Source organism: Rhizobium indigoferae (assembly GCF_034554815.1).
Classification (GTDB): Bacteria; Pseudomonadota; Alphaproteobacteria; order Rhizobiales; family Rhizobiaceae; genus Rhizobium; species Rhizobium leguminosarum.
This window is the reverse complement of sequence record NZ_CP140637.1, coordinates 1,022,560-1,077,295: the sequence shown is the minus strand read 5'-3', so window position 1 is coordinate 1,077,295 and position 54,736 is coordinate 1,022,560. Positions and strand designations below refer to the sequence as shown.

The 54,736-nt window shown below is 58.8% G+C and carries 53 protein-coding genes and 10 pseudogenes (2 of these 63 running past the window's edge); 22 read left to right on the top strand and 41 right to left on the bottom strand.

What is annotated here, in order from left to right:
- On the bottom strand, nt 1-501 hold the 5' portion of the coding sequence (locus tag U5G49_RS31750; RefSeq protein WP_193443079.1) for an MFS transporter. It extends 813 nt beyond the left edge of the window; 501 of the gene's 1,314 nt are visible here — the first part of the coding sequence; the start codon lies at nt 499-501; the stop codon falls past the left edge of the window.
- A gap of 108 nt (nt 502-609) precedes the next feature.
- Here U5G49_RS31750 and U5G49_RS31745 point away from each other — a divergent pair, with 108 nt between their 5' ends.
- The gene (locus tag U5G49_RS31745) at nt 610-1,587 is read left to right on the top strand and encodes an AraC family transcriptional regulator (protein WP_210262115.1); all 978 of its coding nucleotides are present in this window, start codon (nt 610-612) and stop codon (nt 1,585-1,587) included.
- A 279-nt stretch (nt 1,588-1,866) separates the two neighbouring features.
- On the opposite strand, the gene U5G49_RS31740 is transcribed toward U5G49_RS31745, so the two are convergent.
- From U5G49_RS31740 to U5G49_RS31715, 6 genes are all read right to left on the bottom strand, one after another.
- A complete protein-coding gene (locus tag U5G49_RS31740) occupies nt 1,867-2,328 on the bottom strand; it encodes a MarR family winged helix-turn-helix transcriptional regulator (protein ID WP_193443199.1) in 462 nt (153 codons plus the stop codon).
- 74 nt (nt 2,329-2,402) lie between these two features.
- Nucleotides 2,403-3,119, bottom strand: a complete 717-nt coding sequence (locus tag U5G49_RS31735; protein ID WP_193443077.1) for an SDR family oxidoreductase — start codon at nt 3,117-3,119, stop codon at nt 2,403-2,405.
- Between the two features lie 66 nt (nt 3,120-3,185).
- On the bottom strand, nt 3,186-3,560 hold the full coding sequence (locus U5G49_RS31730; RefSeq protein ID WP_193443075.1) for a hypothetical protein: 375 nt from the start codon (nt 3,558-3,560) through the stop codon (nt 3,186-3,188).
- A 23-nt stretch (nt 3,561-3,583) separates the two neighbouring features.
- Entirely contained in the window at nt 3,584-4,465 is an 882-nt protein-coding gene (locus U5G49_RS31725; RefSeq protein ID WP_193443072.1) for an NmrA family NAD(P)-binding protein, read from the bottom strand.
- A gap of 693 nt (nt 4,466-5,158) precedes the next feature.
- Entirely contained in the window at nt 5,159-6,331 is a 1,173-nt protein-coding gene (locus U5G49_RS31720; protein WP_193443070.1) for an MFS transporter, read from the bottom strand.
- A gap of 81 nt (nt 6,332-6,412) precedes the next feature.
- On the bottom strand, nt 6,413-7,438 hold the full coding sequence (locus tag U5G49_RS31715; RefSeq protein WP_193443068.1) for a sensor histidine kinase: 1,026 nt from the start codon (nt 7,436-7,438) through the stop codon (nt 6,413-6,415).
- 191 nt (nt 7,439-7,629) lie between these two features.
- Here U5G49_RS31715 and U5G49_RS31710 point away from each other — a divergent pair.
- A pseudogene (locus U5G49_RS31710) lies at nt 7,630-7,940 on the top strand (DUF982 domain-containing protein).
- Between the two features lie 151 nt (nt 7,941-8,091).
- Here the strand turns inward: U5G49_RS31710 and U5G49_RS31705 are convergent.
- The 3 genes from U5G49_RS31705 to U5G49_RS31695 form a co-directional block, all read right to left on the bottom strand.
- Nucleotides 8,092-8,295: a cold-shock protein gene (locus tag U5G49_RS31705; protein ID WP_193443066.1), complete on the bottom strand. Its 204-nt coding sequence runs from the start codon at nt 8,293-8,295 to the stop codon at nt 8,092-8,094.
- Nucleotides 8,296-8,485: 190 nt separating this feature from the next.
- A complete protein-coding gene (locus U5G49_RS31700; RefSeq protein ID WP_193443064.1) occupies nt 8,486-8,797 on the bottom strand; it encodes a hypothetical protein in 312 nt (103 codons plus the stop codon).
- Between the two features lie 50 nt (nt 8,798-8,847).
- Entirely contained in the window at nt 8,848-9,792 is a 945-nt protein-coding gene (locus U5G49_RS31695; RefSeq protein WP_193443062.1) for a DMT family transporter, read from the bottom strand.
- Between the two features lie 90 nt (nt 9,793-9,882).
- Between U5G49_RS31695 and U5G49_RS31690 the strand changes: the two genes are divergently transcribed.
- Entirely contained in the window at nt 9,883-10,500 is a 618-nt protein-coding gene (locus tag U5G49_RS31690) for a CGNR zinc finger domain-containing protein (protein ID WP_322790948.1), read from the top strand.
- A 107-nt stretch (nt 10,501-10,607) separates the two neighbouring features.
- On the opposite strand, the gene U5G49_RS31685 is transcribed toward U5G49_RS31690, so the two are convergent.
- Nucleotides 10,608-10,919 carry a hypothetical protein gene (locus U5G49_RS31685; RefSeq protein WP_284199527.1) on the bottom strand — a complete coding sequence of 104 codons (312 nt, stop codon included), beginning with the start codon at nt 10,917-10,919 and terminating at the stop codon, nt 10,608-10,610.
- A gap of 273 nt (nt 10,920-11,192) precedes the next feature.
- On the opposite strand from U5G49_RS31685, the pseudogene U5G49_RS31680 reads away from it, so the two are divergent.
- Nucleotides 11,193-12,020, top strand: a pseudogene (locus U5G49_RS31680) (sensor histidine kinase); the annotation flags it as partial.
- Nucleotides 12,021-12,074: 54 nt separating this feature from the next.
- Here the strand turns inward: U5G49_RS31680 and U5G49_RS31675 are convergent.
- From U5G49_RS31675 to U5G49_RS31665, 3 genes and pseudogenes are all read right to left on the bottom strand, one after another.
- On the bottom strand, nt 12,075-12,302 hold the full coding sequence (locus U5G49_RS31675; protein ID WP_193444892.1) for a hypothetical protein: 228 nt from the start codon (nt 12,300-12,302) through the stop codon (nt 12,075-12,077).
- Nucleotides 12,303-12,468: 166 nt separating this feature from the next.
- Nucleotides 12,469-12,625 (bottom strand): annotated as a pseudogene (locus tag U5G49_RS31670) (BA14K family protein); the annotation flags it as partial.
- 5 nt (nt 12,626-12,630) lie between these two features.
- Nucleotides 12,631-12,951 carry a plasmid stabilization protein gene (locus tag U5G49_RS31665; protein WP_284199526.1) on the bottom strand — a complete coding sequence of 107 codons (321 nt, stop codon included), beginning with the start codon at nt 12,949-12,951 and terminating at the stop codon, nt 12,631-12,633.
- 146 nt (nt 12,952-13,097) lie between these two features.
- Here U5G49_RS31665 and U5G49_RS31660 point away from each other — a divergent pair, with 146 nt between their 5' ends.
- From U5G49_RS31660 to U5G49_RS31650, 3 genes and pseudogenes are all read left to right on the top strand, one after another.
- Entirely contained in the window at nt 13,098-13,991 is an 894-nt protein-coding gene (locus tag U5G49_RS31660; protein ID WP_193444241.1) for an SDR family oxidoreductase, read from the top strand.
- Nucleotides 13,992-14,216: 225 nt separating this feature from the next.
- Nucleotides 14,217-14,689 (top strand): annotated as a pseudogene (locus tag U5G49_RS31655) (Hsp20 family protein).
- Nucleotides 14,690-14,762: 73 nt separating this feature from the next.
- Entirely contained in the window at nt 14,763-15,062 is a 300-nt protein-coding gene (locus tag U5G49_RS31650; protein WP_193444240.1) for a DUF982 domain-containing protein, read from the top strand.
- Nucleotides 15,063-15,294: 232 nt separating this feature from the next.
- Here the strand turns inward: U5G49_RS31650 and U5G49_RS31645 are convergent, their stop codons facing one another.
- Complete coding sequence (locus U5G49_RS31645; RefSeq protein ID WP_322790947.1) at nt 15,295-15,933, bottom strand: glutathione S-transferase family protein; 639 nt, start codon at nt 15,931-15,933, stop codon at nt 15,295-15,297.
- A gap of 132 nt (nt 15,934-16,065) precedes the next feature.
- On the opposite strand from U5G49_RS31645, the gene U5G49_RS31640 reads away from it, so the two are divergent.
- Complete coding sequence (locus U5G49_RS31640; RefSeq protein ID WP_193445444.1) at nt 16,066-16,983, top strand: LysR family transcriptional regulator; 918 nt, start codon at nt 16,066-16,068, stop codon at nt 16,981-16,983.
- Nucleotides 16,984-17,013: 30 nt separating this feature from the next.
- On the opposite strand, the gene U5G49_RS31635 is transcribed toward U5G49_RS31640, so the two are convergent.
- From U5G49_RS31635 to U5G49_RS31610, 6 genes are all read right to left on the bottom strand, one after another.
- Nucleotides 17,014-17,751, bottom strand: coding sequence for an SDR family NAD(P)-dependent oxidoreductase (locus U5G49_RS31635; RefSeq protein ID WP_193445443.1), 738 nt, complete (start codon nt 17,749-17,751; stop codon nt 17,014-17,016).
- A 521-nt stretch (nt 17,752-18,272) separates the two neighbouring features.
- Nucleotides 18,273-18,905, bottom strand: coding sequence for a class I SAM-dependent methyltransferase (locus tag U5G49_RS31630; RefSeq protein ID WP_193445448.1), 633 nt, complete (start codon nt 18,903-18,905; stop codon nt 18,273-18,275).
- A gap of 107 nt (nt 18,906-19,012) precedes the next feature.
- Nucleotides 19,013-19,426, bottom strand: coding sequence for a nuclear transport factor 2 family protein (locus tag U5G49_RS31625; protein WP_193445442.1), 414 nt, complete (start codon nt 19,424-19,426; stop codon nt 19,013-19,015).
- Between the two features lie 85 nt (nt 19,427-19,511).
- On the bottom strand, nt 19,512-20,111 hold the full coding sequence (locus U5G49_RS31620) for an NADPH-dependent F420 reductase (RefSeq protein WP_193445447.1): 600 nt from the start codon (nt 20,109-20,111) through the stop codon (nt 19,512-19,514).
- Nucleotides 20,112-20,142: 31 nt separating this feature from the next.
- Nucleotides 20,143-20,895, bottom strand: a complete 753-nt coding sequence (locus U5G49_RS31615) for an SDR family NAD(P)-dependent oxidoreductase (RefSeq protein ID WP_193445441.1) — start codon at nt 20,893-20,895, stop codon at nt 20,143-20,145.
- A gap of 50 nt (nt 20,896-20,945) precedes the next feature.
- Complete coding sequence (locus U5G49_RS31610) at nt 20,946-21,680, bottom strand: SDR family NAD(P)-dependent oxidoreductase (RefSeq protein WP_193445440.1); 735 nt, start codon at nt 21,678-21,680, stop codon at nt 20,946-20,948.
- Between the two features lie 228 nt (nt 21,681-21,908).
- On the opposite strand from U5G49_RS31610, the gene U5G49_RS31605 reads away from it, so the two are divergent.
- A complete protein-coding gene (locus U5G49_RS31605; protein WP_193445439.1) occupies nt 21,909-22,805 on the top strand; it encodes a LysR family transcriptional regulator in 897 nt (298 codons plus the stop codon).
- Between the two features lie 495 nt (nt 22,806-23,300).
- Here U5G49_RS31605 and U5G49_RS31600 read toward each other — a convergent pair.
- From U5G49_RS31600 to U5G49_RS31585, 4 genes and pseudogenes are all read right to left on the bottom strand, one after another.
- Nucleotides 23,301-23,937 (bottom strand): annotated as a pseudogene (locus U5G49_RS31600) (tyrosine-type recombinase/integrase); the annotation flags it as partial.
- Between the two features lie 1,027 nt (nt 23,938-24,964).
- Nucleotides 24,965-25,345 carry a response regulator gene (locus tag U5G49_RS31595; RefSeq protein WP_193445438.1) on the bottom strand — a complete coding sequence of 127 codons (381 nt, stop codon included), beginning with the start codon at nt 25,343-25,345 and terminating at the stop codon, nt 24,965-24,967.
- A 514-nt stretch (nt 25,346-25,859) separates the two neighbouring features.
- Nucleotides 25,860-26,132 (bottom strand): BON domain-containing protein, encoded by a 273-nt coding sequence (locus tag U5G49_RS31590; RefSeq protein WP_193445437.1) that lies wholly within the window; start codon nt 26,130-26,132, stop codon nt 25,860-25,862.
- Between the two features lie 562 nt (nt 26,133-26,694).
- On the bottom strand, nt 26,695-28,869 hold the full coding sequence (locus U5G49_RS31585) for a putative bifunctional diguanylate cyclase/phosphodiesterase (RefSeq protein WP_193445446.1): 2,175 nt from the start codon (nt 28,867-28,869) through the stop codon (nt 26,695-26,697).
- A 336-nt stretch (nt 28,870-29,205) separates the two neighbouring features.
- Here U5G49_RS31585 and U5G49_RS31580 point away from each other — a divergent pair.
- Nucleotides 29,206-30,339 (top strand): annotated as a pseudogene (locus tag U5G49_RS31580) (glycosyltransferase family 2 protein).
- A 64-nt stretch (nt 30,340-30,403) separates the two neighbouring features.
- Here the strand turns inward: U5G49_RS31580 and U5G49_RS31575 are convergent.
- The 3 genes from U5G49_RS31575 to U5G49_RS31565 all read right to left on the bottom strand — a co-directional run bounded on the left by U5G49_RS31575 (nt 30,404) and on the right by U5G49_RS31565 (nt 32,209).
- Nucleotides 30,404-30,691 carry a DUF1236 domain-containing protein gene (locus U5G49_RS31575; protein ID WP_193445436.1) on the bottom strand — a complete coding sequence of 96 codons (288 nt, stop codon included), beginning with the start codon at nt 30,689-30,691 and terminating at the stop codon, nt 30,404-30,406.
- 529 nt (nt 30,692-31,220) lie between these two features.
- Entirely contained in the window at nt 31,221-31,664 is a 444-nt protein-coding gene (locus U5G49_RS31570) for a hypothetical protein (RefSeq protein ID WP_193445435.1), read from the bottom strand.
- Entirely contained in the window at nt 31,661-32,209 is a 549-nt protein-coding gene (locus U5G49_RS31565) for a YybH family protein (RefSeq protein WP_193445434.1), read from the bottom strand. The genes U5G49_RS31570 and U5G49_RS31565 overlap by 4 nt, the downstream gene beginning before the upstream one ends.
- A gap of 96 nt (nt 32,210-32,305) precedes the next feature.
- Between U5G49_RS31565 and U5G49_RS31560 the strand changes: the two genes are divergently transcribed.
- Nucleotides 32,306-33,280 carry a LysR family transcriptional regulator gene (locus U5G49_RS31560; RefSeq protein WP_193445433.1) on the top strand — a complete coding sequence of 325 codons (975 nt, stop codon included), beginning with the start codon at nt 32,306-32,308 and terminating at the stop codon, nt 33,278-33,280.
- A gap of 46 nt (nt 33,281-33,326) precedes the next feature.
- Here U5G49_RS31560 and U5G49_RS31555 read toward each other — a convergent pair whose 3' ends face one another.
- A complete protein-coding gene (locus U5G49_RS31555) occupies nt 33,327-33,599 on the bottom strand; it encodes a hypothetical protein (protein ID WP_193445432.1) in 273 nt (90 codons plus the stop codon).
- A gap of 439 nt (nt 33,600-34,038) precedes the next feature.
- The gene (locus U5G49_RS31550) at nt 34,039-35,583 is read right to left on the bottom strand and encodes a Fic family protein (RefSeq protein WP_193445431.1); all 1,545 of its coding nucleotides are present in this window, start codon (nt 35,581-35,583) and stop codon (nt 34,039-34,041) included.
- 356 nt (nt 35,584-35,939) lie between these two features.
- On the opposite strand from U5G49_RS31550, the pseudogene U5G49_RS31545 reads away from it, so the two are divergent.
- Nucleotides 35,940-36,020: pseudogene (locus U5G49_RS31545) on the top strand (LysR substrate-binding domain-containing protein); the annotation flags it as partial.
- 1,091 nt (nt 36,021-37,111) lie between these two features.
- On the top strand, nt 37,112-37,306 hold the full coding sequence (locus tag U5G49_RS31540; protein ID WP_003577126.1) for a hypothetical protein: 195 nt from the start codon (nt 37,112-37,114) through the stop codon (nt 37,304-37,306).
- A gap of 295 nt (nt 37,307-37,601) precedes the next feature.
- On the opposite strand, the gene U5G49_RS31535 is transcribed toward U5G49_RS31540, so the two are convergent.
- A complete protein-coding gene (locus tag U5G49_RS31535; protein WP_193445427.1) occupies nt 37,602-37,874 on the bottom strand; it encodes a hypothetical protein in 273 nt (90 codons plus the stop codon).
- A 614-nt stretch (nt 37,875-38,488) separates the two neighbouring features.
- Between U5G49_RS31535 and U5G49_RS31530 the strand changes: the two are divergent.
- Nucleotides 38,489-38,744: pseudogene (locus U5G49_RS31530) on the top strand (LysR substrate-binding domain-containing protein); the annotation flags it as partial.
- Between the two features lie 197 nt (nt 38,745-38,941).
- Entirely contained in the window at nt 38,942-39,826 is an 885-nt protein-coding gene (locus U5G49_RS31525) for a DUF72 domain-containing protein (protein ID WP_193445415.1), read from the top strand.
- A gap of 342 nt (nt 39,827-40,168) precedes the next feature.
- On the opposite strand, the gene U5G49_RS31520 is transcribed toward U5G49_RS31525, so the two are convergent.
- Nucleotides 40,169-40,417 (bottom strand): hypothetical protein, encoded by a 249-nt coding sequence (locus U5G49_RS31520; protein WP_312861319.1) that lies wholly within the window; start codon nt 40,415-40,417, stop codon nt 40,169-40,171.
- A 342-nt stretch (nt 40,418-40,759) separates the two neighbouring features.
- Between U5G49_RS31520 and U5G49_RS31515 the strand changes: the two genes are divergently transcribed.
- Both U5G49_RS31515 and U5G49_RS31510 read left to right on the top strand, forming a co-directional pair.
- Nucleotides 40,760-41,344, top strand: a complete 585-nt coding sequence (locus tag U5G49_RS31515; RefSeq protein WP_193445414.1) for an alpha-ketoglutarate-dependent dioxygenase AlkB — start codon at nt 40,760-40,762, stop codon at nt 41,342-41,344.
- A gap of 275 nt (nt 41,345-41,619) precedes the next feature.
- A complete protein-coding gene (locus U5G49_RS31510; protein WP_193445426.1) occupies nt 41,620-42,552 on the top strand; it encodes an NAD(P)/FAD-dependent oxidoreductase in 933 nt (310 codons plus the stop codon).
- Here U5G49_RS31510 and U5G49_RS31505 read toward each other — a convergent pair.
- The 4 genes and pseudogenes from U5G49_RS31505 to U5G49_RS31490 all read right to left on the bottom strand — a co-directional run bounded on the left by U5G49_RS31505 (nt 42,506) and on the right by U5G49_RS31490 (nt 45,889).
- Complete coding sequence (locus U5G49_RS31505) at nt 42,506-42,967, bottom strand: hypothetical protein (protein ID WP_376770331.1); 462 nt, start codon at nt 42,965-42,967, stop codon at nt 42,506-42,508. The two genes, U5G49_RS31510 and U5G49_RS31505, sit on opposite strands and share 47 nt — an antisense overlap.
- 248 nt (nt 42,968-43,215) lie before the next feature.
- The gene (locus U5G49_RS31500; RefSeq protein ID WP_193445413.1) at nt 43,216-44,958 is read right to left on the bottom strand and encodes an adenylate/guanylate cyclase domain-containing protein; all 1,743 of its coding nucleotides are present in this window, start codon (nt 44,956-44,958) and stop codon (nt 43,216-43,218) included.
- Between the two features lie 437 nt (nt 44,959-45,395).
- Nucleotides 45,396-45,776, bottom strand: a pseudogene (locus U5G49_RS31495) (acetyl-CoA C-acyltransferase); the annotation flags it as partial.
- The gene (locus tag U5G49_RS31490; RefSeq protein ID WP_193445430.1) at nt 45,704-45,889 is read right to left on the bottom strand and encodes a hypothetical protein; all 186 of its coding nucleotides are present in this window, start codon (nt 45,887-45,889) and stop codon (nt 45,704-45,706) included. The pseudogene U5G49_RS31495 and the gene U5G49_RS31490, both read right to left, overlap by 73 nt.
- Before the next feature lie 223 nt (nt 45,890-46,112).
- Between U5G49_RS31490 and U5G49_RS31485 the strand changes: the two genes are divergently transcribed.
- The 5 genes and pseudogenes from U5G49_RS31485 to U5G49_RS31465 all read left to right on the top strand — a co-directional run bounded on the left by U5G49_RS31485 (nt 46,113) and on the right by U5G49_RS31465 (nt 49,933).
- Complete coding sequence (locus U5G49_RS31485; RefSeq protein WP_193445411.1) at nt 46,113-46,682, top strand: nutrient deprivation-induced protein; 570 nt, start codon at nt 46,113-46,115, stop codon at nt 46,680-46,682.
- The gene (locus U5G49_RS31480; RefSeq protein WP_193445410.1) at nt 46,675-47,091 is read left to right on the top strand and encodes a phage holin family protein; all 417 of its coding nucleotides are present in this window, start codon (nt 46,675-46,677) and stop codon (nt 47,089-47,091) included. The genes U5G49_RS31485 and U5G49_RS31480 overlap by 8 nt, the downstream gene beginning before the upstream one ends.
- A complete protein-coding gene (locus U5G49_RS31475) occupies nt 47,091-48,080 on the top strand; it encodes a DUF3618 domain-containing protein (RefSeq protein WP_193445409.1) in 990 nt (329 codons plus the stop codon). The genes U5G49_RS31480 and U5G49_RS31475 overlap by 1 nt, the downstream gene beginning before the upstream one ends.
- Nucleotides 48,081-49,336: 1,256 nt before the next feature.
- On the top strand, nt 49,337-49,645 hold the full coding sequence (locus tag U5G49_RS31470; RefSeq protein WP_168333863.1) for a type II toxin-antitoxin system RelB/DinJ family antitoxin: 309 nt from the start codon (nt 49,337-49,339) through the stop codon (nt 49,643-49,645).
- Nucleotides 49,642-49,933, top strand: a pseudogene (locus U5G49_RS31465) (type II toxin-antitoxin system RelE/ParE family toxin). Before U5G49_RS31470 ends, U5G49_RS31465 begins: the two are co-directional and overlap by 4 nt.
- Nucleotides 49,934-50,042: 109 nt before the next feature.
- Here U5G49_RS31465 and U5G49_RS31460 read toward each other — a convergent pair.
- The 5 genes in view from U5G49_RS31460 to urtC are tightly spaced (at most 26 nt apart) and all read right to left on the bottom strand, a layout consistent with a single transcriptional unit that may run on beyond the window.
- Nucleotides 50,043-51,200, bottom strand: coding sequence for an iron-containing alcohol dehydrogenase (locus U5G49_RS31460; RefSeq protein WP_193445408.1), 1,158 nt, complete (start codon nt 51,198-51,200; stop codon nt 50,043-50,045).
- A 12-nt stretch (nt 51,201-51,212) separates the two neighbouring features.
- Nucleotides 51,213-52,964, bottom strand: coding sequence for a nitrilase-related carbon-nitrogen hydrolase (locus U5G49_RS31455; protein WP_193445407.1), 1,752 nt, complete (start codon nt 52,962-52,964; stop codon nt 51,213-51,215).
- A 26-nt stretch (nt 52,965-52,990) separates the two neighbouring features.
- Nucleotides 52,991-53,686: an urea ABC transporter ATP-binding subunit UrtE gene (gene urtE, locus U5G49_RS31450; protein WP_193445406.1), complete on the bottom strand. Its 696-nt coding sequence runs from the start codon at nt 53,684-53,686 to the stop codon at nt 52,991-52,993.
- Nucleotides 53,686-54,435, bottom strand: coding sequence for an urea ABC transporter ATP-binding protein UrtD (urtD, locus tag U5G49_RS31445; RefSeq protein ID WP_193445405.1), 750 nt, complete (start codon nt 54,433-54,435; stop codon nt 53,686-53,688). The genes urtE and urtD overlap by 1 nt, the downstream gene beginning before the upstream one ends.
- 1 nt (nt 54,436) lies before the next feature.
- Nucleotides 54,437-54,736, bottom strand: the final stretch of a protein-coding gene (gene urtC / locus U5G49_RS31440) for an urea ABC transporter permease subunit UrtC (RefSeq protein WP_193445404.1). The gene runs 840 nt beyond the window's last position; the window shows 300 of its 1,140 coding nt (coding positions 841-1,140); its start codon lies beyond the right edge, outside the window; its stop codon occupies nt 54,437-54,439.

Genomic DNA, 54,736 nt, shown 5'->3' with positions numbered 1-54,736 from the left:
GATGCCCATTGCGAACAGACCAATAGCCAAGCCGCGTCGCTCCGGGCCAATTTTGCGGACGATGAGAGCATGACCGGCCGGAACCGCTCCAGCCTCCCCGAATGCGACGCCAAAGCGTGTAAGGGCAAGGAACATGAAACTGGCGGCGAAACCGCCGAGCGTCGTCATGACGCTCCAGATCAGAACGCAGGACACCAGGACGAACCGGGGTGATCCCCGATCTGCTGCTCGGGCAAGCGGCAATGAGAGAAGTGCGTAGCAAACCGCGAAGGCGAGGCCCGTAATGAGGCCCATCTCAGTGTCGGTCAGCCGTAGGTCTGCTTTGATTTTCTCTGCCAGGATGAACGGAAGTATCCGATCGATCTGCGAGAACGCGTTGATCAGCAGAAGCACGATGCATATAGCGGCCATCCGCAGGCCTCTGACGTATTCCCGGCTGGAGGCAGCGGGCGGCGCTCGTGTCTCTGAACGGTCTATTGACCGGGCGACAATTTCTGTCATCTTGAGGTCACTCCTCGCTTGGTTGCACCCTTAAGCTAGATGGAGTGTCCAATGACCAGAATGCCCGAACCTTCAAGAAACTTGCCTATTCCTGCAGGAGAGGCGATGATGCCGGCGAGGAGCCACGTATTGCAGTGGCCCCTGAAACAGCCGGAGCCTCGCTTGAATACCCCATTGCTCTCAGCCGTCACCGCCTACATCGAAGATCAGGGTGGAGGTCAAGGCCTGTTCCCAACGGCCATCGAAGGCTTCAACATCGTCCGTTCGTTTCAATCGATGATGCCGATGAGGAACATCTACCGGCCGTCGCTCTGCGTCGTGCTGGAAGGGGCGAAGGAGTTGCGGTTCGGCGATGAACATCTCAACTACCGCAGCATGGAATGCCTGGTCGTCAGTGTCGGCCTTCCAGCGACCGGAAGGATCGTGGAGGCCAGCACTACAACGCCCTATGTCGGCGTCATGATCGACTTCGACGTGGCAACCGTGCGGGAAGTTCTCGAACAGTTGGATACACCGCCAGCACAGTCCGACGCGACCGGTCCATGCGCTTTTATCGCCAAAGTTGATCAGCCACTCGCCGATTGCATTCTCCGCCTGGTGCGACTGCTGGAAACGCCGAAGGCTATACCGATCCTGGCGCCGTCGATCGTGCGCGAGATTTGCTATTGGCTGCTGAGCGGCCCGCATGGCGGCGAGATCTGCAAACTTGCTTGCCCGGAATCAAACATCGAGCGTGTGGTCAGGGCCGTAGCCCTTTTGCACACCAACTTCGCCGAAACTTTGCGCGTCGATAAGTTGGCTGATGTCGCGAGGATGAGCCCGTCTTCGTTTCACCAGCACTTCAAGGCACTGACCTCGATGACGCCGCTCCAGTTCCAGAAGCAACTCCGCCTGCTGGAGGCGCGTCGCCTCATGGTGACGAAAGCCGCTAACGTTGCCGAGGCGGCCTACAAGGTGGGGTATGAGAGCGCGTCGCAGTTCAGCCGAGAGTATTCAAGAACCTTTGGCATTGCGCCTAAACAGGACGCTTTGCATCAACAGCGCCTCCACAACGAATACGCCAGCCGGACCGTGCGATCCGCGTAATCCCGTCAAGAAGCAGTTTGAGCCTAAGGCAAAAAAGAGTCGATCATAGCCGTAAGCCTACTTCCCGGCGCCAATCGGTCATCCAAACGGGCAATCGATGTCCATTACAAAGAGATTTCGACTGGATGGCTCTATAACAACTAGGTCTTCGGTTCACATCCCCTCAAGAGCTCCGATCGTGTAGGGCAGGGTCACCGGTTCTAATCCGGTCAAAGAGCCATTGCGTTTGCGGTTTCACACGGAACCGGCCCGCTACTGAGGGCCTGGGCAAGACCTGCGTCAATCACCCGAAGATACCGCAGAGTGTTTGCCGACCACGATCCCGTTCAGCTCCGTTCGAAGTGAGGCTACGTTTGCTGCTCCGTTCAGGTTCGAGAACTCCTGCTGGGCCGCAAGCCACAGGGGCGATGCCATTTGGTGTAGGAGACGGCCTTCAGACGTCAGCTCGATGACCCGGTAGCGGCCATCGGTCGGGGAGGGCTTCATGGAGACGAAGCCGTCTCTCTCCAGGAAACCGACCATTTTGCCCATTGCCGTACGTTCGACGTCGAGGCGTTCGGCCAACGCGTTGACGGTCGCGCTTCCGACCTCGGCCAGAGCGGCGAGGATGAGGAATTGCGTGATCTTCAGGCCGACAGGTTCGAGATGGGAATCGTACAGGCGGGTGATCTGTCGGCTCGCCTTACGCATGGCGTTGCAATTGCACTGGTCGATCCCCAGAGGCTGATTGGCCGACAACATTTTGGTTCCTTTCATATCTATTCTCCGGGGCGTCTTCACGCTTGCTGCAGAAGACGCCCGTCTATCGCGAAGTCTTAGAACAATCCCGGCGGGGGCGTGATGTAGCCGGGGACTTCGTCCGCCAAGGTGCTCTTTAACCGAACCGTGCCCTTGTCGGCCATGATCTCGCTCTTTCCGGCGGCAAGCGCGTCATAGGTCTGGATTGCCACGTCCGTCGGGCTGGTCTTCGGCACGTCGATACCGTTCGTCAAATCCGTGTCCAGGAAGCCGACATGAAGACCAAGCACCTGGATGCCGCGGTCCGCAAGGTGGAACCGTAGCTGGTTCGTATAGCTCCAGGCGGCGGCCTTGGACGCGGCGTAGGGCGTCAGGTAGGGTCGTGCCAGCCATACGATATCAGAAAGGACGTTGATAATGGCGGCATGGGGCACCTTGGACAGGCCAGGCTCGAACGCCTGTGTGACCCGCGCCAAGCCATAGTAATTGGTGTCGAACAACGCCTTCGACTGCGCCTCGAAATCGGCCGCCAAGGGATTGTCGATCAGCGCGGCAATACCAGCGTTGTTGATCAGGATCGTTGTATCTGCTGCAGCCTCGGCTGCGGCGGCGACCGACGTCGGATCGGTGACGTCGATGCGGACTGGCACGACGCCGGGTTCGTCGAAGCCATTTGTGTTGGGCATGCCTGCGTAGACCTTCTGCGCTCCGCGCCGGACGGCGTCGCGGGCGAAGGCCAGACCCAGGCCGCGATTTGCACCTGTAATGAAGACCGTTGCGTTGTTGATTTCCATGACACGTCGCCTTGTTAGGTAGGTGGCCGATCCGCTACTCCGGCGGTGGCCAATGAGTTGTTGGATTCAGAGGAAAAGCTGCTCGGGCAACTGACCGGATAGCGCGCTTTTGAGGTGGCCGGCGAGCGACACGACGGCATGGACCGGGGCCATATGGACGCTTACGCGCGGTATGGAGCCATCCGGGTGGCGATCGATGATGACGGCCGCATTCAGGCGTTCACCGCTGGTCAATAGCGCTTCATATTCCAGAAGCGTCCGCGAACCGACGGACTCCATAAAGGTCGGGGTTTGCTCGGCGTAGAAAGTGCCGACGGCATCTACGACACGCCGGATTTCGTCCCGACCGATCACCGGTCCACGCAGCACGGAACTGATCAGTTCCGCTTCTGCAGTCAGGTCGTCGAGGAACGGATGGCGTTCTTGATGAGTGCTCGACATAGACGTTACTCCTGCTTTCGCCCTCACTGGAAGGCCTCACGGTTCTTGGCGATGAATTCCGCAACGGTGAGGGCAGGCGTTCCCGTGACGCGCTCGACGACGTCGTTGGTGCCGGAGAAGATGCCCTCGCGGTAGTTCTGGGCGACCTCCACAAGGTGCTGCACCAGAAACGGCGGGAACTTGTAGAGCGTCTCCATCTTGTCCTTAAAGGTTTCGATGGAGGTCGGCGCGTATTCGATCTTGGCTCCTAGAACATCGCTCATCGTCGCGGCGATCTCGGCGTGGTTCATTTCGACGGGGCCGTGAAGGGTATAAACCTTGCCTCCATGGCCTTCCGGCTTCGCCAGCAGGTGGGCGATCACGCGGCCTTGGTCAACCGAGCTGATCGGTGCATGACGGCCGTTCTCGAACGGAAACTCGATCTTCTTAGACGCCCAGATCTCCCTTGCAAAATGCGGATAGACGAGCCAATCGGCGAAGAAGGTGGGACGCAGATGCGTGGTCGCGACGCCCGACCAGTCGAAGACGCGCTCCGAAATCCAATGATCCTGCGCTGCATGGCTGGTGGATTCTCGACGCGCCGAGATCTGCGACATGTTTACGATCGCGGAGACACCCGCTTCCTTCGCCGCCTGCGCAAAATAGGCCGCGGCGCCGAGAATTCCCGGCGCGATGGGGTGCAGAAAGTATGCAGACCGAATGCCCTCCATGGCCACACGGATGTCATCGATGTCGGTGAAGTCGCCGACCGCGACTTCGACGCCGCGCTCTCGCAGGGCTTTCGCGCGGTCGTCGTCCGAGCGAATATAGGCTCGAACCTTTCTTCCCATTTTAAGGAGCTCGTCGATCGCGGCGCCGCCGGTCCGTCCGGTTGCACCACTTACCAGGATGTCAGTCTCGATCATTGCCATATCTCCTTTGATGAGGGCATATGCTCGTAATATCGCACAAGTAGGAGCATATGCTTTCATTGTCAAGGTAGACTTATCTGCGAATGCTTTCGGGTTGGTTCTCCCGAATGACGACTTTTTCTCGGTCGGGGCCTTACTACGTCATAAAGTAAAGCTATCGCCAACGTGGAAGACGATTGGAAGTATTAAGTCCCTATCCGGTCTGAGATTTAGCTTGTACTGCCGATATAACTACAGGGTCGAAGGTCTGAATTCTTTCAAGGCGACCAAGCTGCAGGTGTCCGACCCGTGAGAATGGCCGTCCCAGCGCGTTTGCTGACTGCGTCCCGTTGCGGCGACCGCCACGCCCCTATTATTCTGAGGACAGCCAGAAAATTGGAGACCAAACACAGTGGGAGCTAGATCCCCACCAAATATGCGCTCGTAAAAATCGCCCCGCAAGACGCGGGGCGCAAGTGAGCGTACATGGAAAGGCGGACGTTAACGAATAATCGCGATCACATCCGCGCGCAAAACGCAACGATCCAGAAAAAGTTCCAGCTATGTCTATGCAATTTGAACTGAAATAAATTCCCAGCGAGAGAGGGCATCACCTCCATTTGAAAAGATGCTGGCTATGCTCGGATCGTGGTTCGAAGACGGCCGCAAATTGACGCTCGACAGATCCACCTTGCGCTCGGCGACCGGTTAACGCTGGTTTGCGACGCTCCGCAAGGCTGGCCTCGCCAGATAGGCCGTCAGGCCGATGGCGAGACAGCCTCCTGTGAAGAACAAGATGATTTGAAACGTGGCGGAGGGTCCACCTTCATTTTGGGCAATCCATCCAAATACAGCCGACGAGATCGCAACTCCGAAAAACACAAGGGTGTTGAGAAAGCCCAGCAAAAGGCCTCTATGTTTGGAAGGTGCGAGTTCCTGCGCTTCGGCCATAACCAGGGGATGGAGGTTGCCGATTGAATAAAGCAGGCAGATCAGAGCGACGGCGGCGACAATACTGGAACCGGGCGAGACGCCCATTGCGAAGGCGGCGATCGTCGCCGCGGCCATCCCAGCCGTCACGATGCTTCGCGTTGACACTCTGGATACGAGCGCGGGTATGGCAAAGGACGTCCCTATGCCGACGGCGCTCACGATCGTCAGCGCGAAACCTGAAACGCGCTGATCCGCCGAGAACACGCCGGACAGGTAAGGGGTCGCCCAAGCATTGCGAAAAGTCCCTCCGAGCGACAGGGTTAGGCATATTGGCAAGAGGTAGACTAAGCCCGCTGGCCTGCTCTCAGTCGCCTCTTCCGATTGTCCTTCTTGTGGAGGTGGTCCCATTTGAAAGGCGACGCCAGCAGCACAAAGCGCCATTGCTGACGCTGCAACAAGCATCGCCCCGCGCCACCCGAAGACTTCAGAAAGCCAAACCATAGGCGACGCCGAAAAAAGGGCGCCGAGGGAGCCAACAGCACTGACGGCGGCTATCTTTTTCCGCGCGGCCACCCCGTCGCCAAGACTTCCGAACTGATAGACCACTCCCATGAAGATCGGCGCGCATCCCGCGCCCAGGACCGCCTGACCGGCAACAAGCTGTCCGGCCGTTCCTGCCATGGCGACCAACGCGGCCCCCATGGCGCCGACGATCATTAAAACAGTCATAGGCGTTCCTGCGCCGAAGCGGTCGAAGGCTGAGCCCAGTGGCATCTGCAGCAGCCCGAACGAAATGAAGAACGCCGACGCCGCGTATCCATAGCGGCTGGGGTCAAGATCGATGTCGGCAGCGACCATCGGACCGACCACACCGAAATAGCTGCGAAAGAACATGCTCATCAGAAAGGCGAGAGCGAGGACGAAGAACTGCTTCCTGTCGTTGTGCATCAAACAGCCGCCGTTTCGGTGCGATTGGTTCCGAACCGACGCCGCCAAGCGCCCCTAACTCTTGCGGATCGTTCTCTCAAATTATTCCTCAGCGTCGGAATACGTTTTGAATTGCAGTTTCTGAAGCGATGCGTCCACCGACAGGACGAACCCTGTCGGCGCGTAGTCAACAGTGACCTCCCCGAAGGCGGAGAGACTGGAGTTGATGAGTCTGCAGCCGAACCCCTTCTTATTCGGCGCTTCGACCGCGGGCCCCCCGACCTCCCGCCAACGGAAGTTCAGGCGCTTGTCGCCCGCCTGGCCGCGCACAGACCAATCGATTTCGACTGTCCCGGTCTCTCCCGAAAGCGCACCATACTTGTTGGCGTTGGTGACAAGTTCGTGCAGCACGAGGGAGAAGCAAAGAGCCGCCTGTGGACCCAATTCAACTGCAGGACCGCTTGCTTTGAACCGTTCCGACGTCTCCAGTCCGAGATTGATAGCCGTCGCCTCGACAATCGCCGCCATGGTGGCGCCCAGCCAATTCCGCTGTAGCAATATTTCGTGCGCTTTCGCATAAGCACCGATCCGTGCGGATATCGCCTGTTCCGCATCCTCGATAGAGCTGGCGTTTCGGAAGGATTGACTGGTGATAGCCTGAACGACGGTCAGGGTATTCTTCATGCGGTGAGAGAGTTCGTGCATCAGGACGCGCTGTCGCTCCTCGTTTTCTCTCTGCTCTGTCTGATCTCTCAGAATCTTCACGAAGCCCTCGACTTCGCCGTTATCCGTCGTCAATGCCATCATCTGACCCGACGCCCAAAACAACGAGCCATCCTTGCGAACGTGCCAGCGCTCATCATTGCCATGACCTTCGGTCAAAGCAGCGGTCATTTCCCGTTGAAGAATCCCCGCCTGCCGGTCTTCCTCGGTGAAAATTACGGCAGCGGGCTTGCCGATAATCTCAGCCTCATCCCATCCGAGGATCCGTCGCGCGCCCTCATTCCAGGTGGTCACTAGACCATCCAGATCTGTCGAGATGATCGCATACTCGATCGCGCTTTGGAGGATGGCTTCGAGAAAGCGCTCTCGGGAGCGACTGGAGTTGGAAAAGAGTTTCATGATCATATGACGGCCCGATCCTTCCCGGGGCCCGCAAGAAAAAAGGCCTCATCCTGTTTCTAGGACGCCGCCTGACATTGGGGACGGCGCTGGCATTTGCAATGGGTTACTCGATGGTTCTGACGGTCCTTGAATGATCGGCTATCCCTAACAATATCATTTCATCAGGACCATTGGTGGCATGAAAGGAGGAAAAAATGCCGCAGAACGATGTTCCATGGACCCGGCCGGTAAGAATCCGGCTGCAGTGCGGGTTGGAGCGCACTTTCACGGGCGCATACGGCGCCTTGGACTTTCTCGAAAACGAATGGCCGTGCGTCACGGAGAGCGCCACGAGCGAGCGGTGAAGACGTGCCGTGGCGCCCTCAACGGCACCACCGCCGGCATTATCGCGCGGGAGGCCTTCGTGGCCGCCTGCCTGGAAGCCGGTATGCCGTCCGTTCTCGTTCCGTGGCAGAGAAAGCCGACCGCGCATCCGGCTCGGCCGGGGCGCCTTGCCGTCATCTAGGGTATCAGTGACGACCTCGCCTCATCGGAGGCGAGGTCCGGCATAGCGCCTTCGCCGGCCGCGCTATCGTCGGCTCCGTCGCGCCGGTCTGCGACGACAACGTGGTGCCAGGCTGGCCTGCCTAAGCACTTGGGAAATCTAGGACAGCCGATCAGAGTACCGAGACATTCTCAGCCTTCGACTTTCCGGTCTTGCGGTCTTGTCCAATCTCGAAGCTGACTTTATCGCCTTCGCGGAGCGAACCGCCGCGTTGCAAGGCAGAGACGTGAACAAACACATCCTGTCCGCCGCCCTCAGGCGTGATGAAACCGAAGCCCTTGTCGTCGTTGAAGAATTTAACCGTTCCCGTTGGCATAAGAGCCTCCTGTTTCGTCCGTCCGGATTGCGAAGCGGACGCTACAGCGCCAGCGCTGGACGATCAATGGCGAGCATATAGATGACTGCTTCTGGAAGTCGATGGCGCGAATGATTGTGATTGCGACTTCTTCGCTGGAGATCGGTCGTCACAACAGGGAAATAGACCACCCGCCCGTTGGCAGCTTACCTCAATGAATTGTCTCCGGCTGCTTCTTCGTATGCGAAACGTCATCGAGCGTCGCCATCAGCTTTTCGAATTCGCTTAAGACACGATTTAACTCGGCGTCCTGCATGCCGACGATTTCTGGGATCGTCGAGGACACGGAGGCAATGAGGGTGTCGATCCAAACGCAATACTCGGCCGGCACGTTTCCGAGCGCGCGTCGATGTGCTGTCAGCTCGTCGAAGATGCGAACGATGAGGACTCCTCTGTCCGTCCTGCTCAAGAACGGGAGCCTAGTCCGCGCCTGCTGGATTTCTGTTATCAGCGTCGTTGCCATCCCTGATCTCCAACCTCTGATACAATCGGGTATCACAACAGGAGTTCAGTTCAATCGGATTCAGCGAGAGCGGCATGTTCGGTCTCCGGCGCTCCTGACATGGCGAGATAGGCGCCACTCAGCATTACGATGATGCCGATCACATCCATCACTGTGATCCGCTCACCGAAGACAGCAGCGCCAAGGGCGACAGCGATGACCGGTGAAACGAAGGCATAGCTGCCGGCGCGAGATGCGCCGATATCCCGCAGCAGGCGCATGAAGGTCATGTAGCCGATCAGCGAGCCAAAGATCACAAGGAAGAACCAGCCGAGCCAGGCAATCATGCCCCAGTCGCCGGAAAGGGCGGAAACTGCCCCCGGTTCGAAAGCCAGGGCTACCATCAGCAGCACGATGCCTCCAACCAAAGTCGTCACCCCTGAAACGAACAAGGCCGGATAGGTTCGCAGAAGTGGACGGGCCAACACCGAGCCGTAACCATAGGTGAAGGCCGCTGATGCAACCGCCAATCCGCCCCATAGGCTCGCGCTTGGGAAGGCTTCAGGCAGACTTACATAGGCGGAAGCCGGCCAGAAAAGGACGACCAGTCCACAGACCCCCAGAGCGATCGCGAAGATCCGCCGGCCATCCAATGTCTCCTCGCTTAGCAGGAGAGCAAACACCAGCAGTGCGATCGGAGTGAGCGACATTTCCAGAACGGCGGCAGTCCCGGAATTGATATACTGCATGCCCCAGAACAATGGGCCGTAGCAAAGTGTGATCATTAGCATACTGACGGCGGTGAACCGAATGCCATCTCTCACCTTCAGCCCCGCCATGTTCCCATTCGCCCAAGCGTAGAGAAGAAGCAACATACCGGCGGCGGTGAACCGCGTGCCGGCAAACAGAAGAGGCGGGACGGCTTGGATGCCCGCCTTCGTTCCGATCCAGGTGCTCCCCCAGATCATGCACAGCATCAGAAAGCGCAGCTGATTTTTGTTGACGCCGGTGGGCATGAGGGTTCCGATCTTTGTAACGAGTAAAATATATTTATATCGTTACAACTCGCCCTTGTTCAAATCGTTCCATAGAACGATATTCAAGTCATGGACACGCAAAAGACGATCGATGACATCAGCCTTCTTGGCGGTCATCCGGCACTCGACTTCGTCAACACGGTCGATAGTCGCGGTGAACGTTGGGGGCCGGATTTCCTGAATGGCTACGATGACCTCGTGGCCTGGGCCCGTCGTCTCGATCTGATCGACGACAAAGAACGCGATACCTTACTGGCCAAGGCTGGCGGGTCGCCGTCCGACGCGAAAAAGGAACTCGGAGAAGCGAAGGAATTGCGGGAGGCTCTCAACCGCCTGTTCCTGTCCGAATTTGATGAAAGCCCGATCAGCCGGGACGATCTCGAGCTTGTTGCCGGGATGGCCCGACATGCGCAATCGCAACAATCACTGGGCTGCGTTGGAGGCAGGATCCAGTGGCGTCGGATGGATGCCAAAGACTTGGATGCAATCAGCACCCGTGTCGCCCAATCAGCTGCCGAACTGCTGACATCGCGAGACGGACGCCGTCCAGTGCGCGCGTGTCAAGGTCCAAATTGCGGCTGGCTTTTTCTGGATCAATCTCGTGGCGGCCACAGGCGATGGTGCTCGGACAAAACCTGCGGATCGCATGCCAGAGTGCGCAAGTTTCGGGCTGTCCAAGCCAGTTGATCACGCCAGGCTGACCGGCCAATTTCGTCTTCGTCAGCGCGCGCCAGACGGGTTACATGCACCCGCTGACGGCGAAGATCGCCGCGGTATCCTGACCGTGAGGCTCGTCAGGGCTTGAGCTTCACAAGCTGCTCCCCGCTTCCGGCGTCCCAGATCGTCAGGTCGACGACAAAATCTCCCCTCTTCGATATCAGGTCGAGCAAGGCTGCGGCGAGCCGTCCCGCGCAGATCGGATTGGTCGCAAGATCGAGGGTTTCATTGCTCGTCAGCGCCAACCGAAATGAAAGGTCACCGTCTTCCAGGGAAGAAAATGGAGTGGCACTGTCGAATTCAAGATAGGCGTCCGCTTCGCCATCGGCAGAAGGCCGACGACTTTCGAAGGCTCGGTGAAATTCACTCTTTTGTTCAGCGGACAGCATTGTGAATCATTTCCTCCATCGCGATGTGACGATCGTCTTGGCGCTCTCGAGCTCGTCGTCTTCCGGGATCACGTATTCGTCCCTGCCTCGCCAATGCGTCGCCGCAAAGTAAAACGCGCAGTGGTCGTGAGCGAGGCAAACGGCGGCATCGTACTATCGGAATCGCCCGAATCTCCTCAATACATGAAGATTTATTCTGGAATCGGCCGTTCGAGTGGAACGCAACATGGCAGGTGAAGGTTCACTCTTTTTAGAGACGTCTCGCGGGGGAGCCCGCTGACGTTCGAGCGTTTGTCGGCGAAGATTCATCCGGCCGACCGCGACAGAGTACGATCCGCCTTTGTCGCCACCCGAGTGATAGCCGGTCCAGGATATTAACGGAAGCCTCCGACGTCGGTTGGATTTCCGCTCGCGGTCAGGGCAACGACGCCGGTATTGTCGCCCGAATGATGTCCGGAATATTTTGGATGTTACCGGTCGCAAACAAGCGGAAGAGGGGCACGAGCTGCTCACCGGCGAAATGAGCCACCGCGTCAAGAATCTCTTGGCACTCGCTTCCGGTCTTACCGCTATCACCTCCCGATCGACGGCGTCGCAGGAGGAGATGGTCAGCCAGCTCACGCAACGCCTGGCGGCCCTTGCACGTGCCCACGACCTCGTCCGTCCGCTCAAGGGCGGGCAGGGGAATGCTGTCCTTCTTGGAGATCTGTTCACCATTCTACTCGCACCCTACGACGACGAAGGCGCGTTTGCGGGGCGCATTCGCGTAGCAGTTCCTCGGATGGGCGTTGGCGAGTCGTCGGCGACGAGCCTTGCACTCGTCATTCATGAGCTGGCCACCAACTCACTCAAGTACGGCGCGCTCTGGGTGGAAACGGGGACTTTAGACGTGTCCGGCGTTCTGGCGGAAGGTGAGGTCGAAATCGCCTGGAGCGAGCAGGGCAGCCCCGTTGTCGACCGCCCGCAAGTTCCGATGGCTATGGCAGCAAACTTCTCCATCGCGCGGTCACCAGTCAGCTCGACGGTTCGTTCTGCTACGACTGGACCCCGAGCGGGGTGATCGTCGTGCTTCGATTAAGGGAAAACCGGTTGTCAGTGTGAGCGCCCTATTAGGGCTTCCTCCGTCGCCGCCCGTCGTTCGCTGCCCGATTGACGTCACTCGGCGGCTTGACGGAGAGGGTACTCTTCTGGGAGCTCCGCTGGAGCGATGATCTCGAAGTCCGCGGGCATGGCGTGCTGATCGGTTCCCACGAGCGCCAGCGTCCAGTAAGCGGGATCGTCCCCGAAGACCGTGGAAACCTGAACGATCGTTGTTCGTCCGTCGAAGTACTTCGAGGACTTCGCCCAGTAAAACGCATCCGGAACCAAACTTGCTGCAACCATGACGCCTACCCCCATGACCTGTGAACGATAGCAGAAATCCTGGAAATGAGAATGCCTCAGCTTGCCCAGGTCGCATCGGGTGGAACGATCACCCGTCGCACGACGACCTTCCGGCGACCTTAGTCCGATACGCCAGCGTACGGGCCGCACGACCCTTCCCCAATAATCAATTGCTCGCCGCAGGGAGATCCGACATGTCGCAGCTGCGCCGCGGTCCCTCCAATGGTTGATACGTATTGCCTTCCGGTCGATACGACTTTGTAGCGAGCGGCGCACAGGGCTGCCGCCTCAGCATTCACTTTCGAGCCGACGCCGCCGTCGGCACCGATCAATGATGGGCGCGGTGCTCCGCGTTCCGTTTCCGGGTCGCAGCCGCTTTCTTTGCCGAAGCCGAACGGTCCGCTGCCGACCGCGACGCTGCCGCCTTGCCGCCCTTCTCGCCGCCTTTGTGGGCGGCCGGATGACCGGTATGCTTGCCTTGCCCGGAACCGCCGGCCTTCTTGCCGCCGCCATCATCCTTGTTGACGGTCGCCCAGGCCCGGCGCTCGGCTTCGTTCTCGGACACGCCACGGTCTTCGTAGCTTTCGGCGATATGGTCAGCCTTGCGTTCCTGCTTGTCGGTGTACTTGGACTTGTCACCACGGGGCATGACATTTCCTCCTTCGTTGATCATCAGGACGAACGACAACGCAAAAAGTTTGTTCCGAGCCGGTGGCGTCACAGGAACAAAGGGATGAAACCAGCGTTCGCAGACAGTCATTCCCCATGCAATTCGCAAAAACCATAGGTGTCATTATGAGCGACAAGACCTCCTTGAACGATCCGCGCACGCTTTATCCAGCCCCGCCTTTCCCAGACCAGCCGCAAGAGGCGCCCGGCCTCGCCCGCAAGATGGATCCCACGCCGGATCACGGCGAGAAGAGTTATCGCGGGTCGGGAAAGCTCACAGGTCGGAAGGCACTCGTCACCGGCGGAGATTCTGGCATCGGCCGTGCCGCGGCAATCGCGTTTGCCCGTGAGGGGGCCGACGTCGCCATTGCCTATCTTCCGGATGAAGAGGCGGACGCAAGGGAAGTGATCGGCCTTATCGAAGTCGAGGGCCGCAAGGCGATCGCTCTTCCGGGTGACATCACAGAGGAGGCATGGTGCCGGCAACTGGTCGACGAGGCGGTCTCTGGTCTTGGCGGTCTCGATATCCTTGTTATCAATGCGGGCCGCCAGCAGTACCGCGAAAAGATCGAAGAGTTGTCTACGGAAGATTTCGACAAAACGATGAAGACCAATCTCTATGCGCTGCACTGGATCGCGCAGGCCGCCGTGCCCCATATGCCGGCGGGATCTGCGGTGATAACAACAGCCTCTATCCAAGCTTATCAGCCGTCACCGATCTTGCTGGACTATGCCACGACGAAGGCCGGTATCGTTGCCTATACGAAGGCCCTCGCCAAGCAGCTGATCGAGCGTGGCATCCGCGCCAATGTCATCGCACCCGGACCGGTCTGGACGGTTCTCCAGCCGAGTGGCGGGCAGCCAGACGAGAAGGTGAAGAACTTCGGCAAGGACAGCGACTTTGGCCGGCCCGGCCAGCCGGTCGAGCTGGCGCCCGTCTTTGTGCTCCTCGCCTCTCACGAAGCTAGCTTCATCAACGGTGAGGTCTATGGTGTTACCGGCGGTAAGGGCATCGCCTGATCGAGAAGGCTTGCGCGAAGTTCAGGCTAATGCGGCCGTTGATGAGCGGGATTGAGCTGGTGGCAGGAGCCGAAAACGAGCAAATTTTTTTCTGCCGCTACTTTTGAATCCGAAATTCTCAAAAACCAAATCGATTGCCGCCAGCCGCTGATAAAGGGCTGGCCTTGCTGGAGGCGCCGTCTTTCGGCGCTTCCGTATCCATGTTGCTTCAACGAGGATATGGCTATGGCAACATCTTACGACTATGCACCGCTGTTCGTTCCAGCGTCGGCTTCGACCGGGTTTTCAATCTTCTGGAAAACGCCCAGCGCGCCCGCTCGATCAGCGACTGGCCGCCCTATGACATTGTCAAGACCGGTGACGACACCTACCGGATTTCGATCGCGGTCGCGGGCTTCATCCAGGACGAACTCGACATCACCTTCCAATCCAATCTACTGACGGTCACCGGCAAAAAGCAGGAGACGGCAACAGATGGCTACCTGCATCGCGGCATTGCCGGCCGGCCGTTCGAGCACCGGTTCGAACTCGCCGACCATGTCAGAGTGAACGGGGCGGATCTCAGCAACGGACTCCTGTCGATCGATCTGGTTCGCGAGATCGCCGAGGCCCTGAAGCCGCGCAAGATCTCGATCGAGAGCGCTCCTGGTTTGATGTCTGCTGCTCCCGCGCAGATCGAAGAGCACAAGGCGGCTTAACCACATTGTCCGCTCAAAAAGGGCGCCGTCACTACGGCGCCCATCAACATTCCGGGTTGGGAAGGAGAGAGCGATGAAACCCGATATGTTTAGACAGCCTGTTTCCATTCTCGTCGGCCTTGGTTTCCCAGCAGAGATTCGCAGCGTCATGGATGCCTACCGGCATCTTTCCGAGTGGCCGACATCACTCAGGGACAGCGCGCATGCGATTGCCCTGAAGGCCTGCAGTGCGGCACTGTCTGGCGAGATTGAAGCAGAAACCGCGCGTGGCGTGTTTTTGGCCTTCGCCGAGAAACACGATCTGCTGGCGCCGGAAACCAATATGATCGCGGCCTCACGCCTGCGGCGTGACCGGGATCCACACGTACAGTGAGGTGGCCCGATGTCCACCGTTCGAGTTCACACTGTTTCGTCCCTACATGACGATGCCACGGAGCCGGTCGATCCCTCAGGGCGGCTGGACGTGTGGGACTTTTACCGTTGCCGCGTTTTGTCGCACACGGCAACACGACAGCCTTCGGCATGCGGTTCTTCTACGCTCGACATCCTGTTCCCTGCTGCTAATCGTCATCCGCCCAGCGCCCGATTCATCAACAAGCTGCTGGTCACGCCGCAGGAACAAGTGCCGCCACTCTCTGTAGCGCTCGCTTGACTGCCGGTCTGGCATCTATTTGGCCGTACCAGCGAGCAATATTTGGGCTGTTTTCAAAGTCGATACCGGCAAACTCCCGCCGCCAAAGCCAGCCGAAGTGTACGATGTCGGCTATCGTAAATACGTCGCCGGTGACAAACTGGCGCTCCCCAAGCAAACCTTCGAGCACGGCCAGCACGCGTTCCGATTCCGATTGAAAACGAGCGATCGCGAGGGGGATTTGTTCAGCCGCCTGGCGCTTGAAGAAACCAAGCTGCCCGAAAGCCGGACCCACACTGGTCAAGTGGAAGAACATCTGTTCAAAGACCCGGACACGGCCGACGCCTTCTCGGGGAAGCAACTTTCCCGTCTTCTCTGCAAGGTAGACCAAGATTGCGCCGGACTCACTAATCGTAATGGGGCTTCGATCGAAGCCTTCGCTGTCAACCATAATTGGCACCTTTCCGTTTGGGTTGATTGCGAGATAATCGGGAAGCTTCTGCTCGCCCTTGCGCACGTTGACTGGCTTCAGTTTGTAAGCAAGGCCAAGCTCCTCGAGAGCGATAGGCACGCGGATGCTGTTGGGTGTCGAGAAGGCGTAAACTCCAATCATTTTGGTTTCCAAGCTTGGCGGTTGCGTTGAAGCGACCTGGCGCCGTGTGCCAGACGGTTCATATGTGCGCGCATTGACTTGACTGCGAAACTGATGACGCCGACATATACGTCATTCCAAGGAGGAATGAATATGAATCGGTTGGCCGCGATGGACGCTTTTGTTCGTGTCGTTGACACTGGTTCTTTCACGAGCGCTGCACGGCAACTTCGCGTGGGACAGCCTGCCGTTTCCAAGATGATAGCTCAGCTTGAAGAACGGGTGGGCGTCAGACTTCTTCTGCGGACCACCCAAGGCCTCACCCCAACAGAAGCCGGCGAGACTTTCTATGAGCATTCAAAACGCGCAATTGAGGAAGCGGATGAGGCCGAGGCTAAAGCAAGAGGCTCCAGTGCGACGCTTAGTGGGCGGCTGCGAATTAGCGGTGCCGTTACCTTCGTCCGACTTTACGTTGTCCCACGCCTGCCGAAATTCCTCGCAATACATCCCAATCTCGATATCGAGGTGCATATGGACGACCGCAACGTCGATCTGGTGGAAGCAGGAATCGATATCGCCTTGCGGATGGGCGACCTGCAGGATTCGTCGCTGACGGCACGAAAAATTGGTCAAAGTCCTCGGAGCGTCATCGCCTCGCCAGAGTATCTGAGCCGTGCTGGAGTGCCCACATCTCTTGAGGAACTCGCGTCGCATGAAGCAATCATTTATGATCTACGCAGTGGCGGTGCCGTCTGGAACTTTACCAAAGGTTCAACTCGGAGCACTGTGACCATCGGCGGGCGCATTCGGCTGACGGCGGCGGAGGGGGTGCGTGAAGCGGTCTTTGCCGCGATGGGGCTGGCCGTTGCTTCTGATTGGATGTTTGGACCTGAACTCGCCTCGGGGAAGGTTCAACGTGTTTTGCAGGATTGGGAACTTCCGCCCGTCGATCTATGGGCAGTCCTTCCAAGCGGACGCGCAGCGACGACAAAAGCACGAACCTTTGCCGACTTTATCAGGCGAGAACTTGCAGCCGAGTTCCGCGGTGAGCATCTTGACGAAGGCACTTAACGCGGGCGGCAGTCGCCGCCCGCGTTATCGTTAGTATTGTGCGACACCGCCGTCCACGGCAAGTTCCACGCCACTAATGTAGCCGCTGTCATCGGTTGCGAGGAACAGCGCGGTCTTGCCCATATCATCCGGGGTGCCCATACGGCCCAGCGGAATGGTACCAGCAATTCCTTCATATGCTTCCGCCGGGATCAGCCCGGACAGTCCCGGCGTCAAAGTGTGTCCGGGACTCAGGACATTGATCCTGAATCTGCGTTCCTTAGTATCGATGATCCAGCCACGAACAAGGCTGCGGACAGCCGCTTTTGTCGAGGAATAGACGGACATGCTTGGGATACCCTTCGAGGCAGCGATCGACCCCGTCAGAATGATCGAGGCACCGTCCTGCAGGACCGGCAGGGCCTTCTGGAAGGCGAAGAGAAGACCCCGGACGTTGGTATTGTAGGTTTTGTCGAAATGCTCCTCGGTGATTTCGCCGAGCTTCATGAATTCATAGAAACCGGCATTGAGAACCAGAACATCGATATGACCGCTATTCTTCTTCACAATCTCATATAGTTTATCCAAGTCCGCGAGCTTCGACGCATCAGCCTGGACGGCAATAGCGCCGTGACCGATTTCGGCAGCAGCCTTGTCTAGCTCGTTTTGCCTGCGGCCAGTGATGTAAACGAGCGCACCCTCTTCAGCGAATTGCTTTGCAATGCCGAGCCCGATGCCTGCGCTGCCGCCGGTCACGACGGCGACCTTGCCATTCAATTTTTTGCCCATAGAAATGATCTTTCAATTTGGTTGGTTTGACCCGCTTGGAGCCGAGCTGCCTGGGCGGATTTGGCACCCGATCGGGCGGCCCGACGCTCAGATAAAACCATTGAGAACGACGGAGTAGCGGTCAAACTCGACTATGAATTATTCCAAGAAGGAATGCTTCTGGTGCCGACCGATATTGTTCCTCCACAACTGTTGTAGAGTAGCTTCGGGAGTTTGTGACGTGTCAAGTTAGGGCTAGAGCCACAAGCGACCGAGGTATTAAAGTTTCGGGGTGTGCCGCTCGCGGCGTCGTCGGCATCGTTAAACATTTCTGTGAACGAGGCCGAGATAACGACGTCGCGACGCGAAACCGGGGCCGCTTTGGGCAATGACGCGACCCAGGCGTAGGTCGCAATTGTGCGACTTCAATCTTGACGTTCGTAGGCTCTCCAGCGAGTTCCGAACGTTGCTGCAGACTGGCGCAATCGAGCAGTATCCTGACATCCCTTCGGAGGTCGACTTGGGGTTGGCGTCGGCCTCTGTCAGGGCTTCACGAACCGATATGCAAAGCGATCAATCTTACCCTTGATCGAGGGATCGAACACCTTGATTGAGTGCTGATCGTCCTTATTCGCGAGAAGGGTGCTTTCCGCGTCCAGTGCGAAGCCGGCAGCCTCCACCTCCTCGCGCACGGAGGCAGGGTCGATGCGATGCAATGACTGGGCATCACCTGTGCCGGCTCCGGCGGCGGCGGCGTGATCGACGATGACATAGGACCCGCCGGGCTTCAGCCGCTCGTAGACGGCACGATTGAAGGCGGCCGCTGTCGCGCCCCTGGCCTGCATCAGCGCGGTGTGGAGATCGTGGTAGAACAGGTGCAGCCACAGGACATCCGCTGGCTGCGTGACCTCCGGCATTGCCACGAGGTCCGCTGAGACGGCTTCGACGTTTTCCCGGCCTGGCTCTTGTGCGAGCGTTCGCATGAGGCCGACCGGATCGTTCTTGAAGTGCGCGACTTCGGCCGGCACGAAGCTGGTGACTCGACCTTCGGGTCCGACGATGTCGGAGAACAGGCGCGTCCAGTCGCCGTCGCCTGGATAAACGTCGATGACGTTGGCACCCGCATCAATACGGGCGAACCGGATCAATTCGGATAGTTTGGATTGGTCGTACATTGGGATCTCCTTTACGGTTGAGTATTCGACGAGCGCGCGGCGTGCGAGGCTGCGATCCATGGCTCATTCACCTTCGATGCCGGACGGAGGGCCTCAGTCGGCCAGCGCTACACCTGCCCGGACGCGCCCATCTGCGCGGCGCGCGCCAGCGCTTGCGTGTCGATGTATTCCCGGATGTTGGTCAATCTGCCGTCCCGGACCGTGATGGCGAAGACCCAGTCGTCCTCGAACGTCTTGTTCGTGGCTTTGATCTTTCCCTTCGCGAAGCCGACGACCAGAACCCGGTCTCCTTGCGCTACGAACTCCCGGGGTTCCGTGGACGTTTCTATCGACTTGGATGCGGTCTCGAGCAAATTCGCAAGTCCCGCGTGTCCGCGGTGCGTTCCGGCCAGCGGCCAGTCCTTGCCCGGAATGATCCACTCGATGTCTTCGGCGACCAGCGCCAGCAGAGCCACCCTGTCGCCGCGGCCGATCGCGGCGAAGAAGTCCTTCACGGTCTGGATGTTCTTCTCAATGCCCATGGCATCTTCTCCATTTTCTGCCGATCGGATCGCGCTCGATCCGATCGGGTGCGTCGTGTCGCTGCTGATGGGGATGTCCTGTTCGTCAGTCGAACTTGACCAAGTCCTTGAAGATCAGCCGGCCCCAACTATTTCCGCGCGCCTGCACAAGCAGTCCGCCTTCAGAAAGCCCGCCAAGTTCGATCGGCGCGAAACCGAGATTTTTCGCGAGCGCACCAATCTCCGCTGCGGCAGCGTCATCGTCGCTCGCCAGAAACACCACTCTCCTGCCACCCTTTACGGCGGGATCCTGGTCAAGCGTGGCAGCGATCAAATGGTTGAAGCCCTTGACGAGTCTCGCACCGAAAAAAGCCTGTGCGATGAACCTGGAAGACGGCTGTCCTTCCAGTTCCTCCGGGGGCACGCCGTAGGCATTGGTCACATCGACGATTGTCTTCCCCTGCCAGATGGGAAGCGTCTTCGCGACATCCTGGTGCGACTCGAAACGGACAGCCAAAAAAATGATGTCCGCCTTGACGGCTTCCGCCAGTTTTTTGGGAATGATCGTAGGGCCGATCGCAGCCGCATCGGACGCAAAGCTTTCCGGGTCGCGCGTGGTTGCAACGGAAACTTCGATGCCGTTTCGGGCAAACGCCTTGGCAATAGCCTGGCCGATATTGCCGAATCCTATAATTGAGTAGCTCATAATGCTTCTCCGATCCTGTGTTAAAGCTGGGTCAGACTTGCGCCCAACCACCATCGACGGCGAGATCTATACCGGTGATGTAGGAGCTTTCATTGGAGGCGAGGAACGTGAGCGCAGCCGCGATTTCCTCTGGCTTGCCCCTGCGACCCATTGGGATCTGTGCAGCAAACTGGGCGACCGCCTCCTCGGCTTGCTCAGCGGTGAGGCCGGTCGTTGTCGCCAAGGCGGGAGTCTCGATCGCGCCGGGGCTCATCGTATTGACGCGGATATTGCGGTCCTTCAGCTCTTGGGTCCAAGACCGCGAGAAGCTGCGAACAGCCGCCTTGCTTGCTGCGTAGGCGCTGAACGCTGGCAGCCCCATCACATTAGAGACCGAAGAGTTCAGAATGATCGATCCGCCGTCTTTGAAGATGGGAAGGGCCTTCTGCACCGTAAAGAACAGACCCTTCACGTTCACATCGAAGGTCTGGTCAAAATGGGCCTCAGTAGCTGCCGCGAGCGGCGCGACCGTACCTGCGCCCGCGTTTGCGAAGAGAATGTCGATGTGACCATGTTTCTCCTTCACGGTGGCGTAGAGCCGGTCCAGATCTTCCAAGCACGAGACGTCGCCGACGACTGTTGTCACGTTTTTCCCGATAAGGGCCGCGGCCTCTTGTAAGGCTTTCTCGCGTCGCCCAATGATCACGACCTGCGCACCTTCCTCCACGAAGCGCTTGGCGGTGGCCAAGCCGATCCCGCTGCTTCCGCCCGTGATGACTGCGATCTTACCTTCGAGTGCTTTCATAATCTTTTGTCCTTCGTTGTGCGTTAGTTAGGCACGGAACCGCGCCGGGGTCAGAGTTGCGCCAGGCCGCCGTCGACGGCGACCTCGCTGGCGGTCATGAAGCTGCTGTCCGACGACGCGAGAAAGGCGGCCACCGCCCCGATCTCCGCGGGATCGGCCATACGCTGGAGTGGAGTCATCGCGCCGTAGGCCTTCTGTCCTTCCTCACCCAGCGCCTCCTTCGCGAGTTCGGTCGCCGTCGCCCCGGGTGACAGCACGTTGATCCGGATGCCGGTGCCCTTCAGGTCCTCTGCCCAGGTCCGCGCGAGATTGCGCACTGCGGCCTTGCTCGCGCTGTAGGCAGTGAATCCCGGGGCTCCCGTGGTGCCGGCACTCGATCCGGTCAGGATGATCGAACCGCCTGAGCCTATCAGCGGCAGCGCCTTCTGGACCGTGAAGATCGTGCCCTTCACATTGGTGTCGAAGGTCTCATCAATGTGCTCGGCGGTGATTTTGCCGAGCGGAAGCGGGCTTCCGGCCCCGGCATTGGCAAAGACGATGTCGAGCGTTCCGCGCTCTGCCTTCACCGCGTCGTACAGGCGATCAAGGTCGGCCTCATCCGAGACCGAGCCCTTTACCGCCTGAGCATTGGGCCCGAGGTCCGCCACAGCGGCGTCAAGTGCCTCCTGCCGGCGGCCGAAGATGAAGACGAAGGCGCCCTCGTCGATAAAGCGCTTGGCTGCGGCGCGGCCGATGCCGGTAGCGCCGCCGGTGATCACGGCGGTCTTTCCATTCAGTCTGTTCATGTCATGCGTCCTTCGTTTCGCCGTCACATGTCTTCGGCTGTACGGGGAGGTCCCCCGAGAACTCCGATATGGGTTCGCCGAAGTCGGGCGGTGAGTGCGCAATCACGCACATGGGTGGTGCAAAAACGATCCATCCGGATGACTATGCGCCGCAACACTCGCGCACATTGCGGCTCAGTGTGCTAGAACGGGCTTCGGAAGCCGCGCCACGCGGCGCGGGAATGCACCATGATCGACTGGGACGACGTTCGCTATTTTCTTGCCGCCGCACGCGGAGGCTCATTGCGGGCTGCCGCCAAGCGCCTCGGGGTGAACCACGCGACGGTGCTGCGACGCATCGCCCAGCTCGAGGAACGCCTCGGGGCGCAGATGTTCGAAAAGCTGCCTTCGGGCTACCGCCTGACGGCCGCGGGCGAGGAGGTTCTGGAGTTCGCGAACCAGATGGAAGCCTCGTCGCACCAACTGGAGACGCGCGTCCTCGGGCGCGATCAAAGCGTACGCGGGCTTCTGCGGGTGACGCTGCCCCCGTTTCTTGCGACACACCTGCTCATGCCGGATATTGCCGATTTTGCCCGTCTGCATCCAGACATTGAGATGGAAATCGTATCGACCGGCGAGGTCGTGAATCTGACCAACCGGGAGGCGGATGTGGCGATCCGGATGGTCTCCGATCGTAAGACCTTGCCGCTCAATCTTCATGGCCTGAAAGGTCCGGATCTGCTTGCGGGTGTTTATATGTCGCGCGAAAGACTGGCGGCGTGGCGTGCGGGTGCGCCGGATCCGATCCGGCCCATCGTCATCGGCGGTCAGGCTCTTCCGGACTGGGTCGACGAAGGGGAGGTTCGCGCTACAGGGGTTCCGTTCCGGACGCCGGACGCCGACGCGCAGATCGATGCGGCAAGGCAGGGGATAGGCATGACCAGACTGCCCTGTTTCGTCGGAGATGCCGATCACCTGCTGGCGAAAGTTCCAGGGATCGATCTGAAATCACCTGCGACGATCTGGCTTCTCACGCAGGGGGAGACACGCAAGACGAAGCGCGTGAGGCTGTTCACAGAGTTCATATCCCATCGACTTGCTGCGTACGCTCCGCGCCTCGCCGGGCGACCCATATCGCGCGGCTGACGTCCAGTGCCAAACGCCGCAAATAGGCAAGGGAAATTGCTGTTGGAGATTGGCGTTCCCAAGGGACGGGCTGCGGAGTGGCCGCTCTCCGTGAAATCGAAACGCATGGCGGACCGTCCGCTCCCGTGAAGAGTTTCGGGCGCCGGCAGGCGTACGAAAGTCCCCGAGGAAGGAACCCGCGGGCCACAGTTGAAGGCTATGGAGATTTCAATCTGCGGCTCATATCCGCGCTCGCAGGATCTCAGCCAGTGAGCGGGATTATGGACACTGACAGGCCGCTTCGTTGTACGTATGCGTGGTCTTTCTGGCCTGTCACTACTTTCGTCACGACCCTGTCGGCGGCGATGATCACCACGGACGCATGTGGGTCGGTTGCCGGAGGCGTGATGCCTGCGGCTGAAGTCTTGACCATGCCATGCCGGGTCATGAAGCCGTCTCCCGGTTCGTCGCCGGCGCATCCGGCGGCCCGCGCGGCTGCCTCCAGCGTTCAAACAAGCTGATCGGCTTCATTGCGTGTTGGCCAGGGAATAACCAGCCGTCGCGATGCATCACACCCTGCTGCCGCCCCACCTTCCACCACTGGCGCAGCAGAGTGAGCAGGTCCTCCGAAAGCATCGCACTGCGATAGCGCCCGCCCTTGCCACGCTCGACGCGCGGCAGCATCCGCTCGCTGTCGACGTCGGCGACCTTCAGCATGGAGACCTCCGCAACACGTAGGCCGGCGCCATAGGCGACCGACAATGCTGCCTGGTGCTTGAGGCGGGTGGTGGCATTGAGCAACCGGGCAACCTCGTCGCGGCTCAGTACCACAGGCAGGTCACGCGGATGCGCCAGCCGGACGAGCCTGCGCGCCAGATCCGGGCGGTCGGGGGTCTGGGTGAAGAAGAAGCGTAGCGCCGACACGATGCTGTTCATCGTCGGAACGGGAACGCCATCCTCCTGCTGCTGGATCTGGAGCCGGCGCAGGTCGTCGGCGGTCGCCGTGTCTGGTGAACGCCCGAGGAAGGACGCCAGGCGTCCGATGTCGCGGAGATAGTTGCGCTGCGTTTCGCGTGAAACGCCGCATGTTCATGTCATCGATCAACCGCTGGCGTAGCGGGCTGACGCGCGTGTCGAGATGGGGGTGCTGCATGGTCCAGGCTCCTTTTTGAAGAAGCTCGTCATGCTCCGCCCTTGCCGGACGACGTTCAATCCAGGCGCAACCTCAACCGCAGACGCCCTCCCGCGCAGCGGGTTCGTTCTCCGGCCCCAAATCGGTCATTCCATCGAGGTCATGCCGATGTGTGCTTTTGAAAATTGGTGGCGGAGGCCTGTTTTTAACAACAGGGTCGTCGGTTCGATTCCATTCAAGGCGGCCAAGCCGAAGGGGCCGACCGGGGTGACAATTTCGCGCCGGCTCGCCGAGCAGACGCTCGGTAAAACTCGATTTTCAAGTTTTTCCGCGAGTGAGGATTATCACCAGCGTCCACGAAATTTCGCCATTGATTGTCTTTCGAGGAAAAGTCTGTGCAAGCGACGCTGGAACTAACGGCCGATGGTCATGTTATCCATTCGTGCTCCATCGCGACAAGGGCGCTCCATCAAGAACACTAGCTTGATGATGCTGCGAGCGATCACGCCCTGGAGGGTAGTACGATGGACGATAATGAGAAAAAAGAAGGCACTGCGGGCGTTGTGCCGTTATGCCTACGGCTCGGCGTCGTCCCGCCAGAGCGTGAGGGTCAGGCAACCTTAACGGCCCCACCAAGAAGAGATCGTAAATGCCTACCGCGCCGGCCGAATGGACGAGGTGCAGTTTCAGAGGTATTTGACCGACGATCCTATTCTCGCCGAGTATGTTCGCCGCATCGCGCACCCGCGAGACGATCTGCGACCTCCGGATGGGGCACGTGACAAGCGTCGCGATAGATAGCGCAGGTAACAACCGCCATTCCGCTACTCGGCTGCAAGATTGGATGCGCGCCACAGTTTCGTAACCCCGATCATCTGGCGCTGATCGCTCTCCAGCACCGTCAGAGTCCGATAGTCCGGTTCCGCGCCGAGACCGTCGATACCTGGACGACGGTGATGCGACAGTGAATGGTCTGGCCCAATGGAACGCGCCCGGAACTAGCGGGTCGACCGGCCTTCGCGTTCCAGCATCCACAGATAACGTGTCGTCATGCTCCGGGCTTACGCCGACAGTCGGACCCGTACAAGGCCGTCTCGACGGCTTCCACAAGCTGCTCAGGCGAGGCCGGCTTCATCAAAAGATGACCTTCTGCGAACGCGGGTTCCAGCTCGGAAGCGGATTCGGTCTCGCCCGAATAGACAATGAACGGAATGTCGCAATTGACGAGATGCCGCGCGACGGCAGTGCAGACGCCGTCCGAGAGGCGAGGGTCGACGATTGCGGCGGACGGCGAGTTTTCCTTCAGCCAGGAAACGGCGCCCGAACCGGTCGAGAGCGTTACGAAGCTGCGCTGGCCACATCCCTCCAGAACTGTCTCGATATCGAGCGCGATGAACGGTTCGTCTTCAAGGATGAGGATCGTAGGCATATTTCTCCTTCTGGGGCAGCGCAAGATTATCGAAAACGACCGTGCCTGTCACGTCCGACTGAAGTCCGAAGATCCGTCCGGAGTGGCCGTCAATCAAAACTTCGTGGGTATCCACTGCTTAATTTAGCATTTTCTCAACTATCCGTCGTTGACTTTAGTTGTCGGTGAATCATGTCGCTTACAGAAGTAGGGAGAGGCGGCTCCATGCAGAAACCAGTCCTGGTAGTGGAGGATGAACCGCTCATTCGCTTCGTCACTTACGTGGTCTGTCAGCGGGCTCCGAAGAAAGGGATTCGACTGCGCCCACTGCAGCACCACCTGCCGCTCCTGTTACCGTCGACGACTGCGCACAGGCCAACGTCATGCCAACAACGGCAATACCCTTTGATATTCATCTGTTTCCTCCTTTGATGCGGTTGGTTCCGCGGGGGGCAAACCGTAAAACAGAGGAACTATTTGAGGACTTCATACCGGGCTATCGCACCTTAGTCCCAGCCCGTCTAAATCCCGTCGGCTACTGCATGGGGAAACGGCTTAGCATCCGGTCCTGGACGTTCTCCTGGCCGACGATCATCGCCGCAAGCGAGATGGCTTTATCACGGTCCGCGGCGTTCGTTATGTAGCCTTCGAGCAGGACCACAGGGCCGAGCATCCTGATCTCGATGGCACTGCTGTCGATATCCTGAGCGGCGGAAAGGGTCGCTTTGATCGTCGCCATGGTCGAGGCCGAACTATGGCCCTGGGAGCAGCACTCTTGGTGGCTGGCATTGTCGGAACCGAACTTCATATCGTCCTCCTGGTCGTTGCCCTCCACGAACCGTCATATTACCTCAGAACCTAATATGAGAAGCGGGCTATGGAGTCGCCAGTCCGACTTAGGTCCGTCTTCCCCTCGGCGCGATCCAGCTTAGATTTTCCTCATCCTTGTTAAAAGGACACCAGGGAGGTTTTAGCAATGTTGCCGTCTCCAGTCAGAACCTCCCTGGTGAAGCTTTGTCGAGAGGTTAAGGGACACCTGGTGGAGCACCACCGCCCCACGGTCGGTCATTGCGGGCGAGCGTCCACTCTTTTTATTCGTCCATGGAAAACCGATCACAGATCAGGGCGGCGCGCGTGGGAGCGGAACATCGGTTACGCTGTGTTGGCGTCGCTGGATGCATTAAGTCCCCTCTAAGCTGATCGGACGTTCGCCCTTGATGTCAGGAGACGATGCCCCAAATGGACGAAGCCTGGGCGGCCGCTATGGTAGGGCGCCTAGGGACGCTCAAGGCCAAACCCTTTGAAACGCTTCCCCGAGCAAACCGCTCCCCAGCGCAGCCGGTCTGAGCGCAGGTCGACGGCCGGCGCCCTCAAGCAGTGATTATTCGCTTCCCACTTCCGTTGTACAAATCGATAATGGCCGTGCGGGCAAGAGGCCGCGAGATTAGGAAACCTTGGAGGCTGTCGCACCCAAGGGCCACTAAGGCATCGCTCTGCTCGTCCGTTTCCACCCCTTCAGCCGTGGTCTTAAGACCTTTCGCTCGGGCCATATTGATCATCGCTTCGATCAGCGGCCTGCTCTCTCCTTGAACTGCATCGATGAAGGATTTGTCGATCTTGATCCTGTCGATCATGAGATTCTGCACTCTCGAGAAGGAGGAGTATCCGGTTCCGAAGTCGTCGATGGCGATCCGCACCCCCGCATTTCGGAGAATAGCAATGTTCCGATCGCTATGTCCTTCTCCACCCAAAGCCAAAGACTCCGTGATTTCTATCTCCAGTCTCTTTGGATCGATGTTCCATTTCGCCAACCTGGACAAGACACGAAGAGGATAGCCGTCGGAACAGAGCTCCAGCGCCGACGCGTTGATTGCCATAGAGATTGAAGGGAGATCCGCCATGACACCGCAGGCGTCCTCGAGCACGATGGCGCCGACCTCTTGGATAAGGCCGATTTCCTCGGCAATGGGGATGAAGATGTCGGGAGCGATAAGGCCTTCCTCGGGATGCTTCCAGCGGGCAAGCGCTTCCATCGACGACAATCCCTTGTGCTCCGCTGAATATACCGGCTGATAAAAGGCCTCGATCTGAGACCTGGTCTCCAGCGCCAGCCGGAGGTCGTGTTCAAGCTTCCGACGCCTGCGCAGGAGTTCGTCCATATGGTTTCCGAAGATCGCGAAGGTGTTCCGACCCGCAGCCTTTGCGTGATAGAGAGCTATGTCGGCCTGACGGGTGAGTTCCGACGGGTCCGCTCGGCCGGCAACAAGCGCAGCTCCGACACTTGCACCAATGACGATATGGGCGCCATCGATCTCGAAAGGCTCTCGCAAACGCTGCACGATCCGCGCGCAAGCAGCATCGGCCACTTGACCGTCGACTTGTTCGAGCAGGACGGTGAATTCGTCCCCTCCGATGCGGCCGATCAGCGCCGCCGGCATGATCTCATTCATGCGCTGGGCCACGAGCGAGATGAGCTTGTCTCCCGTCGGGTGCCCAAAAGTATCGTTGACCGCTTTGAACCGGTCGAGGTCTATGAACAGCACGCAGTGGCTCTGGTCCTGGGAAGCCGCCCCAAGCCGGGCGGCGAGTTCGGTGCTGAAATGAGCTCGGTTTGAAAGACCGGTCAGAGGATCGCACGAGGCGAGATGCTGGAGCTCCTCACGACTCGAGGCGAGCCGTGCTGAACGTCTCCAGATCGCACGCCCGAACAGGTTCGCCGCGGCGAAAATGGCAACCGCCGCCAGGCCGACCGCCGGCAGGGTCGCTTCCATCATGCTCGCACCTGGGCGAAATGGGCGCCAGGTGAAGTAGCCGACAGTGGCGCCCGAACGAGACGTCAAGGGAACGAAAGAGTGCTCCGCATCCGTCGGAGCGTCATCCGAGAACTGCATTTCAGAAAACTGATAGTCCTTTCCGATCTCCGATACGAAACTTTGATCGAGGAACCTCACAGCCACCTGGAGATTTTGCCCCCCCGGCTGTTGCTCGATGTCGCCGGTGTCTGAGACGATTGGCTTTACGCTCACGACCGCCGGTCGCCGCCCTACATATGTGAGGTCGCTTTCGCCGATTGAGAGCACCCGGTCCGTGATCCCTTCAGCGTCGCTGGCAGCAAGTCGTTTCTGCAATGCATCCGCCAGCGGCAGATAAGCGACGCGCAGATCATCCGGCTTCAAAGCGTTATCCGAGGCCGCAATGAACTCGTAGATCGGGTTTCGATCGGAGGAAAGAACGACAGCGACGTCATGCCCGAAGTAGGTATGCATCCAATCGCCGAGGTTTGACCGAAGCCATTCCACATCCCGCGCATCAGTTTTTCGAACCGCGTCGTCCCAGACCGTCGCGCTTTCCTGATCATGAGCAACGCTAGCCTGCATCTTCGAGACGATCAGTGTGACGAGATCCCGCTGGCGAGCCTCCGCGACCATATCGGTCTGCGCTGCGGCCCATTGGAGGGTGCCAAAAAGGACGCACCCTATGATCAATGACGTGGCTGCCGGGAGAACCCATTTCAAAACCCACTGCGACCGCGCCTGCCGATTCATCTGCATTACGTCCTTCTATGTGCGTAGAGCGTAAAACAGGGAACGTTAAAGCACACGGAAGGGGATTGGTTAGCACTTCCTTTCAGATAACCTTTGTCCGCTGCGGCTGACATATCTACTCCCTTCCACCAAAGTAGAGGGGCTACCGTCGGACCAAAGTCCGTTTGCGCTCACAGAACAAAGCTAGATTGCATTCGTGTTGAAGGCGATCTTCCAACGTCGAAGGCGGCTGGATTTTGCCCGCTTCGAATTGAATGTAGAAGAACGGCAGAAATCAATTACGCGGTCCCCTCTGTACGAAAGTATCTTTGTCGTTGACGTGGCGAGAGATCTACAATGCTTTCATGTGCAGGGAAGGTTCGACGAGGGATCTTTAATCCCGACCGCCCTTTGGTCTCAGTGATCATTCCGGCCTTCAACGCTTCCACCTATATTGAGCGCACCCTTCGGTCCGCTATGCGCCAAACCTACGCCGCCCTGGAGATTATCGTTGTCAACGACGGTTCCACGGACGACACGGCAAAACTCGTCGAGCAGATAGCGACGTCAGACTCACGAATCCGCCTCCTGTCCACCCCCAACCGCGGTGTCGCCGCCGCAAGGAATACTGGGATCGAGGCGTCATCACGTCGATTCGTGGCATTCCTTGATGCGGACGATCTCTGGCACCCAACGAAAATCGAAAAGCAGGTGAACGCTCTCAACCGGCTGTCCTCGCACTGGGCTGCGGTCTACACGCTGCATTACATCATCAACGAGGACGACGAGATCATTCGCCCTGGCAGTTCCGATGTTGCAAGAGGATACATCTATGCCCGGCATCTGAATGTTAAGTATATAGGGAATGGAAGCGCGCTTCTCGTCCGGCGTGACGTCGCGCTTGCGATAGGTGGGTTTGATAGCTCGTATGCAGCAGCCGGCATTGGCTGCGAAGACCTCGATTTCGAGCTCAAGCTAGCCGCGCGCTACTTCATCGAAGTCATTCCCGAACGGCTGGTGGGATATCGAAAGCATCCAGGCAGCATGTCTTCCGATCACCTGCGAATGGGCAAAAGTGCTCTGGAAGTCGTCCGGCGTTCGCTGGCCGCAAATCCGCAAGTCTCCCGATACGCGATCGGAAGTGCAATCGACGCCACGCAGAAATATGCGTTTTGGGAATTCCGACAAGCTCGGAACGTATCTGTCACTCGTGACCATTGGGGTGATTTTCCGAAGCGACCCGCGTTTCGTGGTTCGGCTTGTGCTCGAGAAGGGTCTGCGCCGAATACAACACTGTCTTCGTCTCGGGACGACCACAGCAAACCGTGAAGATCAGCCGCGAATGAAGAGGTTGAATTCGACGATCATATTGCTCCTTCGCGTCTCGAATGCCCAAAGGAGACCCCGCGATTACGACGTCATCTGATACGGCTGGCTGCGGTGGATGCGAAGCTGAATTCAGCCCACGCTCGCCGAGCGAACAGCACCTGATGCGGACGGAGGAGGATGATAGAGGAATCGCGGGCCTTGGAAGCAGGCCCGCGATGCTTTCAATTTATTTGATGACCTCAATCACCGTGCGGGTCTTCGGATTGACGAGCACACGTTTTTTGTTGACGACTACATAACCGTAATCAGGTTGATCGGGAATCTTGTGGATCTCGACCGTGTCAGGAAATGCCGTACCGACTGCGACGTCACCTTCAAAGGTGACGGATGGCGTTTCCTGTTTTTCGACATAGGTCCTGACCTCGCCAGGAACGACGACCGTCGTCGTCTGCGCGAACGCCGCTCCCCCGAGTGACAGAAACAGCGATGCGGCAGAGATGACCAGTATTTTCATAATATCCTCCGATGTTTTTGAGTGTCCCGGTAAACTCCATCGATGAGGTTTAGTTCCTGCTCTACACGGAATGCCTGCGGGCCAATAGGAGACGATAGCCTCTCCATCATGCTGCACGAGCTCATGACGAATACGACAAAAAACGCAGCTTTTCGGTTGACCGGAATAATTGAACGGAAGGCGCTGAGCATGGTACCGCGAGTGCGCTGGTTCGGCGGAGCCGGTTAGCGGTTCGTTCCCTTTCAAGGGCTCAAACGCGAGCGGTATCCTATTTCACAGCCGGCGTTCGCCCTCGACACGTCAGGGCGGCCCGCTATCCGCTCCAAGAGGAATATGCGACGCCCGGGATCGCGGCGTGAAGCATGGAGGATACCTCGAAAGAGCGGAAGACGGACGAGCCGATCCGGCGCTCTCTCTCGACCGGACGGGCTCAAACCCGCCCCGGGCCTATCTCTCACTCTTGCGCGGTCGGCGTCCGTTCCATTGCTCTGGCTTCCGGCGGAGGCGATGAGACGCCTTTTCATGACAATCATCCCCACGCTTTGATGAGTACGACCATGCAACATCCTGCTGTGATGGTCCTCGCAAGGGTGCGAGGCCACTTGAACCGAACGAGCTCTCCGATCAGGATATCGTCACGGCCATGCTTCTCCAGCCGCGTATGGCGTGGAATATCAAGTGCCACAGTGACCACGAATCCGACCAGACCGCAGGCAATATCGACGGCCGTGAGCCAGTTCGGCGCCGGCGGTCCGAGCCATGCCAGGAGCAGCGGCATCAGGAAGCTCGCAAAGCCCGGCAGGATGACTGGCAGCGGTATCCGGCGCGAATAGGATCGGTGGTAGGCGACATAGTCATCAACACCGACCTTCGCGAATAGCGGATAGATGACGAGCTGGGCGAACCAGAGCTGCGCCGATGACCAGGTGGCGACCGCGAAGGCCGCGACGGCAAAAGCCTGGGACGCTGTCATTGACCATCCTCCGGACCCGGCTTCTGCGCCCGGCTGCCGAGCGTGATTTGGCCGGCGTCCTTCAGGCTGATGCCCCGGGCCAGGGGGTCGGCATGGCGATGCGCCAGTAGCCAGCGGTCGGCGTCGCGCCGGAAAACGAGCGTCACGCGAAGTGTCCAGCCCTGCGCGGGTAGCGAGCCTACTGCGACATGCGCGTATTCGTTCGCGACGAGAACGATCATGTCATCCGATCGGTAAGAGGCGACCAGATCGAAGCGGGCGTCGCGCCCGCCTCGGAAAAAGCGACCTATCTGCTCCCAATGGGCGTCGGACTTGGGAGAGCCGGTGGGAGCGCCGCCGAAGGGGTCCATGAGAACGAAGTCCGGAGCGATGTGTATCGTGTGGCGATAGGCGGCGATGTCGCCGCGCATGAGGTGCGCATGGGCTTCGGCAGCTTGGGCAGAGACAGCCTCGATCTCCCGCGCGTCGTCCCTCGCGGAAGCATTGGGAGTCTCGGAAGTGAGCGCGAGCGCTGCCAGCAGGATCACGGCAAAGGTAGATGTCATGTCAGGGGCCTTTCGCTGGAAAGCGGTCAGCGCGACCGCCTTAGCAAGACATTGCCGCTTGGAGCGTGATGAATGAAGTGATATGATTTCACTAATATGTTGCACGAAATCGATCTCTCTCGCGCTGACCTCAACCTGCTGGTGCTGTTCGAAGCCGTCTACGCCGAGCGTCACGTCGGCCGGGCTGCGGCCCGGCTGAACCTCTCGACCTCGGCGGTCAGCCATGGGCTGGGCCGGCTGCGTCGCCTGCTCAACGACCCGCTGTTCCTGAAGACGCCCAAGGGCGTCGTGCCGACCGAGCGCGCCGAAGCGCTTGCGCCCGGCATCAACGAAGCCTTGCGCCAAGTCCGTTCGGTCGTGGCCCGCGCCGAGCCGTTCGATCCCGCGACGACGCGGCGGCGCATGGTGATCGGTGCGCCGGATGGGGTCTCCGCGGTCTTCCTGGACCGCTTGATGCTCGACATTGCTCGCTTCGCTCCAGGTCTCGACCTCGGCATCCGCCAACTGTTGCCGCTCGCCGAAGACGAAGCCGGAAGCCCTTGGCGCGGCGCGTTTCGCGACCTCGAAACCCGCGGGGTCGACATCGCCGTTATTCCTTCCGAAGAGGGGCCGCTGCGTTTCGAAAGCCGTGTCCTCTACCAGGAGGATTTCGTGCTGGTGCTGCGGCGGGACCATCCCTTCCTCGCACGTCCGACGATCGAGGGTTATTGCGGGATCGGCCATCTCGTCGTGTCGCACAGCGGCGATCCGCATGGCTTCGTCGATACGCTTCTCGCGCGCCATGGTCTGGCAAGGCGCGTAGCGCTGACAGTGCCGAACTTTATGTTCGCCTGCGCCATCGTCGGCGAGACCGACCTGATCTGCGCCGTGCCCAGGCGCTTTGCCGAACGGTTCGCGCCCGGGTTCGGGGTCGCCATGACGGAGCCGCTGTTGCCGCTCGGTGAATTCCGGCTCACCGCCTTCGTACCGCGCTCCGCGATGGCCGACGCCGGGCTGACATGGATGCTCGACAAGCTCGGGGCCGCTGCGCGAGGATCATCATTTGTCATGGCGGCGTCGGACCCGGCGTGACCTGTATGACGCAACTCTTCATGGACCTGACGAAGCCCGGTGCCAGTCAGCAGAACCGCGCAACCGGTTTCGCCCGGGTCAACGGTGAGTGGGAGGTGGCCGTCTGGTAATGATGGGATGCGAAATTGAGCGTGAAATCGCTAATTCCGCCCGAGTAACTTGCTTCCGCCAGCGCCAGAATGATATCCGCGTCCGATTCAGAATTGTGCACGAAGCCGATCACCTTGGGCATGTGCGCCACGACGTTGGTCACGCGGCGGAGTCCGATCTGGTTGCCCTCGATCGTGTCGCGAACGTCGCCGGCCTTCCGCTTTGTCATCGAACGAACTGCAACATGCTTTGAAATTACAATTCAAGTGCATGAGCCGATCATTTCACAAGGAACGATACGCCTTGAAGCTCACTTGAAGAGCGACCTGGATGGGCCGTTTCTTCGCAACCTAGGAGATGCTTTCGCAGCTAGTCCGAAGTTTTGGTAAGTTGAGCTCCCAAGAAGAATGTCGCCGCGTAGTCGCTCTGCGGGAGGCAGGCGTTCGAGGCTCAGAGCGGGAAGCCTGGCCTCCCAAGTTCTCCTCTGACGTCCAGGCCTTGCATACGCCTGTATCGGTGTGGCGGTAAGCCGTGTCACGATCGGTTTGACTGCGAGCGCGCAACGGACTAGTTGAAGCTCGATTCAGGCGAAGAGCGTCACCTCTGACGCAGTGGATGAGAGCGACTAGATCTATTTCCGATTGGGAACAAAGACGCGAAAGCGGTGGTCAGGCCCGGTCACGCTCGAATGCGTCGGCATAGAGTGCCTCGATCCGTTCGACCTCGGCGTCGTCCAGTGCAGCAAACTCCTTTGTGCGAGCTCTCTGCGACAGCCGGCCGTCGTTCTGGCCGAGGAACTTGTGTAGCAGTTCGGCTTGAGCGGTTGGCATGTCGATGAGCTGCTGGATCCCTTCGGAAAACGTATCGAACGCCTGCAGGAAGCGAACCTCTTGCGGTAGATCGTGTTCGACCGTCTGTTCGACGCAGGCATAGAGGAAGGTCGCATGCGCCGTGGCATCGAAATAGCGGTAGAAAGCGGCCGTGTCGTTTAGCACCTCCACATTGCCCGAGACCGTCGGACGCCATTCGATAAACGGAAGGAGCGGCGCCGACCAGGACTCCAATACCGCTCTGTACCGGTCGATGTTGCGCAAGATCACCGCGCTGACTGGAAACACGAGGCCGGGAGGACTGTAGGAAGCGGCGGCAAGCGCATGGTGGATAAGCCAGCGATGCAGGCGGCCGTTACCGTCCACGTAAGGGTGAATGTAGACGAAGCCGAATGCAAGACATGCCGCTGCTACGACGGGGTCCATCGCGCCCCGCGCGGCGCGGTCAGAGAATGCGATCAGGCCGCCCACCAGACTTTCCAGATCCTCATGCCGCGCGCTGATGTGATCGGGGATGGGCATGTTGGTGTCTCGGTCATGTACGCCGATGAAACCGCCTTCGTCCCGAAGACCGAGGCGCACGAAGCGTGCGTCTCCGATGACGATGCGCTGAAGGCGATCGAGTTCGTCGAGGCTGAGCGGACGCACGCCCGCTTGCGCGATGGCCTGGCCCCAGCGCGCTGCCCTTTGGCCTGATGGTCGCTCTCCTTCGATGGCGAAGGAGGACTTCGAATCGTTGAGCAGGATAAATGCAGCGGCTCGCGCTAGTAGATCGGGACGAACGCGACCCATCGCCTCGCGTGCCCGTTCACCGAGCGCCTTTTGGGAGAACGCGGCGAGATCCGGCGTCCGACGAACCAGGGGGCAGAATGCCGGCGTGCCCGGCAGATTGTTCGAGACCTTGTGCCGCGGAGATGGATCGCCTTCAGCCAGTGCATATTGCTGCTCCGGGTCGAGGATCGTCACCATCCGCACCTTCCCGGGATCGGGAATATCGAGCTGCCGATCGGTCAGCCACTCGTACAGGAACCAAAGGCGGCGCGCGAAAGCGCCAGTTGGCGTTGCCCGGATGATAGCCTCGATCTCGTCAGTCTCAATGATCTGGAACAGAGCCGATAAGACCTGGAGATCGACGCCTTCGTATCTGAAGGCAAAAACCAGATGAGAGCCAAGCTCGGGCTGTGGACGATACCGGGGCGTCAGCATCAACCACGCCTCGGTTGATGTCGGATGATGTCGCTCGGCTATCGCGGCCATCCGTATAGGCGGCGGCAAGATCAGATCGTAGCGTGCCATGATCGCGGCATAGCCAGCCGGTTCGCCGCGCTCAGGCAGCGGCCGTCCGTGAAAATCCCTCACACTCTGCGTAGGCCATTCACGCATCAGCGTCTCCGCGAAACTGGATCACTTGGTCTAGACCCGACTGTGAAAGTCCTTCACAGCTTGCGCAAAACTATCACCTCCTCTTCTTTTTGTGAACATTAATCACCAAGCCCGAGAGAAAGTCGGCGGTGGATAACGGAGGAGTGGCAAACAAGCTCTGTTTTGCTCGCCGCAGCATCCATTGGCTCCGTTTGGTCTTCGTGTTCCCCAGGATTTGGAGAACAGGGAATCATGGATCGCTCGGGCAGATCGAGCCTAAGCTGTTCATCGCCGTAGCGGCTATTGGCACGATGGCAAGCTTGATCTGCGTCGCTCGTCTTTGTCTCGTCGGGGGCCCGGCAGCCCGCAGCCCGCATGCCTGGAACAAGGAGGATCCGACCGCCTCGCGCGATGACATCGTCGATATTGCACGCTCGTTGGCGCGGCCGGACAGGTGAGCTGAGGGGGCAGCGCGGGTGCTGCCCCCGCGAAACAGCTTGCCGGGGCAGTCGGCCCCGGTTTCCGTCTTTTGAGGCGGCGCTTCTCTGATCGGCGTGTCGGCGTCAAGCGCTTCCATCGCCGAGTCGATGGGCGTCCGGATTTGGGCGCATAGTTGCCGTCCTCGTCATGGCTCCGGCTCTCGATCGTGTCGTGATGGTCGCGAAAACCCAACCCGCGATCGCGGTCTCTTGTGAATCTAGTTCAAACCGAGGCCGTCCGCGAGATCGGCCCTACCGATGTGAACTAGAGCTGAGATCACCGAGTTCTTTTCGTCCGACGGAGCGTTCTGAAGCTCTGCGGCGACAGCTTTCAAAACCTCAACATCATCATCCTAAGTGGAGTTCGATGAGCGTCCATCGAGATAGGAGAGGGTTATTGCCAGAGCGGTAGCCAGATTATGCATCGGGGGACGCCCTTCCATTGCCGGGGTCTGATGCCTTTCTGACGAGAGCCGGGGGGCATCGATTTCGATTTTGAAGCAATTACACGTCCCGACGCAACCTGCAAAACCCTCGAGTTTACCGGTCCCTAAACATCTCAGGTCCGTGGTCCTTTCGATGAGAAAGACGTTCAACAAAGGCTATCTATTTAAAAGTAGGAGTGACCGCTTTATTACCCGAGTCTGAAAGAGGCTGAAAGAAATGCCGCCTAGTCTGCAATATCGCCGAGTAAAGCCGTTGACGGGCCTTCGACGATGGGTCGGACGAACGTACATCATTTGTTACTTCGCATCTGCGGTAATTGTCATACGATTCAAAACGCTAAATAATAACAAAAATCAGTTGCTTACTCGAAGTTTCTCGACTACGTTTTTTACAGAAGAGTTCCGAAATAACCGGCCCTCGCCGGCGATACTCAGCGGTCGTTTGACCTCGCTTGAGGAGGATGATGACGTTGTTTGTCCGACTTCGTTTCTTCGCAACGGTGCAGCGAGTGCGTGATCTCGTCTCGATCCGATACCGACCTACGTCGGCAATCTGACGCGTCGTAAACCCTTTGTTCCACTTTTCTAAGAAGGTGCTCCCGTGTGGCGCGCCCGAGGTTTGTTATGCAAAAGCAAGCTGTCGTATTCAACGGTCAGGAAGTCGGGATCGCGGTCCCTGTCGAAAACCGCCTCAAATTCATCGCTGTCCGCTTCAATGTCATCGACCTGGACAACAGGCTCTTCGACACGGTTACCGAAATCCGGCGCGCCATTACCGAGCATCTCGCGTCCAGCGGTCGTGCGATCACCTCGCACTGAATGGCAGGAGATATTTTTCTACGTCATGGGCGTCCGTCATTGGAGGCCGACATGAACGCAATCCCCATCTGCTTCACTACGCTGCCCGATTACGAGAACTCAAAGGTGAAGAATGGTGGACGAAAGAGCATCAGCCGAGGCGGGTTCAATGCCCCACGTCTCAACCATGAAACTCCCGAACACCATCATCGAACTGAATTCTCTCGGGGCTCCGAGGCCGGTTGTCGTGTTGATGTCCGATTGAGGTTCCTTGGGCCCAGAAAGCTGATCGGCCAGTGCTCAGGGCTCTTGCTTCCTACTCACGAACTTCAAGCTTGTCGCCATATTTCAAGGCGAGCCGACGGCAGTCCTCGCAATCCAACATAATGTCCTCCGCAACGACACTCGCGGCGGCGGTCGTGCAAACCGAAACGTCCAGTCTCGCGACATGCAGAATTGCATTACCCAGTAGCATATCGCAGGGCGCAGTCTCGACCTCGGCCCCGCCCACGCTATGCGCAACGACGCCGCGCACGGTCGCCAGCATTCCGCGCTTTCTTAATATGGTTATGTCGGCATCCCTTGCCATGACGATCTCTTCTGCCGCCCGAGGCGCAGGCCGCCCGATACGCCGCATCTGCAACCAAACGGCCGCGAGACACCGAAGTTCCCATCGCCCATCCAGCGGACATTCCAGGAAGAAGCGACGCAGATTTTCGTTCTTCACGTCCTTGTTCCACGCATCAGCGGACGAAATCTCGGGGCTGCGTGGTGGCTGTTGTCGATCGGAACGCCGAGATTTTAAACCGCAGTCTAATTGGCGTACATGCTTCAAGAATCCCAACGTGGCGAGTAACCACTCCGGATACTTGACTTGTCTGCCGTACGAGTTTCGGGGAGCCTAGCAGCCGGCGGTATCGTTCGTCACTGCAGGGGAAGCGGCCGAGCTTCGTAGCGGATATTAACGTTTCCTGCGAGGTCAAAGGACTGTCAGCGATGCATCGGGTCGGCGTAATCAATTGGAGCGGAAGCGAGGATTTCGCTCCTCTGACGCTTGTAATGAGCGACCGAGAAAAACACACGATAGTCCGATCACTCCGCGACGTTGCAGAGGTCGTCATTGTCGGCCGGTCGACACGACACACTCACGATGAGAAGGCTGCGAGGGCGAAAACACTGTGGCCGGAAGTAAGCATCCATCACGGGGAAGAACTCCAGGTCAGGGAGAACGGCCCTTTGATCATTAACGACGGCGAAATGCTGGCCGCTGCCTTGGATGGCTTGGCGCTCGCCTATACATTCGAAAGCCAGGTTGCAGTGCATAAATGATGGCCAGCTAATCCGCGTTCTTGACGACTGATGTCAGCCGTTCTCCGGCTATCACCTCTATTACCCGAGCCGACGCCAGCATACGGCTGCGTTCGCGCTGCTCGTCGAGGCGCTCCGATTCAAAAGCTAGCGCTCTGCCAGGCTATTCGAGCGCTCGAATACGCATGAACGAGTCAACACCCATTTTGAACGCCAATGCGGCGGCTGCGTTACGACATCAACTAACAATGTTGGTACACGACGGACCGCTTGGGTCGTGCAAAAATGTCCAAGATTTGATCAGATTTTCCCATTGTCTTGCGCCGAAGCGCTTCGCACGGATACCAAATGATAAAGCGCACTGCTGAAGAGATTGAAAGTCGGCGGGCACGGCGCGCCGAGCGCCGCCAAAAACAGCGCGATGCTAATATTGCGCGCGCCGCGAAAATGCATATAGCCCGTCTGGCGAGCGATCCGCTGATTGTGATCACCTCCGATGACAATGTCGCCAGGCGGGTCCATATTGGCTGTTCCGGGTGGTATTACTGGCACTGGAAGGGCCATTTTTACCCGACCGACGCTCCCTCCAATCAATTGTTTTCGATCTACCAGCACAATTTCAAGACCGTCGAGCTCAATGCCCCATTTTACTCCTGGCCGACGGTGGCAACTGTCAAGACATGGAAACGTCAGGCCGAGCCGAGCTTCGTCTATACGATCAAGGTGTGCGAGCTCATCACGCATATCAAACGCTTCGAAGATACCCACGCCCTCATTGAAGATTTCGGATACGTCGCAGACGTTCTTGGAATGCAGATGGGATGTTTTCTGTTTCAGCTTCCACCGAGCGTCCGCTACTCCACAGACATGTTGCAAATGATCTTGTCGCAGCTGGATCCCCGTCGCAGGAACGTCGTCGAATTCCGTCACAAGAGCTGGTGGAATGAGGACGTTTATAGTGCGTTTCAAGCTGCAGGCGCGATCTTCTGTTCATGCAGCGGTCCCCGGTTGCCGGATGAGCTTGTTCGCACAGCCGACGACATCTACATCCGGTTCCATGGGATCAAACAATGGTACCGCCATGACTACAGCGATGCCGAATTGACGGTGTGGGCGGAGCGCATCAAGCTGTCTGGCGCTAAGACCGTGTGGGCCTATTTCAACAACGATCGCGATGGCTATTCGATCAAGAACGCCAAGCGGCTTTTACAGATGATCGACGCATCGGCCTGATGGCCCCTCTCAAGATTGCTACTTGTTAAGTGATGACAGTCGCGCAAATACCACGTCATCGCTGTCATGCTGCCGCCCTCAACGAAATCAAGCCGGGACACCGACTTCGCTTAGGTTGAAATGGCGAGAAATTTTGGAGCGCCGTCGCCGCAGGTCGGGCATTGCGCAGTGCAGCCTCAGCGTGGCGCTGACCAGACGAGCGTTCCAGCGATGGCCTGTATGAAACCGAGGAACTGCTGCGAGGGCGGAATTAAACCGCCGAGCAGCCATTAGATCGGTTGGACTGATGCTTAAATCGTTAAATGCGTTTCAAGATCATGGGCCTCCCCGCGGGACATGGGTTCAAAGACGCTGGATTTGCGTGTCTCGGATAACGATTTCCTCCTGATCGAAACGAGCCTCAAGCTGTTTTCGGTATGCCGCCCACAAGGTTCGGTCGAGACTTTCAGTCATGACTTCGGCAACAACGATGACGTCATGCTCAACCTCTCCATCAACTTCCCACAAGCCTTCCGCGGGTGAATTCACATATAAGGTAACGCCGCCAAATTTTGCGGTGAGTTCATCACGGACAGTGTCAACGCTCACCAAGCTAGGGCGCTCGCGCGGACTGGAAGAAGAAGTTCGATCACGTAGGGCATGGCGCGCGAACTCTGAGCGGCCCGGATTGTTCCGGACCGGTCACCCAATTGCGATGCGCCATCTTTGATCGCGCGCGGCTTTTAAATGAACCATGGACATCCCTCGGATGGCGCAGGCGGACCACGCCTCTCCACTACGAGGAACACACTGCGCCGGCCGGGCGTTCCTAGAGTCCGGAGCATGCTGGATTCCGCCGGAAGATCCGGATCGTTGTGTGAACCACTGTCAACGACATCGCGACGCTAAAATTCGTGAGGTCACAGCGGCGGTAGGCAAATACGAGAACATTATATGAGCACGATGAAACAGCATGACCTCTTTGGTGCAGTCCAACCGTCCCTGCCGGACGGATTTCGCTATTCGCCGGATGTGGTCCCCGACGATCTGCAGCAGTCCATCCTGGAAGAGATGCCACAGCTGCCGTTCAAGGCTTTCGATTTCCACGGATTCGAAGGCAAACGCAGGACGGTCTCCTACGGCTGGAAATACGACTTCGATACACAGCGGGTCCGAAAGAGCGAAGATATTCCGCTATTTCTTTTGCCGCTTCGCAAAAGCGTATCTGCATTTGCTGGCATCGACCCCGATCGGTTGGAACAGACTTTGGTCACCGAATATAGTCCCGGAGCTCCGATCGGCTGGCACAGGGATAAATTTGTCTTCGGTCGGGTCGTCGGAGTCTCGCTGCTATCTGCATGCACTTTCCGGCTAAGACGGCGCCAGGGCAGCAAGTGGCAGCGTAGCTCGATCACGCTCGAACCGCGATCAGCCTATGTGATGGCGGGCGAAGCCAGAACCCTGTGGGAGCATTCCATCCCGCCAGTCGCCGAGCTGCGTTATTCGATAACCTTCCGTGAACTGAGCCCAGTAACCTGAGGGGGCGTCGCTCATTGTCGCCCAACCCGTTGTCCGCCCATTTGTTCCCGGGAATCTTGATCGCTTCAGCCGATACAAACGCGCCGGAAATCCATCCGCGTTCGGTGTAAAACCAACGGGATGGCGCTGATCAGGGTTCGACAGCATCGCGTGGATGTCAACGGCATCGCGAATGATGTGCGCGGAGAATGGAACCATCGTCGTTTCCCGAGGTTGGCAATGACGTCCAACATTCGAGTAATCCCGGTCGGGGCCAATAGGATGAGAATGGAATGATGACCACCGCATTTGAAGACGAAGTAAAAGACTGCTTGGTCATCGGGGGCGGTCCGGCTGGCCTCACCGCGGCGATTTATCTGGCGCGCTACCATCTTTCGGTGACGGTCTTCCACGATAACTCCAGCCGGGCTTCCATCATCCCTATGTCGCACAACCACGCCGGATTCCCGTGCGGCGTCAGCGGCACTGAGCTGCTGGCGAGAATGAATGCCCAGGCTCAGTTCTATGGGGCAGCCATTCGATGCCGCAAGATCACGACCCTGCATAAAGTCGACAACCTGTTCGTGGCAGAATTCGAGAACGGCAGCATCCGCTCTCGGGCCGTACTCCTGGCAACCGGAGTCGTCAACCGACCGCCTGCGATGCCACAGCCAACTCATGATGAAGCCGTGGCTCATGGCCTTCTGCGCTACTGCCCCGTCTGTGACGGTTTTGAGGTAACAGACAAGCCCGTTGGTGTTCTCGGAACTGGAACGAAAGGGTTCAAGGAGGCCGTTTTCCTTCGAAGTTACACGAAGGATCTCACTCTGATATCGCCCGAGGGCGTACATGAGCTGTCCGAAGTCGAGACGTCATCCTTGACCCATCTCGGAATAAGAATGGAGGTCGGCCCCATAGCTTCGACCTATCTGGGCAATGATGTGATCCGCATCACGACGCCCACGGAAACCTATTCATTCGCTTCCTTATATGCGGCTCTCGGATCTGACATATGTTCGGAGCTGGCATCACAAGTTGGCGCCAGGCTATCGGAAGAAGGGTGTGTTGCCGTCGATGGTCACCAGCGGACCACTGTGCCAGGATTTTACGCCGCAGGAGACGTGGTCGCCGGTCTTGACCAGATCAGCCACGCCATGGGGCAGGCAGGGGTTGCTGCTACGACTATCCGCAACGACCTTGGCGAGCAAGTACCCCTACTGCGCTGTTAACCTTCGGAAACATCAGTAAACTGGCGCATTGAAAGCAGGTAAACGCGCGGAGATTTAGCCATTGGTGTAGCCTCCTGCTGCAGATGGCTCCCTGGGCGTAGCCGGGGATGTTCGCCTCGTTGCTTGTGTTGGCGGTCGCAGTCAAAAACCTGCTCGCGGTCAATCCCGCAAGTGCTGCAATCCCAAGAAACGCCAGCGGCTGCTTGCGGCCGAATTCTTCAGCCATCGCCGCGATTTCACCGATGTCTTTGTCTTTCATCTGCGTGGCGAAGCCCTGGACGCTTCGTCCGATCTGCTTGGCATAGCGTCCGACCTCCGGTTGGTCGGATGCTTCCAGTTCAGCGCCAACCTTCTCAAGCGCCGTTGCCACGCCGCCAACCTGGCGGGCAGCGAAGTTCGCTTGATCGGAAACCACCTCTTTGACCTTCTCGACTGCGGTATCGGCGCCTTGACGAGAACATCGAAGCGCGATGAATCCAGCCGGTGCTGATCGATGACCGAGAGGCCGCGTCGACTGCGTTTGTGGGAAGGTTCTCGCATTCACGCCGCGCCTGCAGGCGCTTCAATGATCTGACCCGCTTACGTCACGCCACTTGCAGGCGACGTACGTGCGGTCGACGGGGCGCCGTTCACCGGTTGGAGGTCAACTCCCCCTTGCGGCGGCTAGCGCAGTTTGTCGGCACCGGTGCGAATTGCCGCAAGCGCCGTCGGGTTCGTGACGGGATAACCCCGTATAAACGTCTCCGCCGAGAATCCGGAGAAGGGCTCCTCCAGACGAGACTCGAACCGCGCCGCATCTTCGTCACGGTCAAGCATCGCGGATGCCATCGCCATGAAAAGGAGCGACGCCGGCGATTGGGGCGGGGCTCGATTAAGGGCCCCAATGCACTCCTTGTAGAGCCCTGCGACGAAGCAGCAACGGCCCAGCATCCCATAGTACCAAGGGATGTTGGGATTGAGCCGAATGGCGCGTCTTGCAAGCTCGCAGCCGTGCGCCGGGTCGCCCACGACCAATGCCACGTTGCCGGCCAGCATTGCGATCGTGTCGGCGTCATGAGGAGCGGCTTTCAGGACCATCTCATGATCGTTCGAAGCGCCCTCGAAGTCACCCCGCAAAGCTTTGAACCCGGCGATGCACAGCCGAGCGACCAAATCCTGCGGATCGAGCTCCAGCGCCTTCTCGACGCATTCTTCGAAGCGACGAATCGAGGAGGCGGGGTCTTCAGAAAATCCGTTGCAAACGTCGACGGAGTAGGCAAGCCCAAGTCCGGTCCATGCTCTTGCGAGCTTTGGATCGATTTGGACTGCGCGCGAAAGAAACCGGATGGCTTCTGCGTTCGAGGCACGGGTGAAAAGGTCGAGCTGCTCCTCCCCCAGCAGGTAGCAGTCGTAGGCCTGCAGGTTCGCTGGTTTCTTGCGCCTTAGGACGTCGCGCCGGAAGCTGAGGAGCTTTCCGTAGCAGTTGCCCAGGACATTGACGACGCTTGCCGTCACGGCGTCCTGCAGTTCGAAGAGATTGTCGGCTGTCTCGTTGTAACGGGCCGTCCACAAGCTCGACCCGCTGGCAGCGTCTACGAGCTGGACGGAGATCCTCACTTGGTCCGCGGTCGCCTGCAAATTTCCTTCGAGCACGTAGTCGGCCTTCAGCTCTCTGCCGATAGACACGACGTCGTTCTCGCATCCTTTGTATCCGATCATGGTCTGACGGGAGATCACGGCCAGGTCGGGATAGCGCGCAAGATCGGCGATGATGTCTGCAGCAAGTCCTACAGCGAGCCTTTCCCAGAGCTCGTCCGTCGCCAGATTTGCGAAGGGTAGGATGGCAACGACCGGAGGGCCAGAAGGATCTCCTGACGATACAGACGAGGGCGAACGGGTGATCTTGCTCGCTTGTTGCCCGATCGACCAATCGACCTGGAAGACAGGGATCGCGGTCGGAATATTTTTCAGGATCCGCTTGCCCATGCTGCGAAGCCTGAATTCCGTTTTCGTGCCGAGCTGGTCGCGGACCGACCCAGAGATGCATATCGCAGACGATCCAGCAATAGACTGCAGGCGCGCGGCGATATTAACGCCGTCGCCGAGCAGATCGTCGCCCGCGATAACGACGTCTCCCACGTTTATGCCAATGCGAAACTTCAGACTACTGTCAGCTTCGCCTTCGTCAGCCGCTAGTTCACGCTGGATCTGAACCGCACAGCGGACTGCCTGAACTGCGCTCGAGAACTCGGCCATGACGCCGTCTCCGGCAACACCGAAGATACGGCCGCCGTGTTGCGCGACGAGCCCGTCGATCCGCTCGCGGCTTCGGTCGAGCGCGCGTATCGTTCCCTCTTCATCCAAAGCCGTCAGGCGGCTGTAGCCGACTACGTCAGCGGACATGATCGCGGCAAGCTTCCGATCCATCACGCGTCCCCGGCGCAGCTCATTCTCGATCTCTAATATGCGCAATCTACTATCGCTTGCTCGAGAGGTCTAGCGATCAGGGGCTTCTCCTGAGCGCGGAGGCCATTCATTCATGGACGATCTCCTTCCGCGCCAGCGTCTCGAGCCATGGCGACTTTCGGACGGGGGCGATGGGGGCTACAACGCCTTCCGCGCTGATTCTTGGCGGGCCTCCGCCGGCGCTAGGCGTTGTTTTTCGTATTCTGGATATTTGCCATGAGCCATTCGCATGTCGAAATGCGTCCGGCCCTCGACGAGCGCCTTCAACAAGCACTTCCTCCCGAGGGGTACTGTTCTTTGTTCCGAAGACCCCTTTTTCCGGTCGAAGTTAGCACAAGACCTGCGCCATCCATCCATGAAAAGACGAATATCGATCAGAATGCTACGGTCCTTCGGGGTCAAAGGATCTCGATAGCGATCGCGATGCCTTGGCCGCCGCCGATGCAAAGCGTCACCAAGCCTCGCTTCAGTCCATCCCGCTTCATCGAGTGAACAAGGCGGGTGATCAAAACGGCACCCGTCGCCTCGATCGGATGACCGTGAGCGACCGCGCCGCCCTCGACGTTGACGATCTCCCCCGGCAGACCCAGTTCGCGTAGGACGACGATCGGGATCGCTGCGTAGGCCTCGTTGATTTCGACGCGGTCGACGTCGGCGACGTTCCATTTGGCGCGATCGAGCGCTTGCAACGTGGCCGGAACGGGGCCTAGTCCGCAGCTCTCACATTCCGGTTCCGGCGCGTCCGCTCCACGTCGAGATCGACGGGACGGGTCGATACCGGCAGGCATACTCGGTCGAGGATCTCGCAGCGCTCCTGCTCGGCAATGGCCGCATCGTCAAAGTGTTCGGACGAGTAGCACTTCCTCGGCATGGCGCTTGGAGCCTCGAGCATGACTCCGCGGTGTCTTGCCAGGCAGCTCGCCGGCGGTCGACGGTCTTCCCGCCCGCGGGTTGATCGGTACGCCGGCATCAGGGCCTCGGAACGCTCTTCGCACCCTCGCCGGAGACGTCAAATGTCAAAAAGAGCGACAGCGCTCAGGACTGGGAACAAAGGCCTCCAGTCCAGGTTTAGGATTGCGGCCAGAGCCGCTTTTGTTAAGCCATGGGAGGCTACAGTGCCAAGCGAATTCACAGAATTAAATGGCCCGCCAAAGCCGTCATCGCAAACATCCACGCCATCTCCAAGAGCGCCTGCGCCCCCGCAGGCGGAGCCTTCACTCGCGGACTTGAAATCTAAGTTGGCCGATGATGTCACCGCGGCCAGAGACACCATAAAAGAAGGCGCCGATACCGCCGTCGAAAAGGTCAACCAGGCTATTTCCGAGCAAACCCACTTCGCAGCCCGCCAGGTTGGCGGCATCGCGACGGCGCTTGAGAAGGTCGGCGCGGAATTGGAGGCATCCAACCAGCCAGAGGTCGGACGGTATGCCAGGCAGATCGGACGAAGCGTCCAGACCGCGGCCAAACGAATGGAAGGCAAGGACCTCGGCGAAATCGCGGTGATGGCCGAGGAATTCGGTCGCAAGCAACCGCTAGCATTCCTTGGAATTGCGGCACTTGCGGGCTTGAGTGCGAGCAGGTTTTTGACCGCCTCCGCCAAGCGATCGCCCACGGAAGCGATTGGCCAAACCGTTGCAGTTGGACGTTCGGGGTCATCGGCGACGGGAGGAGAAATCAATGGTTAAGTCTGTCGATAGTACCCCACTCTCAGAGCTCGTTGGCGGTCTCGTGGCCGATGTCACGGGGCTGCTTCGCAAGGAAATCGATCTCGCCAAGACCGAGGCGTCCGAAAAATTCTCGCAGGTGCTTAGCGGTGTCGAAGTGCTTGTTTTCGGGCTTGTCCTGGCGATTGGCGCTGTCGGCGTCCTGTTGAGCGCCCTCGTTGGGGGGCTTGCGGCGTTCCTGGTGACCGAGGGTTTTACAGAGACAAGTGCCAGTGCCGTCGCGTCCCTAATCGTCGGCGTCGTGATTGCAGTCATCGCGTGGGCGTTGGTTTCCCGTGGCATGGCCGCACTTCGTGGAAGCAACTTGAAATTGGATCGAACCGCGACCTCGCTTCGCCGTGATGCCAATGTTGTCAAGGAGAAGATCTGATGGAAACGACAGTTGGAAGAACATCTGCTGACCTTCAGCAGGAGATCGATCAAGATCGCCGGCGGATCGGAGATCGCATCGACGCCATTCAGGAGCGAATGTCGCCAGGCCAGTTGATCGATGAGGTCTTGGCTTATGCAAAGAGCAGTGGCGGGGGAGAGTATGTCAGCAACCTTGGCCAAGCCCTCAAGGAAAATCCCCTGCCTGTCGCGTTGATGGGGGTGAGCCTAGCCTGGCTGATGGCAAAGGGAACCTCCTCTTCAAATGTGCCTGCCAGTTCCCGGACCGCGGCTGAGTATCCCCTGTATCCGGTGAACGGACCGGTCCGCCGTCTTGGCCCTCCCGAGATCGAAAACGGAATGCGCTACAGCCATTTCGCGGACAGCTCCGGCAAGAGGCTGAAAGCGCTGACCGATGAAACCGGACGCCGTGCTGGTCACTTCGTCGACGAAGCTGGCAAGACCTATCGAGGGTTTGCCGACGCCAGCGGCAGGCAGATCGATCAGATCAGCGACGAGGTGGGCGCGATGTTCGACGCGGCAACGGGCTGGGCAGCGGAGAGATGGGAGCAGGCAAAAGACGCCGCAAGTGCAGTTGCCGGCTCGGTGTCTGACCGATCTTCTGCGGCGGCGACAAACCTCCAGGAACAAACCACCAAACTCAATCAGGCGATCCTTACCCAGTTCCGCGATCAGCCGCTGGTCGGCGGTGCATTAGCTTTTGCGGTGGGCGCGGCTATCGGCGCGGCGTTGCCACACACCGACACCGAAGACGAATTTCTCGGTGAGGCCGCCGATTCGACGAAAGAGCGGCTCACCGCCGAGGCATTGGATGTTATCGACCAAAGCAAAGAGGTCGCCTCGGAGGTCTACGAAAAGGCCGCATTGGTCGCGTCAGATGCCCACGACGCGGTTAAGGATCGCCTGATCACGGAGGTCGATGCGTTCAAGGCGGGTGCTCAAGGTAATGATCGCACCCCATCGAATTGAGGCGTGCGAGGAGACAAGTTATGTGATTGCAAACGAAATGCCGTCGCGTCGCAGTGAAGGCATTTCTGCTGTCCACGATCGGCGTTGCCCTTGCCGTCGTTGTGATATAGGGGCGACCTCCGCCCGCTGCATCTCGGAAGACCTGGATAACGAGGCGATAGGGGCTCCGGTTTCGCTCCGCGCGCCTACTTCTTGGCGCGCCTTAGGCATTTCCATCCACGCCTCCATCCTCGTCGACCATCATCCTCAGTGGAGTTCGATGAGCGTCCATCGAGATAGGAGAGGGTGATTGCCAGAGCGGTAGCCAGATTATGCATCGAGGACGCCCTTCCATTACCGGGGTCTGATGCCTTTCTGACGAGAGCCGGGGGGCATCGATTTCGATTTTGAAGCAATTACACGTCCCGACGCAACCTGCAAAACCCTCGAGTTTACCGGTCCCTAAACATCTCAGGTCCGTGGTCCTTTCGATGAGAAAGACGTTCAACAAAGGCTATCTATTTAAAAGTAGGAGTGACCGCTTTATTACCCGAGTCTGAAAGAATTCATCGCTGTCCGGTTCAATGTCATCGACCTGGACAACAGGCTCTTCGACACGGTTACCGAAATCCGGCGCGCCATTACCGAGCATCTCGCGTCCAGCGGTCGTGCGATCACCTTGCACTGAATGGCAGGAGATATTCTTCTACGTCATGCGGCGTCCGTCATTGGAGGCCGACATGAACGCAATCCCCATCTGCTTCACAACGCTGCCCGATTACGAGAACTCAAAGGTGAAGAATAGTGGACGAAAGACCATCAGCCGAGGCGGTTCAATGCCCCACGTCTCAACCATGAAGCTCCCGAACACCATCATGCGACTCACATACGGACTCAACGCATAATCTCATCCCCTCGCGGCGCGTTGGTCACTTGCCGTGCCGAATCCGCCGCGTCATTTTCGCAGAGCCGCCCGTTGTGCTTGGCGCGAGCTCAATCGTCTTGGCGCATGCTGAATGCGCAACATTACGGGATGGTCCCTCCGATGTGATTGAGCAGGATCTCTAGCAGTAGCCCGAAAATGGTGTGCTGCTTTCCTCAGACCACAGAGGAAGTTCCATAAATAGGCGTTATCCCACACGATTAAGATTGCGCTCGTCGCTTCAGAGACATTCAAGAGCAACTAGAGGAACGAGACCGGGCGAAGGCGGTCCTAAAAGCACTATGGCGTTTGTCATTCATTTGCATTATCATTTCGCCAAAAAGTGGAGATCGCTATGGCTGCAAATGCACTGGTACAAACTCGTATCGATGCCGATGTTCGGGATCGTGCCTCCGCAGTGCTTGGAAATATGGGGCTGACCGTATCTGATGCGGTTCGTATCTTACTCACCCGAACGGCCAACGAAGGTGCGCTGCCGCTGGAGCTTCTTTCAGGCAGCGAGGCCCACGACGCTTGGTTTCGCACCAAGGTACTTGAAGCGCTGAACGATATTCGACCGGACGTCTCAGATGATGAAGTCGAGGCGCATTTCGCTGAACGTCGAGCGGCAGCCCGCCTTAACGCGGGTGCGCGCAAATCGTGAAGCTTATCTGGTCCGTTCGCGTTATCGGATCGCGACGCCATTTTCACATACATAGAAGCAGAAAATCCGTCAGCCGCCATACTGGTCGACGAACGGATCGTTGCTGCCGTCCGTCGGTTAGTAGATTTTCCCGCGAGCGGTCGTGTTGGCAGAATTGCTGGCACCCGCGAACTGGCAATTAACGGCACGCCGTACGTCGCGGCGTATGCAATTACCGAAACAGCGGTTCGTATTCTTCGCGTCCTCCATGGCGCGCAGGAATGGCCAGACACTTTGCCAACGCGCTAGGCTTTGTTCTCGATGGTGAGTATCAACGGGTCGGTGGTTCGAATCTTTCAAGGCGACCAAAATTCTGTCGGCGTTGTCACACATGGCCGACCCTGGCGTCCGGCAACTTTTACCAAGCGACTTCGTAGATCCTGGCGGCATCCGACAGCGACACCGTGCGCGGATTGTTGAGCAGCAAGCGGGTCTGTTCCATCGCACTTTCCGCTAGTAGAGGAAGCCCGTCCTTGGGAATTCCGACATCGCGCAGGCGTACGGGCAGGTTCAGGCGCACAGGGATCAATGCCAGTCCTTCGATGAAACCGGAAAGCCGTTCGGCCTGACTGGCAGGTTCAAGGTGAGGAAAGAGACAAGGTGCCAGTTCCGCATAGGCATCACCACACGCGATCGCATTGAAGCGCAGCACATGCGGTAAAACAAGACTGTTGGAAAGGCCGTGCGGAACGTGATAGCGGCCACCGATCGGATAGGCGAGAGCATGGACGGCAGCGACCGGCGAATTGGCAAAGGCCTGGCCGGCCAGCATTGCGCCAAGCAGCATCGCCTGTCGGGCGGCCAGATCGCTTCCGTTCATGACCGCGATCTCGATATTCGCCCCGAGAAGTCGAAGAGCCTCCTTGGCAAGAGCACGGGAAACCGGATTGTTGTTTGCGCTCGCGGAGGTGAAGGCCTCGATGGCGTGCACCATTGCGTCAATCCCCGTTGCAGCGGTCACGGCCGGTGGAAGGGCGATGGTCAGCTCCGCGTCGAGAAAGGCCGTATCAGGTAGCAGGACCTGCGATACGACGCCTTTTTTCTGGTATGCGCCTGTGGTGACAATGGAAATCGGTGTGACCTCTGATCCGGTGCCTGCCGTTGTCGGCACGAGCACCAGCGGCAGACGCTGCCCGGTCACGTTTCCAACCCCATAGATATTGCCGAGCGCTTCTCCACTTTTGGCCAGAAGAGCCACGAGTTTCGCGACATCGAGCGATGAGCCGCCGCCAATCCCGAGCACACCGGTTGCGCCGAAACCGATCGCGTGTGTCACAGCCGCATGAATGATGCTTTCAGGCGGATCGGCGACAACGCCGGTGAAGATCGATATTTCGGCGCCACCTGCCGAAAGGCTCGCCAGGGCCGGCTGCACCAGTCCCGCCTTGACGACACCATCGTCCGAAATCACCAGAACGCGCGGCCCAAGTCGGGTTTTCGTTAGCTCCGAAAGCCTCGTGATGCAACCCGGTCCCGCGATGATCTGCGGGACGGTCGCGAATGTGAATGTGGACATCTTGCCGGTCTCTCACTGATGCCATTTGACGAGCGGCTGATAGTGATGCGGCTGGCGCATGACGACAAGATCCTTTCGCCGGACGATGTTCGTCGGATACGGCGTTTCGAGATTGGTGGTGTCGACGGTTGCTGCCGCAATCCCGTCCTCGTCCAGGATTGCCGATTCCTGGCGCGGAAAGGCAAAGGAATCCGGACCGAAAACAGCACTCTTGCCCAGGTATCCCCGCGCCGCATCCAGGACGTTGGCGAAGGCGAAATAGACGTTGTTCTCGCCGCCGCGCACGCGCAACGCATGCCAGTGATAGGGATCGGCGCCCTTGGGGATCGGATAGTTATGCGGAATTTTCGTGCCGTTGTGGCTGCCGGTGAAAGTGCCTGCTATGGCTGATGGGCAAGCCACCACGTCGCATCCCATCAGCGCGAGCGAACGGATGGCTTCCGGATAGAGCGCGTCATGGCCGATCGCCAGGCCGACGCGGCCGATAGCAAGGTCGTAGACTTTCCATTCGTCGCCGGCGGTTGCCCAGCTGTCGGCAATGCCGAGATGCGTCTTGCGATAGCTGCCCACGAGCCCCTCGGGGCCAGCGAGAACAGCGCTGTTATAAACCCTATCGTCATCCGCCTCGGCAAATCCGGCGACAAGATAGAAACCGAGCTTCATCGCCAGACGAACGAAGGCCGATACCGTCGGGCCCGAGAGCAGCTCCGCCCGGCTTTGCGGCGCCTCCAGTCCGGTCAGCGACAGTTCCGGGAAAACCAGAATGTCCGGCGCTGTTGTTTCCTTCGCCTCGGCTGCCAGATCGGCGATGCGGGCGAGATTGTCTGCGACGACGGAAGAGGGGGCGAATTGGGCGACGGCGGCACGCGATGCGCGTCCGCGCGGGATCGGCTGGTAGCCATAGAGACGGAAGTAGTCGCCCGGGTTCCAGGTGAAGCTGTTGGTCATCATGTTCATGTAGAGTTCGGGCCGGCGGGACTCAAACACCGGTTCGCATAGGACCTCGCGGCGGCGGGCGCGGGCAAGATCGATAGTGCCATAGGCGATCCCGTCGCCCGCATCGATGGATGCGGCGACCGTGCCGTCGGGATCGATCACGCAGCTTCCGCCGGAAAACTGCACGGTTCTCTCCAGTCCCCAACGGTTGCTTTCGATGACATAGCAGGCATTTTCGAAGGCCCGGTTGATCCAGTAGGGTGCCGGGGTGCGTTCCTGTAGCCAGTTGGAGATATGGCAGATGATGTCGGCACCCGCGAGAGCCTCCAGACGCGCCGTCTCGAAGAAGTGCAGATCCATGCAGACCAGCATCGAGATCCGGCCGATCTCCGTTTCGAATACCTCGTGGACGATGTTACCGTTGGCCGCCCATTTCGGCTCCGCGATATAGGGATGCGATTTGCGATGCCGGCCAACGACGCCGTCTGGACCGATCAGGACGGCGGTATTGTAGTAAAGATCGCTTGCCGGGTCGACTTCCGGCATGCCAACGACGATATAGCAGCGGTGTTTGGTGGCAATGGCCTGGAAAACATCCGTGGTCGCTCCGGGGATAGTCTCGACGAAAGGTTTCACCTCGGCCCTGTCGAACCAGCAATAGCCGGTCGTGCCCATTTCGGGAGTGACGATCAGGCGCGCACCTGCCTCCGCTGCCTCTTCGCAAAGCGCTGCCAGCCGGCTGATATTGCGCGCCTTTTCAAACATGGTCGGCTCAAACTGGATGGTAGCCGCGGTATAGCTTTGTGTCGATGTCATGGTTGTTCCCATTGTCTCTATGAAAGGATCCGTCTGTTTCAGACGGCCATATGCCGATGAACAAGCGCGTCGGAGAGCGTGTCGATGGCGCCGGCCTCGACCACGCCTCCCTTCTCCAGCATTGCGAACTGGTGAGACGCCTGCCGCGCAAATGCGACGTTTTGCTCGACGAGGATGATCGTCATGCCGATCTCGCGATTGAGCCGGATGATGATCTTCTCAATCTCCTCGACGATGGAGGGCTGGATGCCTTCATTAGGTTCATCGAGAAGCAGCACTTTCGGATCTGCGGCCAACGCGCGGGCGATGGCGAGCTGCTGCTGCTGACCGCCCGAAAGCAGGCCGCCCGGTCTATCGAGATTGGCCATCAGGTATGGAAAAAGCTCTGGCACCAGCGCTGGAATCTCGCGTTTGCCATCGGTGCGGGCAAAGGCGCCCATCAGGATGTTTTCGCGGATGGTAAAGTCGGGAATGATCTCTCTGCCCTGGGGGACGTAGGCGATGCCGGCCCTTGCCCTTTCATGCGTTGGGGATGCGGCCATGTCCTTTCCCTGCAGACGCATCTCGCCCGTCATGCGGTCGGTCAATGCCATCAAGGTTTTCAACAGCGTCGTCTTGCCGGTGCCGTTGCGGCCGAGGATGCTCGTCACCTTGCCGGCCGGAACATCGAGGGTGACGCCGTGCAGGATATGGCTACGGCCGTAATAGCTGTGCACGTCTTTCAACGACAGCATCAGGATATTCCTTTCGAACCGAGATAGGCTTCACGGACTTTCGGATTGCGTTCGATATCTTCGACGCTTCCCTCCGCCAAAACCTCTCCGAGATGGAGAACGGTGATGCGTTCGGCGATCTCGCGGACAAACCCCATGTCGTGTTCGACGACGAGGATCGTATGGCGACCTTTGAGATTGTTGATGATCTCGGCGGTCTTGCGGGTTTCGGCCTGGGTCATCCCGGCTGTCGGCTCGTCAAGCAGAACCACCTTGGGATCCTGGACGATGAGCATGCCGAGCTCCAGCCACTGCGTCTGGCCATGGCTGAGATAGGCGGCCATCACATCGTGTTCGGCATCGAGGCCGATGAGGGCAATGGCGTCGTCGACGCGGTTCGCCTCTGCACGCGAAAAGCCGAACCGAAGATTGGCGAACACCGAAGGATTGCGACAATTGGCGACCTCCAGATTCTGTCGCACGGTAAGGTCCCGAAAGACGCTGGGGATCTGGAATTTCCGGCCTATGCCGGCGCGTGCGATGCGGTGTTCGGGCCAGTTGGTGATGTCGGTGTCGTAGAGGAAGACCCTGCCCTGCGTGCTGCGCGTCTTGCCGCTCACCAGATCCATCAAGGTCGTCTTACCGGCGCCGTTTGCGCCAAGCAGCACACGCAGCTCGCCGTCGAAGACGGTGATGCTGACATTGTTGACGGCGCGGAAACCGCCGAAATCGACACCGAGACCGTCGATGGTCAATGCAATGGCGCTCATGTCACAATGCCTCGCTTCGCCGCGGCAAGGCTGGAAGGGCCTCAGCTGGTTTACGCAGGCGGACGAACCACCGCAGCACGTCATGCGCGACGCCGCCAAGGCCTCGCGGCATGAATAGAACGACCAGCACGAAGATCAGACCGATGATCGCTTTCCACGCCTCGACCAGCGCCTCGGTCTCGCTGACCTCCGCCTCGATCATGTTGATCAGAATTGCACCGATGCAGGCGCCAAGCAGGGACGAGCGGCCGCCGACGGCAGCCCAGACGACCATCGTCACGGAGAAGGACAGATCCATGAA

What these genes read in the sequence shown, in the direction of transcription:
- U5G49_RS31745 (WP_210262115.1), top strand. Translation starts at nt 610, where the DNA reads ATGCCGGCGAGGAGCCACGTATTGCAGTGGCCCCTGAAACAGCCGGAG.
- U5G49_RS31740 (WP_193443199.1), bottom strand. Translation starts at nt 2,328, where the DNA reads ATGTTGTCGGCCAATCAGCCTCTGGGGATCGACCAGTGCAATTGCAAC.
- U5G49_RS31735 (WP_193443077.1), bottom strand. Translation starts at nt 3,119, where the DNA reads ATGGAAATCAACAACGCAACGGTCTTCATTACAGGTGCAAATCGCGGC.
- U5G49_RS31730 (WP_193443075.1), bottom strand. Translation starts at nt 3,560, where the DNA reads ATGTCGAGCACTCATCAAGAACGCCATCCGTTCCTCGACGACCTGACT.
- U5G49_RS31725 (WP_193443072.1), bottom strand. Translation starts at nt 4,465, where the DNA reads ATGATCGAGACTGACATCCTGGTAAGTGGTGCAACCGGACGGACCGGC.
- U5G49_RS31720 (WP_193443070.1), bottom strand. Translation starts at nt 6,331, where the DNA reads ATGCACAACGACAGGAAGCAGTTCTTCGTCCTCGCTCTCGCCTTTCTG.
- U5G49_RS31715 (WP_193443068.1), bottom strand. Translation starts at nt 7,438, where the DNA reads ATGATCATGAAACTCTTTTCCAACTCCAGTCGCTCCCGAGAGCGCTTT.
- U5G49_RS31705 (WP_193443066.1), bottom strand. Translation starts at nt 8,295, where the DNA reads ATGCCAACGGGAACGGTTAAATTCTTCAACGACGACAAGGGCTTCGGT.
- U5G49_RS31700 (WP_193443064.1), bottom strand. Translation starts at nt 8,797, where the DNA reads ATGGCAACGACGCTGATAACAGAAATCCAGCAGGCGCGGACTAGGCTC.
- U5G49_RS31695 (WP_193443062.1), bottom strand. Translation starts at nt 9,792, where the DNA reads ATGCCCACCGGCGTCAACAAAAATCAGCTGCGCTTTCTGATGCTGTGC.
- U5G49_RS31690 (WP_322790948.1), top strand. Translation starts at nt 9,883, where the DNA reads ATGGACACGCAAAAGACGATCGATGACATCAGCCTTCTTGGCGGTCAT.
- U5G49_RS31685 (WP_284199527.1), bottom strand. Translation starts at nt 10,919, where the DNA reads ATGCTGTCCGCTGAACAAAAGAGTGAATTTCACCGAGCCTTCGAAAGT.
- U5G49_RS31675 (WP_193444892.1), bottom strand. Translation starts at nt 12,302, where the DNA reads ATGGTTGCAGCAAGTTTGGTTCCGGATGCGTTTTACTGGGCGAAGTCC.
- U5G49_RS31665 (WP_284199526.1), bottom strand. Translation starts at nt 12,951, where the DNA reads ATGCCCCGTGGTGACAAGTCCAAGTACACCGACAAGCAGGAACGCAAG.
- U5G49_RS31660 (WP_193444241.1), top strand. Translation starts at nt 13,098, where the DNA reads ATGAGCGACAAGACCTCCTTGAACGATCCGCGCACGCTTTATCCAGCC.
- U5G49_RS31650 (WP_193444240.1), top strand. Translation starts at nt 14,763, where the DNA reads ATGAAACCCGATATGTTTAGACAGCCTGTTTCCATTCTCGTCGGCCTT.
- U5G49_RS31645 (WP_322790947.1), bottom strand. Translation starts at nt 15,933, where the DNA reads ATGATTGGAGTTTACGCCTTCTCGACACCCAACAGCATCCGCGTGCCT.
- U5G49_RS31640 (WP_193445444.1), top strand. Translation starts at nt 16,066, where the DNA reads ATGAATCGGTTGGCCGCGATGGACGCTTTTGTTCGTGTCGTTGACACT.
- U5G49_RS31635 (WP_193445443.1), bottom strand. Translation starts at nt 17,751, where the DNA reads ATGGGCAAAAAATTGAATGGCAAGGTCGCCGTCGTGACCGGCGGCAGC.
- U5G49_RS31630 (WP_193445448.1), bottom strand. Translation starts at nt 18,905, where the DNA reads ATGTACGACCAATCCAAACTATCCGAATTGATCCGGTTCGCCCGTATT.
- U5G49_RS31625 (WP_193445442.1), bottom strand. Translation starts at nt 19,426, where the DNA reads ATGGGCATTGAGAAGAACATCCAGACCGTGAAGGACTTCTTCGCCGCG.
- U5G49_RS31620 (WP_193445447.1), bottom strand. Translation starts at nt 20,111, where the DNA reads ATGAGCTACTCAATTATAGGATTCGGCAATATCGGCCAGGCTATTGCC.
- U5G49_RS31615 (WP_193445441.1), bottom strand. Translation starts at nt 20,895, where the DNA reads ATGAAAGCACTCGAAGGTAAGATCGCAGTCATCACGGGCGGAAGCAGC.
- U5G49_RS31610 (WP_193445440.1), bottom strand. Translation starts at nt 21,680, where the DNA reads ATGAACAGACTGAATGGAAAGACCGCCGTGATCACCGGCGGCGCTACC.
- U5G49_RS31605 (WP_193445439.1), top strand. Translation starts at nt 21,909, where the DNA reads ATGATCGACTGGGACGACGTTCGCTATTTTCTTGCCGCCGCACGCGGA.
- U5G49_RS31595 (WP_193445438.1), bottom strand. Translation starts at nt 25,345, where the DNA reads ATGCCTACGATCCTCATCCTTGAAGACGAACCGTTCATCGCGCTCGAT.
- U5G49_RS31590 (WP_193445437.1), bottom strand. Translation starts at nt 26,132, where the DNA reads ATGAAGTTCGGTTCCGACAATGCCAGCCACCAAGAGTGCTGCTCCCAG.
- U5G49_RS31585 (WP_193445446.1), bottom strand. Translation starts at nt 28,869, where the DNA reads ATGAATCGGCAGGCGCGGTCGCAGTGGGTTTTGAAATGGGTTCTCCCG.
- U5G49_RS31575 (WP_193445436.1), bottom strand. Translation starts at nt 30,691, where the DNA reads ATGAAAATACTGGTCATCTCTGCCGCATCGCTGTTTCTGTCACTCGGG.
- U5G49_RS31570 (WP_193445435.1), bottom strand. Translation starts at nt 31,664, where the DNA reads ATGACAGCGTCCCAGGCTTTTGCCGTCGCGGCCTTCGCGGTCGCCACC.
- U5G49_RS31565 (WP_193445434.1), bottom strand. Translation starts at nt 32,209, where the DNA reads ATGACATCTACCTTTGCCGTGATCCTGCTGGCAGCGCTCGCGCTCACT.
- U5G49_RS31560 (WP_193445433.1), top strand. Translation starts at nt 32,306, where the DNA reads ATGTTGCACGAAATCGATCTCTCTCGCGCTGACCTCAACCTGCTGGTG.
- U5G49_RS31555 (WP_193445432.1), bottom strand. Translation starts at nt 33,599, where the DNA reads ATGACAAAGCGGAAGGCCGGCGACGTTCGCGACACGATCGAGGGCAAC.
- U5G49_RS31550 (WP_193445431.1), bottom strand. Translation starts at nt 35,583, where the DNA reads ATGCGTGAATGGCCTACGCAGAGTGTGAGGGATTTTCACGGACGGCCG.
- U5G49_RS31540 (WP_003577126.1), top strand. Translation starts at nt 37,112, where the DNA reads ATGCAAAAGCAAGCTGTCGTATTCAACGGTCAGGAAGTCGGGATCGCG.
- U5G49_RS31535 (WP_193445427.1), bottom strand. Translation starts at nt 37,874, where the DNA reads ATGGCAAGGGATGCCGACATAACCATATTAAGAAAGCGCGGAATGCTG.
- U5G49_RS31525 (WP_193445415.1), top strand. Translation starts at nt 38,942, where the DNA reads ATGATAAAGCGCACTGCTGAAGAGATTGAAAGTCGGCGGGCACGGCGC.
- U5G49_RS31515 (WP_193445414.1), top strand. Translation starts at nt 40,760, where the DNA reads ATGAGCACGATGAAACAGCATGACCTCTTTGGTGCAGTCCAACCGTCC.
- U5G49_RS31510 (WP_193445426.1), top strand. Translation starts at nt 41,620, where the DNA reads ATGACCACCGCATTTGAAGACGAAGTAAAAGACTGCTTGGTCATCGGG.
- U5G49_RS31500 (WP_193445413.1), bottom strand. Translation starts at nt 44,958, where the DNA reads ATGGATCGGAAGCTTGCCGCGATCATGTCCGCTGACGTAGTCGGCTAC.
- U5G49_RS31490 (WP_193445430.1), bottom strand. Translation starts at nt 45,889, where the DNA reads ATGCTCGAGGCTCCAAGCGCCATGCCGAGGAAGTGCTACTCGTCCGAA.
- U5G49_RS31480 (WP_193445410.1), top strand. Translation starts at nt 46,675, where the DNA reads ATGGTTAAGTCTGTCGATAGTACCCCACTCTCAGAGCTCGTTGGCGGT.
- U5G49_RS31475 (WP_193445409.1), top strand. Translation starts at nt 47,091, where the DNA reads ATGGAAACGACAGTTGGAAGAACATCTGCTGACCTTCAGCAGGAGATC.
- U5G49_RS31470 (WP_168333863.1), top strand. Translation starts at nt 49,337, where the DNA reads ATGGCTGCAAATGCACTGGTACAAACTCGTATCGATGCCGATGTTCGG.
- U5G49_RS31460 (WP_193445408.1), bottom strand. Translation starts at nt 51,200, where the DNA reads ATGTCCACATTCACATTCGCGACCGTCCCGCAGATCATCGCGGGACCG.
- U5G49_RS31455 (WP_193445407.1), bottom strand. Translation starts at nt 52,964, where the DNA reads ATGGGAACAACCATGACATCGACACAAAGCTATACCGCGGCTACCATC.
- urtE (WP_193445406.1), bottom strand. Translation starts at nt 53,686, where the DNA reads ATGCTGTCGTTGAAAGACGTGCACAGCTATTACGGCCGTAGCCATATC.
- urtD (WP_193445405.1), bottom strand. Translation starts at nt 54,435, where the DNA reads ATGAGCGCCATTGCATTGACCATCGACGGTCTCGGTGTCGATTTCGGC.